The organism is Lederbergia sp. NSJ-179 (genome assembly GCF_022867885.1).
Taxonomy (GTDB): domain Bacteria; phylum Bacillota; class Bacilli; order Bacillales; family Bacillaceae_C; genus Lederbergia.
This window is the reverse complement of sequence record NZ_JALIFP010000008.1, coordinates 57,672-115,342: the sequence shown is the minus strand read 5'-3', so window position 1 is coordinate 115,342 and position 57,671 is coordinate 57,672. Positions and strand designations below refer to the sequence as shown.

The following is a 57,671-nucleotide window of genomic DNA, read 5'->3' as shown; positions in this document are numbered from 1 at the left end:
GTATGAGTACGTCTGTTAGGGCTTTATCTGATTTGAAAATGGTTGAGCGGGTTTGGAAAAAGGGTGTAAGAAAAGACTTATATCAGGTGGAGGAAGATTGGTATCAAAGCTTTATTGATCTATTTTCAACCAAGTGGAAAGGGGCCGTTTCTGTCCACAAAACGGCGATTAAAAAATCCCTAGCCGAATTAAAAAATTTGATTTCAGACGAACAGACAAGTACAGATGTGATAGAATTAGCAAGGGAAGATATAAAAAAATTAGAATATATCTATACTTATTATGAATGGTTAGAGAGAGTTGTAGAATCATTCGAAAATCATGAAATTTTTGATTTAGTACCGAAAAGAATAGAATAATGGGCTTGAGGTGGACAAATATGTTTGGCAAGGCATTGGTGGATGATATTAGTAGTCAGGCAATGTATATCGATTATTCAGGAGTCATTCCTGATACATTGCTTCAATGGTTATATGAGCAAAAATTATTTAAATTATTCGTTCCTGAGGCATTAGGAGGGAAAATGCTAGAATTACCCGATGCGTTGCGAGTATTTCAAAAAGTATCGGAAATAGAAGGAAATGCTGGATGGTTGACAGCCATTGGGTCAGGTGGTGGCATGTTTGTTCCGAATATACAAAAGCCACTGGTTGAGCATTTATTCAAGGATGAGAAAGCGGTCATTGCGGGCAGTGGTTATCCTAATGGCGAGGTTAGAAAGATTGATGGCGGTTATATTGTCAGCGGAGAGTGGAAATATTGTAGTGGCTCTTCATTTGCTTCCTTTTATACGGCGAATAGTACGACGGAAAATGGAGAGATCATCAGCTTTATTTTTATGCCAAATCAAGTAGAAATCATAGAAGATTGGAACGCCTTAGGATTAAGGGGGACAGGTAGTCATACGATCAGGGTGAGAAATGCTCTTGTTTCGGAAGAGTACACCTTCCAATTGGCTGTTCAACAAAATGAATATGCTGGTCCTGTTCATCGTTTTCCATTTATTCCTTTTTCTCAAGCTTCCTTTACGTCTGTTTGTCTAGGAATAGCCATGCATTTTTATAAAGAGGCAAGGAGAATCGTTAAAAAACGAGCAAAGAATGAACCAAAACGATGGGAAGCAGTTACCTTGTTATTAGATGAACAGGAAACTAATTTCCAAGAGAAATTAGAAATATTTTATACGGAGATTGAAGCCTTATGGAAGCTTCATGTGAATGAAGAAACAATATCTGAACAAAATATTGACCAGTTTAGCAAAACTTGTAAAGAAACCGTTCAAATTGTCATCCAAGATGTGGACTGCCTTATTCGTTATTTGGGAATGGATGCCATTATGGAAACCGCTACAGTCAATAAAATTTGGCGAGATTTGCATACGGCTGGTCAACATGCTTTTATTACACCAAGATAAATGTTTTTTACTATCAATTTGCAACGTAGTTTTATAGAATAGAGAGGAAAGGATTCATACATTATAGGGAAAAGGGAGTGTCTGATTTGATAAAAGTAGCTTTACTTAGTAGATGGCATGTGCATGCGGATGATTATGCAAGGAGTGCTCAGAAGAATCCAGATCTTTCCATTGAGCTTATTTGGGATGAAGAGGCAGAGCGTGGGGAAAATTGGGCGAAGGAGCTAAATGTTCCCTTTGAAGCCGATATTGATAAGGTCTTATCCAGTCCAGATATCGATGCTGTGATTGTCAGTACGCCTACTAATCTACATAAAGAGATTATTATCGCGGCCGCAAACAATAAAAAGCATATTTTTACCGAAAAGGTTCTCGCTTTTACTGTGGAGGATTGTGAAGAAATCTATCAAGCAGTGGAAGAAAATAATGTGAAACTAATGTTATCGCTTCCGCGTTTAACGGAAAACTATTATCTGTACGCACAGGAAGCCTTAGATTCTGGTAAACTTGGAAAATTAACGGCTATTCGTTGCCGTCTCGCCCATAATGGCGGTGTGGGACAAAATGGGGCGAAAACAGGCTGGCTTCCTGAACGATTTTTTAATAAAGAGCAAGCCGGCGGCGGTGCCTTAATGGACCTTGGGGCCCATCCTATTTATTTAACCAATCGTTTGGCGGGTCCAGCGAAAGCGGTTCAAGCACAATTGCAACAATCAAGTGAGTTTGAAGTAGACGATAATTCGGCTGTTTTGGTTCAATATGAATCAGGGGCGATCGGCATCATTGAATCAGGCTTCATTTCCTACGGAAGTCCATTCCAATTGGAATTGTATGGAACGGAAGGCGTATTATTGATCGAGGAGGGAAACGTCCGCATTCAAAGCAGCCAGTTTGCCGAACGAGGTTGGCAGACACCCGAATTGCCAGATGCCTTACCAATGCCAATGCAACAGTGGACATCCGCTATTCTACATGGCACCACACCATCAATTACGAAAGAAGATGTACTCGGATTAACCGCTATCAATGAAAAAGCGGCTTTATCTCAAGAAGAGGGTAAAAGGATCGAGCTGTAACAAATTTACATGCCCGTATGATGGATCATCACCTATTTAAAGGGTGGTGATCTTTTTTTTCTAAAAAAAGTAAACGCGAAAAACTTGGTTGGATTCATACTGACTTCCCTAAGCTACATATACATAAGAAGAGAGAAAAAAACGAATGAGGCAGATGCTCATTCGTTTTTTCCGGATGAAGGAATGGAAAAAATAAGAGTGAGGGGCTGGGGGACGAATGGCCATTCTTGTCACAGGCGGGGCCGGTTATATCGGCTGTCATACATGTCTTGAATTATTAGATGCAGGTTATGACGTGATTGTCATTGATAACTTTAGTAACAGCCATCCAGAATCATTAAGACGAGTGATGGAGATAACGGGGAAAAAACTGACGGTCTATTCGCTTGATTTATTGGATAAGAAAAGCTTGGAAACCGTGTTTCAGCAAAATCAGATTGAGGCGGTCATTCATTTTGCTGGTTTAAAGGCAGTAGGGGAGTCGGTCCTGTTTCCTCTATCCTATTACCAAACCAATATTTTGAGCACTGTTAACTTGTGTGAAATGATGAAGAGATATGATGTGAAACATTTCGTCTTTAGTTCTTCTGCAACCGTATACGGAATTCCGGAGCAAGTACCAATTTGTGAGAAAGCAAGTCTGCGGGCAAACAACCCATATGGTCGCACAAAACGAATGATTGAAGAAATATTAAGAGACCTTTTTCAATCTGATCCAAACTGGAGCATCGCGCTTTTACGATATTTCAATCCAATTGGGGCTCATGAAAGTGGCAAGATTGGCGAAAATCCAAAAGAGATTCCGAATAATCTTATGCCCTATATCACCCAAGTGGCAATAGGGAAATTGCAGGTCTTATCCATTTATGGAAATGATTATCCAACCCGTGATGGGACGGGAATACGGGATTATATTCATGTCGTCGATCTTGCCAAAGGCCATGTCAAAGCACTTGAAAAAATGATGACTACAACCGGAGTAGAGACCTATAATCTCGGTACCGGAAAAGGATATAGTGTATTAGAATTAGTTGCAGCCTTTGAAAAAGTATCGGGCTTAAAAATCCCATATAAAATAGTTGAACGCCGCCCAGGTGATATCGCAGCAAGCTTCGCAGATGTTTCCAAAGCCAAACGAGAACTTGGATGGGTAGCAAGTAAAGGAATAGAGGAAATGTGTAGAGATGCTTGGAAATGGCAAACCCAAAATCCTTATGGTTATGAGAGTAGAAAGGAACAATAGATACGGATTAGCGCCTTATTCTTTTCACTCGACAGCAAAAGAGAAAATCATTGCAGTAAATCGCTGTGAATGGAATAATCAAAGATAATGCGATAAGCTTTTTATTTATAATGAGTAAGGAGATGTTCTGAATGAAAATTGCCTTTATTTCAGATATTCATGGGAATGCAACCGCTTTAGAAGCGGTGATAAAGGATATGAAGGAAAAGGCGGTAGACCAAGTTTTTGTCTTAGGGGATCTTTGCTATCGGGGTCCAGAGCCAAAGCGGTCGCTTGAGTTAGTCCGATCTTTAGATTGTCCCGTCATTAAAGGAAATGCAGATGAATGGGTTGTCAGAGGCATCGAGGTAGGGGAGGTACCGGGACAAGCTTTGGATATCATGAGAAAAGAGCGGGAATGGACCTATTCGCAATTGGATGAGGCGGATAGGGACTATTTAAAAAATCTGCCAACCGAAGTGAATACTGATGTGAACGGTGTTCAAATTTATGCTTTTCACGCCACGCCGGATAGTTTATTTGATGTTGTCCAACCATATGCAAGTGATGATCATTTACAAGAAAAACTAATGACCACTGAAGCAGACATTTACCTTTACGGTCATATTCATACACCTTATATTCGCTTTTTAAATGGGAAAGCGGTGATTAATCTCGGGAGCGTTGGTTTACCTTTTGATGGGGTAAGCAAAGCATCCTACTGTCTAATTGATATTCAAGATGGCCATTTTCAAACTTCGCTTGTGCGCGTTGATTATGATATCCAGCAAGTGATTGATCAGCTAAAAAGATCTGATTATCCCAATATTGATTTCCTTGTGAATGTTTGGCAAAGTGGAAAGCCATGATATGACATAGGGAAATCCTCTCATAAGTTGCGATGGCAGGAAGGAAGGTTCAAGCATTTGAAACGGAAAAGAAAATTAAGCAAAACGTATCTCATCCTCTTTATTGCTTTCTGTGCGGTGCTTTTTTTTGCTATGAAAAATCAACCGTGGTTTCGTTTAGATGCTGCTCAGGTAACGATCGCTTCGACAGCAACTGGGGAAAGGGAATTTTCAAGCCTTCGCCCCATTATATTGAAAAAGGAGAAGATATACCCGGCATTCAGCGAGCATCCTGTCCCTCTTCATCCATCCGGCTCATTAACAGAGGAAACCGACGAGAGAAATCCCAATGGGGAAGCCAAAAACAAGAGCGGGGATAGCGGTTTGGGAACCAACTGGCTATGTTTTAGATGAATAATTACATTAAAGGATCGATGACGAGCATTCAAGATGAAATTTGCCAGGTATTAATAGAATCCACTATATAATCATAGAGTCAGTTCTTTCAAAAATAATGCGGGAACTGGCTTCTTTTTAATGTGGTTCGTTTCCTCTTTATTATAGGAGATTTCTCCGTCTTCACTTTTTCCCCCCTCTTAATTGACAAAAATTGCTTCTTTCTTTTTTATTGAAAACTTCGTATGAATAATATAAACTATATTATATATTAAACATATATATTATGGTCTATAATTGATGGAGGGTCTTTATGGATGCCGATGAGTTTAAGACATTTCTTTTGTGTTATACGAGAGAAATAAACGAAAATACCAATATTGCCTTTAATCCGATTATTGAACGATTTGGTTTGACGATGCTACAAGTAAGAATACTTTTAGAAATCCACCAGAATGGTTCTCATACAATTGGAAGTCTCGCAAATCGGATAAAAATGGCAGGTACAAATATATCGACCATGTGTAAAAAGTTAGAGAAAAGGGAATTTTTAGAACGGGTAAGGAATCCAGAGGATGAAAGAGTTGTGTTGGTTATCCTTACTGAAAAGGGAAGCGAAATCGTATCCTATATCGATCAAGTCATCATTGAAAAACTCTCAGAAGAATCAGCACAGACCTTGAATGATATTATGATTGGGTTACAAAAATTAAACAAACTACTACAAAAGTTTGGAGAAAATGAGAAGTCGTCATTCGAATAAAGGAGAAAACATACATGAACATACAAAAGAATCCGAAGAAGCCACTCATCTATTATGCTTTAATCGCCATGATGGTTGTCATGATCCTAAACGCTTTTGTCTTTCCCTTTATCATAAAGGAAAAAGTCACACAGGTTGATTATGGCACCTTTCTAACACAAATTGAACAAGGAAATATAAGTTCCGTTGAAATACAAGATAATCAAATCGGTTATACCGTTGTCGATGGCAGTGGAAGAGAAGATGTATTTGTCACAGGACGAATGGATGATCCAGACCTTGTCAATCGACTTTATGATGCTAAGGTAAAATTTACAAGGGTGATTCCAAAAGAAACCTCACCACTTTTTAAGTTTCTATTAGCTTGGATCCTGCCTTTAGTGATTTTTATTGCGCTCGGCCAATTTTTCGCACGGAAATTACAGGGCAAGCTTGGTGGTGGCGCAAATGCAATGACTTTTGGAAAAAGTAATGCGAAAGTGTATGTAGAAGCGCAAACAGGTAAAACCTTTGCCGATGTGGCGGGGCAGGAAGAAGCGAAGGAAGCTTTACAAGAAATTGTTGATTTTCTTCACAATCCAAAAAAATATCAAGAAATTGGCGCTAATATTCCGAAAGGTGCTCTGTTAGTTGGCCCACCAGGGACAGGGAAGACATTGCTCGCAAAAGCGGTTGCAGGTGAATCAAAGGTTCCCTTCTTTTCCATATCAGGTTCTGAATTCGTGGAAATGTTTGTCGGAATGGGGGCTGCGAGAGTCAGAGATCTATTTAAACAAGCCCAAGCAAAAGCTCCATGTATTGTTTTTATAGATGAGATCGATACAATCGGGAAAAACCGAAATTCAGGCGGTCCTAGTGGCAATGATGAAAGAGAACAAACCCTTAATCAGCTTTTAACGGAAATGGATGGATTTGATGCAGATAAAGGGGTTGTCATTTTAGCCGCAACCAACAGGCCTGATACCCTTGATAAAGCTCTCCTTAGACCAGGAAGATTTGATAGACGTGTACCGGTAGAACTGCCGGATCTTTTAGGTCGGGAAGAAATATTAAAGGTTCATGCAAAAAAGGTAAAATTTGCGGATGATATTGACTTTAATGCGATCGCTAGAGCAACATCAGGAGCCTCCGGAGCCGATTTGGCCAATATGATCAATGAAGGAGCACTTCGCGCGGTAAAAATGGGTCGAAATGAAGTAAACCAAGCTGATTTGGAAGAGTCGGTAGAGGTTGTACTAGCTGGCTATCAGCGCAAAAATTCTTTAATTACAATGAAGGACAAACTAACGATCTCCTATCACGAAATTGGACATGCTTTAGTTGCGGCAAAACAAAGCCATTCCGCACCTGTGCATAAAATCACCATCATCCCGAGAACATCAGGTGCATTAGGCTATACGATGCAAATAGAAGAAGGCGAAAAAGTGCTCATGAGTAAAGAAGAAGCCTTGGATAAAATCACGACCTTTATGGGGGGACGTGCGGCTGAGGAGATTATCTTTAACCGGGTCACTTCAGGGGCATCCAATGATATTGAACAAGCAACGAAAATTGCAAGATCCATGGTCACGAGATTTGGAATGAGTGAAGAATTTGACATGATGGCACTCGAAACCGTGAATAATCCGTATTTAGGCGGAGACACCTCGCTCTTGGTATCGGCAGAAACAGCCGCAAAAATTGATGATGAAGTCTTAAAAATCATTAAATCCTGCCACAAGAAGGCTATTCAAATCTTAGAGGATAATAAACAGAAATTGCACGAACTAACGAAATACCTTTTAGAAAAAGAAACGATCTCCGGCGAAGAATTCATGACCATCCTAACAGCAAAAGAATCGAATCTATAATAGTAAAAGAGCGGCCCCCACTGATTCATTGCGGTGGAGGGCCGTTTTTTTTTTTTTTTTTGATGGAAATAATATAGAGTAAGGCCAATTTTTAAAGTGGGAAAAGGTCCTGCCAGTGCGATTGGCGAGAATATAAGAATTTTCTCTCCGCAGTTGTTATGGATGTAAAGGAATTTATGATAAGATGAGTATAAAAACATTATGCACATACGTTTTGTAGGAAAGGAGAATGGAAGTGGCAGATATTCAATTTGAAATCACAAAACAAATTGCTGTCCTCTCAGAATCACCCAAAGGATGGACAAAAGAACTGAATCTAATTAGCTGGAATGGTCGTGAGCCGAAATATGATATACGTGATTGGGCACCCAACCATGAGAAAATGGGGAAAGGTGTTACATTAAGTGAGGCGGAACTTGAAAAGCTGAAGGATGCATTAAAGTAGGGAGTAAAGTGGAAGTTAAAGTGAATCTCCAAGAATATTATCTACCATAATATGGTGAGAGTAGGGAAGAATATATGGAACCACTGAAAGATATTCGTTGGCGGCAAAGATTTGAAAACTTTGAACCGAATGTATGAAAAACTGTCGAAGGAAGTAGATTGATGTTTGGCTTAATAGATCAAGACTTTTATTATATAACAAAAGCATTGAACACCTTTGAGGAAATTGAAAAAGCCATTGTGTTTGGGAGTAGGGCCTTGGGCAATTATAAAAAGGGTTCAGATGTCGATCTTGCGATATATGGACAGAAGGTAACAAATAAAACAGTCTTTCAATTAAATGAATTATTAAACGAAGAATACCCACTTCCTTATTTTTTTGATATTGTAAATTACTCCGAAATAAACAACCCAAAACTGAAAGAGCATATTGATAAGGAAGGAAAAATGTTTCCATTTTAAGTGAAAAGGACGACAACAATGGGGAAAGCACAACGACCAGTTCAAAAAAATCAAATCATCGATGTCACTTTTGAGGATTTAACGCATGATGGAAATGGTGTAGCCAAAGTGGAAGGTTATCCGCTTTTTATTGCCAATGGACTACCAGGTGAAAAAGCGAGAGTGAAGGTAACCAAACTAAATAAAGGCTATGGGTTTGGGAAAATCATGGAAATCTATGAAAAAAGTCGATATCGGGTCATTCCTGAATGCCCGATTTATGAGGAATGTGGAGGCTGTCAACTCCAGCATTTAAGCTATGAAGGACAATTAATGGCCAAGGAAAAACAAGTTCGTGATTGTGTACAACGGATTGGAAAAATAGAAGATGTCACCATACATCCTGTTTTGGGAATGGCCCAACCATGGCGATATCGAAATAAATCGCAAGTTCCTATAGGGGAAAGGGAAGGCGGATTAATCGGTGGTTTTTACCGACAACGAACGCATGACATTATCGATATGAAAGAATGTCTGATTCAGGTGGAGGAAAATGACCATGTATTAAAAAAGGTGAAAGAGATTTGTGGAAAATACGGGATCAAACCGTATGATGAAAAAACGCATAAAGGGTTGCTGCGACATGTGATGGCACGCTACGGAAAAGTAACCGGTGAAACGATGATCGTGTTCATTACAAGGACATCGGAACTGCCAAATAGGAAAAAGATTGTCGCAGAATTGGTAGAGGTCATACCTAATCTCAAATCGATTGTACAGAACGTCAATTCTAAACGGACGAACGTGATTTTTGGAAACGAGACAAAGGTGCTTTGGGGTAGTGAAACGATTACTGATTATATTGGCGACATTCAATTCGCGATTTCTGCGCGCTCGTTCTATCAAGTCAATCCAGAGCAAACAAAGGTTTTATATGAGAAGGCACTGGAATACGCAGATCTGAACGGTGCGGAAACCGTGATTGACGCATACTGTGGAATTGGCACAATCTCGCTCTTTCTCGCGCAAAAGGCGAAAAAAGTATACGGAGTCGAAATTGTTCCCGAAGCGATTGATGATGCTGAGAGAAATGCTGAACTAAATGGATTGGAAAACGTGGAATTTGCAGTGGGGGAAGCAGAAGTGATTATCCCAAACTGGTACAAGCAAGGGATCGAAGCGGATGTACTTGTCGTAGACCCACCCCGGAAAGGCTGTGACCAAGCTCTTTTGGACACAATCATACAAATGAAACCGAAAAAAGTGGTGTACGTTTCCTGCAACCCAGCCACCCTTGCCCGTGATTTACGCCTACTAGAGGATGGAGGCTATAAGACTTTAGAAGTCCAGCCTGTCGATATGTTTCCGATGACGGCGCATGTCGAGTGTGTAGCATTGATGTCACGAGTGGATAATTAGGAGGGCGAGAAAGCTCATAAATAAAGGGTTTCCCGACATTGAGGTTTTCTCACGGCTAATGTGCCGGAGGTGCCAATGTTGGGAAACCCTTATTTTTTTATTGTTCAAGGTAACATATCAACTACCCTGAAAGTGATAGGGTTGAGTTGACAGGTTAGATTTTTGCCTGGGGTTGAGGAGACAGGATAGATATAGAATTTAGTCTTCTCGCACAGCATCTCTATCGAATATTTTATCAAGTCCCTCGTCCGATGTAATACCGCGAGCCTCATTCTAACCGTTGTTTTTTCCATGGCCAGCCGATAGAAATGTTCACGATCGTCTACACCTTTTTTTTTAGTCGGATAGGCTGAATCCTGCCAAATTTATCCCAATGTTTCTCTGCAAATAAGCCTATTGCCTTGAGGTAATTGTCCTTGCGGCTGGGGTCATGGAGCTCTAGGATATTAAAAACGCAACCTTGTGAATCAGCTCTAACCAACCATTGTTGCAAGCATCAATGCAATTGATGTATTAAAGGAAAGTTACCCGAAAGGAACGAATATTTTAAAACTAACAATCTATTTATTGAAAATAAGCCTTTTCGATATTCAGGTCTTCTTGTACCTAAATTCAAGTTGTTAAAAAGGCAGTGTATATTTTGTGCATAAAATTTCATTTTTTGTAGATCCTACAAGATGTAAATACCCTGTTTTTTGACATCTTCATGATTATTCTATATTGGCTTCATTTGATATTCTAAAAATCGGTTCAATGCCGATTTTTTTAATGCTACTGCTATTCGGAAATATAAATGCATGTGAAATCGATTGCGAAGCTGAAGTTGGGTTTATCTAACAAAAATAATTATTTCTGATTCAGACCTCGATTCAAAAATAATACTTTTCCGATTCCAGCGATTTTAATGCTTAGTCCAACAAAACACACCAAAACAATGGACAATAACCAAATGAAGAGATGTCAGGAGAAGAGATCTCTGTTAAAATAACAGAATACAGATCTTTTTAGAGACACGAAATATTATGGTGTAACTCTTGGATTATTTTTAAAGAAAGAGGGAAAATTATGACAACTGGTCAAACTTCCTACCAATCGCCGACACAGGTGAAAAAAGCACCCATTATGATTGTACTCATTTCCGGTGCATTCGTTGCCATCCTAAATCAGACATTACTCGCGACAGCTCTGCCGCATATTATGAAGGATTTGCAGATTGAGTATAGTACGGTTCAATGGCTGCAGTCTGCGTTCATGTTGGTGAACGGCATCATGATTCCGATCACAGCTTTTTTAATTGGACGATTTACGACACGAAAACTGTTTCTTACTGCCATGGGTTTATTTGCATTAGGGACAGCCTTGTGTGCGCTGGCAACCAATTTCCCCATTTTGTTAACAGGTAGAATCTTACAAGCATCAGGTGCGGGAATCATTATGCCTTTAATGCAAACGATCCTGTTTATGATTTTTCCTGTAGAAAAGCGCGGTACCGCTATGGGAATGTTTGGCATGGTGATCGCCTTTGCCCCAGCTATTGGTCCAACATTATCAGGGTGGTTAGTAGAACAATACCCATGGGAGAGCTTATTCTATGTTGTTCTTCCGATTGCTTTAGTGGATATTCTGATTGCCTTTATGGTACTAAAAAATGTGACCAAACAAACTTTTCCTAAGGTTGATCTAAGTTCCATTGTATTATCCACTCTTGGTTTCGGTGGTTTATTATACGGATTTAGCTCTGCGGGCAGTGAAGGATGGGCAAGTATGCATGTTATTATTTCTATGATTATTGGAGCCATTGCCTTAGTATGGTTTATCCTTAGACAATTAAAGCTAGAGCAGCCAATGTTGGAATTCCGAGTTTTTAAAAATAAAACGTTTGCGCTCACCACCGTACTTGGGATGGTGACATTTCTTTCCATGATCGGCGCAGCTGTTGTTCTTCCACTTTTCATGCAGGATATGCTTGGTTTTAATGCACTTCATTCCGGTTTAATGCTTCTCCCTGGGGCAATCATTATGGGAATCGCCAATCCGATAACGGGAAGATTGTTTGATAAATTCGGAGCAAGATATCTAGCCATTACGGGACTAGCGATCCTAATCATTACCACTTTTATGTTTACGATGTTTAATGACCAGACTTCGTTCGCTTATCTGGCCATTATCAATGCGTGTCGAATGGCGGGAATTGCGATGGTCATGATGCCTGTTACAACAGCAGGATTGAATCAGCTTCCACCGCGATTAATTCCGCATGGTACTGCGATGAACAATACGATGCGCCAGATTGCAGGTGCAGTTGGAACGGCGTTACTTGTTACCGTCATGACTACGGCTGCCCGTCCTGATGAAGGGCTTAATGGCGCGATTCACGGTGTGAATATGTCATTTGTTGTTGCAGAAGTATTTGCCATTGTTGGCTTCGTGTTCGCATTCTTTATTAAAAAACCACAGCCAGATCCTGAACGAATAACCAATGACGAGAAAAACTAGGAGAACATAAAAACAGTTTGAAAAAAAGGTTAGGCGGATCGCAGTCAAAAAATATAAGCTAGTTCAAATGACCCGTATAGTTCAGCATGGAAGGCAGTTGGCTCCCAATTTATCTTTTGGATGTGTTCTGTACTACTCGTATGGCGATTGGAAGCAAGTGAACTATTTTAATTCTTCATAATCTGCTTTCCAGTGTTGGGCAAATCGTGATGTAATTGTATAAATAAACGTATATACTACTTATGCTACCTTGATTAATGGTGGATATATATAGGGAGCGCTTGGTCCTTCCAATATTGTCCACTTTTCTACCTTTATCACGGGCATTTCAAATCCATTATATGTCGTGACATTTAGAGTACCTTCTATTTCAAGCCAAGTGTCCTCCTGAAACGTGCTTGCTTCGTCAAATTCACTTAAAAAACCTACTATACTTGCATCCGCGACACAGTGAACCATATAAAATCTTGAAAGAACCAACTGGTTTGATTCTAAACCATCTTCTTTATATACAAATCCTTTTGCTATAATTTTCTTTCCTATGAATCCTTTTGGATTTGCGGTAATTTCGTCATAGTAGGCTGCATATATAGTCTCTTTCATATGGATAACTTCTGATTTATACAGGCCTTCCATAGCCTGATCATACTCCTTTTCGGAAAAATAATTATTATTCGTTACAGGTGTCTTGTGCTCCAACTGCGGGTTATCTATATTAGAAGAAGGCTTCTTCCCTACTATTGAATCAATTTTATTGGATGCGCCCACATTAGTATTTTCACTTTGACTAGCTCGTGGCAGTATGGTACCTTTTTTTGCGGCTATAGAGGAGTCTAACGTTGTTGGTGACAACATAAATCCGGTAAGTAAGGGTGTGATGATAATGGCGTATCCGATAAACCTTTTCATAAGAGAACTGGATTCATGATGGTGATGACCACAATCCGAACAAGAAGTATGATTCTTATAAGTAACTTCCCACACCCTAAACAGCTGGATGACGGATAAAAAGGCAAATATTCCTAAAGCGATTTGGCTTATAATGTCATACTTTGGATTAACATAATTGGCTATTTCACCTGTATAATGCAATTTAATAAAAAATGCTGTAAATCCCGCTAAAATGATTGACCGTAAAAGCTGTCTGATATTAATGCGCATCCTTTCTCACCACCCTAATAAACTGATTATACGAATACATAAAAATACTACTAAGGTTATGATTACTGATAGAACAAGCACAAACCTCGCTCTAAATGCTCCCCACAACATAATCGCATTTTTTAAATCCAACATTGGCCCATATACTAGAAAGGCTAATACGGAAGCTGAGGGAAAAAAGTGACTAAACGAAGCACCAATAAAAGCGTCTGCTTCCGAACATAGGGATAAGAGGAAAGCTAAGATCATCATCATAATAGTAGATCCAATCACACCATCACCAAACACGAATAAAGATGATGTTGCCACATTTGTCTGAACAAAAGCTGCGATAAAGGCTCCAATAAATAGGTATTTTCCCATATCGAAAAACTCATCAATCGAATGATTCATCATTTCTCCAAGTTTTTGATAAAAAGACTTTTTACGGGCCGCCTTACTTATTGGAGGTGTGTGATTCAATGCTGTATCTTTTAATTGGTTGGATTTATAAAGATAGCTAATAGCGAGTGAGATAAATAGTGCTGCAATAAAACCCACTCCCATTCGTAATATTGCCATCCTTAAATCATTTCCAAATGCCATATACGTTGAAAAAATAACAATAGGATTAATTAATGGCCCTGTCAAAAGGAATCCCACTGCCGCATGAATTGGCACCCCCTTTGAAGCTAAACGGCGTACGATTGGCACAATACCGCACTCACAAGCAGGAAATAAACCACCAATAACACAACTCATTAACACCGCCATATATCTGTTCTTTGGAATCCATTTCCTAATAAATTCTTCCGTAACAAAAATTTGAACAAAACCCGCAATTAGAACGCCAATCAACACAAAGGGAATCGCTTCTATTAAAATACTGAGAAAAATGGTATTCAATTGTTGCAAGGAATTGGGTATATGCATTGAAAATGTTTTTCCAATTAATTGACTAGTTGAAATGAAGAAAAATACAATCATGATGACAAACATTCCTGTAACATCAAGTGAATATGAGTAAAGTCTGTTCATTCTAAAATACCTCCCCTTTATTTTGAATCGTAATCTATATTAATGCCCTTGATGAAGGATAAGTAATGTTGCCCTTCTCTAGGCTTGCTGATCTTGTCTCGGAACATTTGCTTGTCGTCGATAGGCGGCCTTGCGCTACTCTTGTTAGAAACGACAATAAGATATCTATACACTATTTGTTAAGCAAGGAAATACAAGATGGAAAATCCAATCGGAATCATTACTATAGTTATTCTATTAATTAAAATCTTGATTATACTAATTTATGATAAAAAATTTAGAATTGCATTTGCGTTAAGGTTAATGTTTTTAGTGAGGGGAATCTGACTAGTAGTTTCATGTTTGTCACGCCCAACTCTCTTATTTTATAGAAAAAGTTAAGGTGAAAAATTGGTGCCACGCAAAAATCATAATCTTTCCTATTTACATTCTAAATAAAATGATGTATTATAATGCTACATAAATCGTAATGATTACGATTTATAATCATCTATTGATATAGAAGATGTTATTATTCTCAAAAGGAGTAGATCAAATGGCTAAAAAGTCTAAAATTGCAAAAGAGAAAAAACGCCAGCAAATTGTTGAACAATATGCTGCTTTAAGAAAAGAGCTTAAGGCCAAAGGAGATTATGAAGCACTTCGTAAATTGCCACGAGACTCTTCGCCAACTCGCTTGAAAAATCGCTGCGAGATTACAGGCAGACCACGTGGCTACATGCGAAAATTCAACATGTCACGGATTGCCTTTAGAGAATATGCTCATAAGGGACAAATACCAGGCGTGAAAAAAGCCAGCTGGTAATGGCTGATTAAACGATTATCGTTTAGAAGAACTAAAATATGTAGGAGGGGCATCTTAACGTGTTGTCCCTGTTTGTGTGCTAAGGAAGTATAAAACTTTTAGCGTTTTCTGATGATCAAAAAGATTTCATGTGAATGAACACAAGAGGAGGGAAGCACAATGTCAACAGAAAAAACAATTCCGGTAACGATTTTAACTGGGTTTTTAGGTGCAGGTAAAACAACATTACTGAATAACTTATTAAAGGACATGCCTGAACAAAATGTTGCAGTGATCATTAATGAATTTGGTGATACAGCGATTGATAGTCACCTGGTGATATCAACGAGAGAAGAGATCATTGAAATTAATAGTGGTTGTATTTGCTGTAATGTACGAGGTGATTTAATCCATATATTAAGTAATTTGATCACAAAAGGAGAAAGAATCGACCGTATTGTGATTGAGACAACGGGCATGGCAAATCCAGCTCCGGTTATTCAAACCTTTTTAATGGATGAAAAAATGGGGAAGGCATTTGAAATCGATTGCGTAATTGCGATGGTGGATGCCAGGCATATATGGCAGCACTTAAAGGAAGAGGAGCCCGGGCAACAAATTGCTTTTGCCGATGTTTTGGTATTAAATAAGATGGATTTAATTTCAATCGATGAGAAAAAGGCACTCGAACAACAGCTGATAAAAATGAATCCACATGCGAAGCGGCTTTACACTACTTATGCAAATGCAAATATCCTAGATTTGATAGGCAACAAATCCTTTGATGTAACGAACGTTTTAAAAGTAGACCCAAGTTTGTTAACTGACACACACCACCATCACCATAATGATCAAGTAACATCTTTTGTTTATAGAGAAGAGCATCCACTTGATTTGGAAAAAGTAAATAAATGGTTCGCTTATTTAGTCCACTTTAAAGGAGAAAATTTGTATCGTTATAAAGGTGTACTTCATATAAAGCAACTTGAGAAAAGGGTTGTTTTTCAAGGTGTACATATGTTGTTTGCAGGTACAGAGGGCGCTCGTTGGACCGACAATGAAAAACGTGAAAGTGAGATAGTATTTATAGGGAAGCATTTGGATTATCAGGAACTAGCAAACGGCTTTCAATATTGTCTTGCTTAATTTTTTTGTGATTCAAATCGTAATGATTTCGTTTTGAGAGATGACCATTGTGAATAAGATAGATGATGTCATGATTATAGGAGCTGGTTCATCTGGAATTGGTGTCGCAGCGTTATGACAACAAATGAATTGCACATCCTATTTTCATGCTGCTGGATCATATTTTTTATGATGAAAGAGGAGGAATAATAAATTGAAAAAGATCCCTGTTACTGTATTAAGCGGTTATTTAGGTGCTGGTAAAACAACGTTATTGAATCATGTCTTACATAATCGAGATGGATTGAAGGTAGCGGTCATTGTCAATGACATGAGTGAAGTCAATATTGATAGTGAGTTAGTTCAAACGCAAGGTGGTTTTTCTCGGACAGAAGAAAAATTAGTAGAAATGTCAAATGGCTGTATTTGCTGTACATTACGAGAGGATTTATTGGTAGAGATCGAGAGGCTCGTGAGAAAAGAGGATGTCGATTATATTCTGATTGAGTCATCAGGGATTAGCGAGCCTGTTCCAGTCGCACAAACTTTCTCTTATATAGATGAAACGATGGGAATTGATTTAACAAAATATTGTCGCTTGGATACGATGGTTACAGTGGTTGATGCGAATCGTTTCTGGCATGATTTTGGTTCAGGAGACAGTTTGCTGGAGAGACAACAAGCGGTTGGCGAGGAAGATACGCGCAATATTGCCGACTTATTAATAGATCAAATTGAATTCTGTAATGTACTTGTTTTAAATAAAACAGATTTAGTGAAAGAGGAAGATTTACAAAAGTTAGAGCAAGTCATTCGCAAACTACAGCCTGAAGCGAAAATCATCCGTACACAACATAGCAAGATAGAACCAAAAGAAATATTGAATACCCGTTTATTTGATTTTGAAAAAGCCAGTGAATCGGCAGGCTGGTTGAAGGAGCTCAATGCAGGGGTAGAAAATCACACGCCGGAAACAGAGGAATATGGCATAGGCTCGTTCGTCTATACATCAAGGCTGCCTTTTCACACGGAACGATTAGTGAGCTGGTATCGAGATTTACCGAAAGAGATTGTCAGGCTAAAAGGTGTGATGTGGTGTGCGACGCATAATGACATAGCATTATTACTATCACAAGCTGGTCCTTCGGTAGATGTGGAGCCATTAGCCTATTGGGTCGCTTCACTACCAACAGAACAGCGAAAGGAACTATTAAGAAATAATCCGGAAGTTAGAGATTTATGGGATCCTGAATTTGGCGATCGTCATACAAAGCTTGTTTTCATCGGGATGGACTTGGATATTGAGCAGATAACCAACGACTTGGATCGTTGTCTATTAAGTGAGTCAGAAATGGCTGAAGACTGGTCACAATTCAGAAACCCATTTAATTGGAGTATTTCGTAAAGGAGAGGAAAAAACTGAAGAGACTACTTATTGGTTTATCAAGTTTATTACTAATAAGTATCTACTTAACAGCATGTCAAGGAACAAAAGGTGAGCAAGTGGATGGAACAGGGAAAGGAGAATCAGAAGTACACACAGATAAGGAAGATGAAGGTGAAGAACATAATCATGATGATGGTGATGGTGATTCCAATGATCATAAGGTACCAGAAGATATAAAAATCGAAGGAGTCGCTGATCACTATCATACCGGAGATATGATCGATCTAACTGCAGTTTTGAATATGGTGGGGCCACATTAAGCATGAATCAATTTTTATTTGGTTCCATTGTCACCATTAACGATCAACAAGTATGGATGTTGTTGGGCTTAACGGCAATTATAGGCTTACTCTATTTAATTTTCCGAACACTATGTATATTCTTGCATTTGATGAGGAAGCAGCCTTTACCGCTGGCCTGCCTACCAAAACCATGTCGATTTTGTTTAATGTATTAACAGGAGTAACCATTGCAGTAATTATGCCTATAGTCGGCGCTTTACTTGTCTCTGCCATTATCGTTTTGCCTGCTGCTATCTCGATGCGATCAAGCAAAAGTTTCAATGGTGTCATTTTGATTGGAATTGTCATCGCATTCATTGGCATGTTGAGTGGCTTCGTCGTTCTTATAAATTAGGTTCGCCCCCAGGAGCCTCTATCACATTAATCTTAATTATGATATTTGCTGTCACTACACTCATTAGGAACATCTTGCGCCATCTACAATTAGAGAGACTATTTAATAGAAGTGATGTATCATGAGTCTAAGCTAAAATGAATGATACAGTAAAGAAAATATTAGAATGAGTCGCGACGTTTATAAAAATGTCGCGATTTTTTAACAGGATAGAAAAGTATAAATTTTGGCTAATGTTGGATCTAGCTCCAGCGCCCAGCGACTAGCAAACTTTCGGTGCCTTCCTACGATAAGTCAACATCGATTCACCCTTCGGGTTCATCGTGTTTCCTTTATCTCGTCAGGCCCCTAAAAAGTTTGTACGTCGCTAAACGGGCGCTTGCGCTTTTCTTAAGAAAGCATAGAGCGTCCGGAGCCTAAATTTATCCAAAGCAGATAGAAATCCCGTCGAACAAGAAAATAAAAACGCGTAGAGGTGAACTTTTGGATTTCAAAGATTGTCTAGCTAGCATTAACTAGATAAAGCCAATCATTCGGCACTAGGTGGAGAGGTTTAATAAAATAAGGTATATGATAAACTATTTATAAGCAGTGTCAGAAACTGCCTTACATCCTAGAGTTAAAGCGCGGTAAATAGAACATTCTGAAGCCTTTCAAGACTTAAATCGTAGTAACTTATAGTTAAGGAGGAATTACGTTGAAAAAATACTTATTGTTCGTGGGGAGTTTTAGTGTAGCTTTTATAGTACTGGAAATATTATCCGGTATGTTATTAACAATGTTTTACACACCTAGCATACCATGGGAAAAGGCTCCAACCCTACCGTCTCACGTTGAGTTTGGAAGTACAAGTTCTATTCCGCCCCTTGTAATATCATTAATAGCTTTGGGAATTGCTTTTGGTATTACGAAGCTATTCAACAAAAAGGCGGTATAATTAAGAAAGAGGCTGGTACTAAAGTGTTTCTATCAAAGTAAAATCCGAACTAACTAGAAACTATGGTTGATGCATATAATCCGCTCAGGAAATATACTTCGCTTTCCGTGGGCAGCTGGTGAGCCTCCTCAGTCCTACAGGATGTAGGTCACAAAGGCGTTTCGCCAGGACGGCGCGTACTTAGCCTTTGATCCTCATTCGCACTCCGGGGTCTCACCGATGCCTTTCATCCCACAGGAGTCTACGTATATTTGGTTTATAAAGTAATTGATAAAGAAACTGGGGAAGTTATTGGGCATCTCTCTTTGGGGAAATTTGATAGAAAAAACAAATCTGCAAGAGTTGGAAAAGTATTAGTCGGTAAAAAACGCAAGGGGTAAGGGAATAGGTCAGCAAATGATTAAGGAGGGGTCATTCACTGTTTCTGCAATCGTCTGTTACGAAAAAGCAGGGTTTATAAAAGAAGGTTTACATAGAGATTCAAAGAGAAATGGTAATGAATACTGGAGTTTATGGGAAATGAGTATTTTAGAAAATAAGTGGTTGAAAATCAAAAATGTTTAATTCTTCTTCAACTAAAGCGCTCATAATTTAAAATTTGTATTGTAGGAGGGCTTCAATTGTCAAATGGAGTTATCCATCACATTGAAATTAATGTCTCTAATTTAAAAAATACAGTAGATTTTTGGACTTGGTTTTTAGACGACTTAGGATATAAAGTTTATCAAGAGTGGGAGAAGGGACAGAGTTGGAAATTAGGTCAGACTTACATTGTTTTTGTACAAGCTGAAGAAAGGTTTCTTGATGTACCATATCACCGATGTAGAGTCGGTCTAAATCACCTAGCTTTTCACGCATCCTCTCGTGCTCAAGTGGATAAGGTTGTAAGTAAGTTAAAAGAAAAAGGCACGAATATTTTATATAGGGATAAGCATCCTTTTGCAGGAGGACCCGATCACTACGCTGTGTACTTTGAAGATCCCGACAGAATTAAAATAGAATTGGTGGCGCCTTAGCCCTAAATTCCACATCAACAATATCAGCCACTAATTGGAATGAACTCCTATCCTTTTTTGGTATAGATTTTGATGATGAGTTAAATTTGTAGAGGAAATGGTTCTACCTAATGAATTTAAGGATGTATATCCCAACTTGCAATTGTGACTCCTACAGCCTGTGATTAGGGCCATATTAACTATTAAAGGCATTGTGTTTTTAGGGTTCAGTGAATGAGATTATTTTGCTTATAAAATTTTTCCACTATGTAAACTAGACTTATACATAGCAATCAAATCATATGGAGGGAAGATCTGGATTGGGAACTCCTATCGATAACGTGAATTGGGAAGAAAAAAGTGAAGGTATGAATGCTTTATTAAATCAGAAGGACAGTTTCACCATGCATCCAATCGATCAGGGATTTGAAGCTGAGGTAATCAAAATCAATTCAGCTAACAAGAGCTATGTATTGAAAATTTGGAATAAGAATTCTAAACCCGATATTCGGATGCAATTTCGGTTGTTGAATTTTCTATTTGAGCAAGGATTATCAGTCTCTAAACCATTGGGGTGGGGAACAAATGCCGCTGGCGACAGGGTATTATTCACAACGTTTAATGGAAGGCCGGTTACGAAAGTGAGTGTAAAGAATATGAAGGATATGGCGAACATCTTTCATACCATTCACGTTCAAGATATTAAAGATATCCAGTTGCCTAAGTACGATTTTATCGAATATTTTTTTCCAGGAGTGATCGAACACTCTGACATCTATCATGCATTACTATCTCTTGTTCCAACAACTGAAATGAAACAAAAATGTATGATTCATGGTGATTTCCATTTAGAAAATATTTTGGAGCAAAACGGGCGATATACTGTGATTGATTGGACAAACGTACAATTAGGAGATCCAAGATACGATTTTGCCTGGTCATATATGCTCATTAAGATATATTTGTCCGATCGATATGCCAATATCTTTCGTTCAGCGTATCTACTTGAAAGCGATATTCAAGAGGAAGAGCTGGAAATATTCGAAGCTCTGGCTTGTCTCAGATGGATTTTATTGAATCGAAATGGTGGCACACCCAAAGGGCCAAACTCGACGAAAAGGGTAAAAAACGTAATCGACAACAATCAATTCCTAAAATCATTACCATTTAATGATTTTCAATAAAAAGACCTCTTATCGATCGTGAATAAGAATGAAAAGCAACTGGAGAATGGATACACCTAATATTTTGTGGAATTTGGTTTATCCTTCTCCAAATCACGAATACCTTTGGAAGGGTGTATATTCTGTTAACATGACTATCTATTCTTTTGGTCGGATGACTAAGTCATTAGAAAAGGAAAACTAAAATCCCTTTATTACTTTACTCCTTATCCAGCTGAGGACCTGCCCCTATACTTTGCCCGATGGCTGTAATAATGGCGCCGATTGCTTGTATCCAAGTGCCGATTTCATTTATTTTTTGTCCATTTAATCCACTTTGCTCTTTTATACCCGAAAAGGCCTGTAATGAGCTGCCAATTATCTGAAGAAAGTTTCCATAAATAGTATAAAGCTGTTCTGGAGAGGGTTCACTACTGAAACCATCAGCTAGTGATATTCCTCCACCAACTGCCTGTAGTAAATCTCCCTTGATATTTAATTTTCGTTTTGAGGCTTCATTGAAGTCAATTACTATCCCTACTATGGATGTTGAGTTTCCGATTGCTTGGACCTCATTTCCTAATTTATCCAACGTGAAAATTCGCGCGCTATCTGCTACAAGTGAATTTCCGGTTGCTTGCAGCACATTCCCGTATAAATCTAAATCGCGGCGGAATGAATTCTTAATCTTTAAAGAAGATGTGCTTCCGATTGCAGATAGTGTTGTACCTATAGCTTGTACCCAGGAACCAAATATTGCTAAAGATTCATTATTTATAACGACCACCTACCTTAGAGTTCCTATAATAGGATATTCCAAGTGAATGATTTGGTTATGGTGCTTTAACACAGGGGATAGTCTATTTTGCGTAAGGATTGAGGTCAATCCCACAGCCAAATTAATTTAGCTGGTGTTATGTTCAAGAGATCGCACAACTATTAGTGTAAAGATGTTTGTGTTTTTCTTATAGCCATTCCTTGTCCTCATTGGCTTATACCTGCTATGCATCTCTCTTTTAAAAGGCGTCTACCAAAATTTTATTTAGCCCAATGCCACATCAAGAACCATCATTAAGGCGAACCCCACCATTAAACTCATAGAGGCCAAATCTTTATTCCCTTTTTCTTGTGAACTTGGAATCACCTCTTCGGCTACCACAAAGATCATTGCCCCGGCCGCAAAACTTAAAGCATAAGGTAATATAGGTTCGATAAATGTGACAGCTAGCGCTCCGATCATCGCAGCGATCGGTTCAACCATGCCTGAGAATTGTCCATAGAAGAAGCTTTCCCTTCGAGACATTCCTTCCCCTCTCAAAGGCATGGAAACCGCAGCACCTTCTGGGAAGTTTTGAATACCAATCCCAAGTGCTAATGTCAAAGCACCTGCCAAGGATGCCTCCGTTCCTCCATTCGCCAGTGCACCAAAAGCAATCCCGACGGCTAACCCTTCGGGGATATTATGTAGTGTGATGGCGAGCACTAACAATGTACTTCTTTTTCTTTGATTTGGATAATATCCTTCCGCCTGGCCAATCGGGGTATTCGGATGAAGATGAGGTAAAATTTTATCAATCCCCCATAAAAAAATCCCACCTAATAAAAATCCAGATGCTGCTGGAAACCAGCTTCCTATAGCATGGTCATCTGCCATTTCGATGGATGGAGCTAGTAAAGACCAATAACTGGCTGCAATCATTACACCTCCAGCAAAACCTAACATACTATCCAATAGTCTTTGGTTTAAGGACTTTGTGGCAAAAACGATACTAGCTCCCAATGCGGTCATTCCCCATGTAAATAAAGTAGCAATTAAGGCCTGTGTCACAGGATCAAAATTCTGAAAAAACTCTATCATAATGGAAGAACTCCTCTTATAAAAATAATAGTAAAGATAGATTAAAGTTAAGTGAAGCTGTGTTTTATGAAGGATTATCTATTTTTAATTCCCTTCATTATAATCATTTATTTTTGTTAGGACAATAAGAAAATCATAAGTCTCTATTTTTTAACCACCTACCTTACATTCAGTACCTGTATCCTCCTTCAAATCGCCTGATCTGAATAATCCTAAACGTACATTCATATTATGGAAGAAAGGAGGGTTTAGAACATTGAGTGATGAACGTAAAATAAATGAAAACAGTAAAGATGAGCAATTGGAGCTATTTCGGGTTGTTGATAAAGGAAAAAAACTAACGACTAATCAAGGATTAAAGATGGCTGAAGATGAGTTTTCTTTAAAAGCTGGTGAGCGCGGACCAACTTTAATGGAAGATTTTCATTTCCGTGAAAAAATGACGCATTTTGATCATGAGCGAATTCCAGAACGGGTTGTTCATGCACGTGGGTTTGCTGCCCATGGTGAGTTCCAAGTATATGAAAGTATGAGAAAGTATACGAAGGCTAAATTTTTACAGAACCCAGCAGTAAAAACACCCGTTTTCGTTCGATTTTCAACAGTAGTAGGTTCTCGTGGATCTGCTGAGACGGTTCGGGATGTACGGGGTTTAGCGACGAAATTTTATACGGAAGAAGGTGTCTATGATCTAGTCGCGAATAATATACCTGTATTTTTTATACAAGATGGAATTAAATTTCCAGACATTGTACACGCCATTAAACCAGAGCCAGACAACGAAATTCCACAGGCCTCATCTGCTCATGACACATATTGGGACTTTGTGGTGAGCAATCAAGAATCGGTACATATGACCATGTGGTTAATGTCAGATCGAGCTATACCACGAAGCTTCCGCATGATGGAAGGATTTGGGGTGAACACCTTCCGTTTTGTAAATGAGAGAGGAACAGCCTATTTTGTTAAATTTCATTGGAAACCGAAGCTAGGGGTACATTCACTTGTTTGGGATGAGGCTCAAAAAATTTCAGGTGAAGATCCTGACTTTCATCGCCGAGATTTATGGGAGAATATAGAGAAAGGAAATTTTCCTGAGTTTGAATTAGGGGTTCAGATTCTTGACGAAGAGGATGAATTCAAATTTGATTTTGATATTTTAGATGCGACAAAGCTTTGGCCTGAGGAAGATATTCCAGTAAAAATCATTGGAAAAATGACGTTAAATCGAAATGTGGATAATGTATTCGCAGAAACAGAGCAAGTAGCTTTTCATCCAGGTCATGTTGTACCGGGAATTGATTTTACAAACGATCCATTATTACAAGGACGTTTATTTTCCTATACAGATACACAGCTAATTCGTCTTGGTGGTCCAAATTTTCATGAAATACCGATTAATCGTCCAGTGTGTCCTTTTCACAATAATCAGCGTGATGGCTATCACCGTCAAACGATCAATGTAGGGAAAGTAAGTTATCATAAAAATACATTGGCAGGAAATACACCCACGCCTGTAGGGGAAGAAGAAGGTGGATATGTTCATTATCAGGAAAAAGTGGAAGGGTGCAAAGTGCGCGCAAGAAGTGAAAGTTTCAAAGACCATTTTTCGCAAGCAACGCTTTTCTGGAATAGTATGAGCAAACCTGAAAAAGAACATATTATCGATGCTTTTCGGTTTGAATTAGGGAAGGTGAAGAGCAAATCGGTAAGGCAACAGGTAGTTGACATATTTGCTAACGTAAATTTAGATTTTGCTTTGGCCATTGCTGAATATATCGGAGCAATGCCACCTAAAGGTGGAGGATCCCCTATAACAAAATCCTCTCCTGCTCTTAGTCAGTTAAACACGAAATTTAGTGCAGATACACGAAAAGTTGCCGTCATTTTGACAGATGGCTTTAATGGCAGGGATATAGAGTTTGTATTGGAAGGACTAAAAGCAAACGGTGTGCAGCCTGAAATCATTAGTGAAACATTCGGAAAAGTGAGAGGATATGATGGAGTTATACTTAAGGTTGACCACACTTTCTTAACAGCTCACTCCGTTTTATTTGATGCTGTTTATATCGTAAGAGGAAGCAGTAAAAGTGTAAAATTTAATAAGGAAGCTGGTCAATTTGTTTATGAAGCATACTCACATTACAAACCGATCGGTGCCACGCATGATGGGAAAAAGTGGTTGGAAACAGATGAAATGGGCCAGAGTGTAGGGGTGGTCCTAGAAGATAATACGGAAAGATTTGTAAAGGCATTTGTGCAAGCGATCGCAACCCATCGGTATTGGAATCGTAAGATCGTTTAGAGCAGTTAGCTCAGAATTTTGAAGATCATGATTATAAACGAACATAATATGAACTATACGTATTACACGTCTATGAAAAGTAATGTAAGTTTAGCTGAGGGACATATTTTTTAAAAGTTGAAACAATCATCGCCTTTTTATTTATTGATAATGCTCCCTCTTTTCTATAGAAAAAAATTCCCTTTCCCATCTATTAGTATGAATTGGAAAGTTTATTCATCTGACCTGTTAATGTTCTCCCCTTTGAACAACACCGTTTTCCTTCTATAAACAACGGAAATCTATCAAATCTAACACTTCGGTCTTTGAAATTTTTCTTTTCGGGTTTATACTAGAATAATCAAACGAAGGAGTATTGTGCGCCTCAATCCTTTAGTACGATAATATGGTAGTGTGGTGAACCCCATTGGGGATTTCCGTAGTAATAGAGAGCTAATGTAAGGGGAGAGTACCTGTGAAAAATATAGCGATTTTAGGAAGTAGTGGGGGAAATTTATATAATTTAGGTGGGAAGGATCCAGAGAAGCTTCTAAAGGAAATATTTATTCAATGTGATTCTGCTGGAATCAATATAAAGGCCGTGCAATTTATTGGAGCGGAAGTTTCGATGGATATGGCGAAGGAACATTCGAAAGCAGGGCTATATATTTTAAAAGAAACAAAGCCAACTAGAATATTTGAAGGAACCTTAACAGAGGTAAATGATGAGGCGAATTCAATCGATTCCGAGATGGCCCAAAACATTCGGGATGGAAAAATTGATGGCTTGATCGCAATGAGTATTGATCCAGAAGGGACAAATAAGGAAGCCATTTTAGCGGCTGTCGAAAAAAGAATTCCGGTTGTGGGGACAGGAGGCACATCGATGGCCATCACGGCCTCTAAAGGGGCCAATGTGATTTCGACATCTGGTACAACAGGGACTTCGAATCGCACGAGAGCCGTATCCTTTACTTCTTCTTTGTGCAAATTTTGGGGCATCAAATACCAACCGGTGATCGGTGGACCATCAGAGACAAAAGCAGGAAACCCATTCAAAAGAATCAATATTAGAGGGATTATGATGGCTTCCTTGCCAGCCTTTATAGCGCTAGCTCTTATTCTCGCATTGAGTAAGATTCCTGGATTGTCGGGTCTGGGCGAAGTCTTTGATTTATTATTACAGGCCCTGCCTGTTGTGATTGCAGCTATTGCTGCCAAGCAAGTCTCCGATTTAGATGAAGTATCCATCGTAGCTGGTATCATTGCTGGGGTATTATCGATCGATGGAGGCATTATTGGCGGAATGATTGGTGGAATTGGGGCTGGATTACTCGTGCAATTTTTATTTCTTAAATGTGTCCAATGGCGCTTTCCGATGACGACTGTTAACATCGTTGCGGGCGGATTTTCAGGAGTTCTCGCCGGTTTACTCGTATTCTACTTAATAGGGCCGTTGGCCTTAATGCTTGGCGGTTATATCAAACTAATTATTGAACAGGTGATCACATTCAGTCCGATCCTTGCTGGTGCAGTAGCTGGTTTACTCATTTGGCCGGGGATTCTAGGTGGAATCTATCATGCAGCCATTCTTCCAATCGTATTACTTGAAATGGAAAAAAGCGGGAACAGTTTCTTAGGTGCTGTCGATATGGTTTCTTTAGTCATAGTCGCCGCAGGCATTAATTTCGCGAACATCATTGCGCCACGTGATAAAGGGAAAGCAGCCATTGCGGCTCCTGGCTTTATGATCAACCTAGGTTTCGGTACTTTCGTAGAATCCGCCTATCCCTTTATGTTTTCCAATAAACTCGTTTTTGGTGGAGCTCTTTTTTCTGCCGGAGTTGGTGGAGCATTAGTTGGCGTCTTTAACGTAAGAGGCACCGCCTATTTACCTTCTTTTGTCGCACCATTTGCATCGGATAATGTAGTAGGATTTATCATTTCCATGATCGGCGCTTTTGTTTGTTCTTTTGTGATTACGATAGTAGCGAATAAAATGATGAGAAAAAAGAGTGTTGCGGTTGTGGAGAAAGGTGGGACCATAGGGGTGGAGTAAAGAGCTTTGGGAGCAGATCAAAAATTCGAGGATTAGTGTCCCTGCCCCTCCTAGAACAAGGCTATGAGACGTGATGGACAGGCTTTTTTATTTTTTGGGGTTATAATATAATAAAAGGGATAAACGGATCGAGTCCTGAATCGAAGACTAGATAAGGATAGATTCAAGATGGCAGTGCCAACATGGGAGCATTTTTTTATCGTTTGTCTAATATATTAAATATCCGGAAGACATCCGTAAGGGCCCGCTTGACACGTCGCACCTTTTATAGCAGCGAATAATGTGATGAAAAAAGATAATAGTAAAATCGTCGGAACGGAACGACAGTATATTAGGAGGATGATTTGTAAATCTTGAGATGGTAGAATTAAATTCTAGTTCGCACTAGTAAAACCATAACAGTTGCTGTATTTAAACATATAAAGGTAATTATTATAAAGCCTTTTCTTTTTTGAACCGTAACATACGATGTAAAAAACTCATTCTTAATTAGAATGGGTTTTGAACTAATGAATCAATATAAAGGTAATTATTATAAATAATACTTGATTATGAGGATGGAGTCATTTATACTGTATGTGAGTTAGGAAAAATATACCAGTAAAGGAGGAAAAGGATGATTTACTTTGAATCTGTTGTCACGGTTTTATTAAAAGAAGATGTTGTGTCCGATAGAGTGCAGGAATTTATTGGGAAATTCCTAAATCAAACGATGCTTCTTGATAGTGAATTGAAATCCCTACATAAAAAGAATGGACTAAAAGGGTATGTGTATGATTCATTATCACCAATTGAATTCAAAACAAAAATCTATAAGACTGCCAATATTTATGTTTTTCGCATTAGAAGCCTCTCTAAGTCATTTTTGAAACAGCTAGAGCGGTGCATGAAAATGAACCATTCAAACCAGATGGATGTGATTGCGGTAGAACATAGAACGTACAAAGATAAACAAATTGATAGTCTATACACAGTCACTCCTGTGATTGTAACCGTAAACAATCAGCCGTGGATGCAAGAAGATGATGTAGATTTGTTTATTAGACGTTTGGAAGATAATGCAGAGAAGAAATTGAAAGCTTTACTAAATGAGGAAGTGGATCACTGTCGTTTTATAGAAGGTATTGAGTTTACAAACCGCAAGCCTGTACCCGTCGCCTACAAAGGGATTACCTTATTGGGACACAAAATAAGAGTTAAAATCAAGACAGATACCGATTCGCAAAAACTAGCTCATGTGGTTTTGGGGAGCGGAATTTCGGAAAAAAATGCTATAGGAAATGGATTCTGTCTAGCTCATTTTATTTAAAGGAGGTGACCATTGTGCTTAAAGATATCGTGCCGCAAATTTCAGAAACTGTACAGAAAAATCCAACTTTTTTATTTGATAACTATTCTTTAAAAGAAGGATTGTATATTAAACTTCCTTTTAGAAAAGATTTTTCTAAAGAAACGGTTGAAACAATGCTGATTGATAAGAAGACTGATGAAACAAAATTAGATGCTCAATTGCTTCATTTTTTCAAAGAACGGGACATACTAAGTTCTGTTCTTAATGATGATATGAACAAATCACTAGATATACCTAAAAAGTCTGTCCATAACGTTAATGTTTTTACATTATTTGCAAAAAAAGAATATTTATATGGAAAAGAAAACGATCAGGATTTAAGCGCTGTGCAGGAACATTATTTTAAATTTTTTAACGAAAAAATATTGCATGTAGATGAAAGGTTATTAGATCTCTACCCAATGCGTGCTCGCAAGAAAAAGGATAAATTATTGGAAGCAGAACGTAGAGAAGCTTTTTTCAAAGAGAGATTTAATGAATTGATTTCATATATTCAATCTGAAAAACGACAACAGAACTTAGAAATGATTCAACAGTTTTGGCGTACACAGTTTGAACAGGTGATGGAATATGTACGTTTATTGGTTCAAGAAAACAACGTGAAAAACTATGTGAAGCTTTATTTTGATGTCGATCTTTCCTTATACGAAAAGGAATATGATATCTATGTTTTACCACGGATATTCAATGTCAATACGTACAATGAATTGTTAGAAGACGAAATAGTTGGACTCCCGGCATATGATATTAGTATGAATTCGAAAAAGCCATTTTATGAAATGAAGACACGTAAAGATGTTGTTCCAACAAGGGTTTCTTTGGAAGAGGCATTGATGATGACTAATTTGCGTCAATGGTTATTAAAAAAAGGAAAATTCAAAGAAATTAAGCTGTCATTTGAGCAACCATTTGGTCCAGGAACAGAAAAAAAAGAAAAAAAGAAAAATATCGCAAACGGAGCCTATTATTTAGCCCTAGATAAAAATGGTAGTATCGATGATTATGACAATGTCCCATTTGATGCAAAAGAATCATGGGTTCTTCTAGTTGAAAACGTACTCGAAAGGCAAGAAAAAATGGGGGATCAATATTTTACCAAAGCTTATGAGCCGATAGAAAAGAAATCAGGATTAAGAGCGGTTATCAATCAACTCTTTTTTAATAACTATATGCCTAGGAACCTATTAGACCGTGAGGCACCGAAACCAAAAGAAAATGTTTTTACGAGTGAGATGGTTTCTATTTATATGATGACAAGGCAGGCTTTGTTTGATTATCTTGTCAAAGATACACCAAAAACAATCGAACCCTTTATTAAAAAGTATTCGTTAGATCTGATTGAAAATCAGTTGCTTCAAACAACAAAAGGCCATCGATTTCATAAGATCGCTGATGCTTATCAAGTTCGATTAGCTTTGTTAAAAGAAATAAACGAGGTGGAGGGAATAAAATTGGCAGACGAAATAAAGGATATTTACACGACTTTAAAAACAAAACTGAAAACGAAGAAGGATATGGTTGCTTGTGAAAGCGATACCGAATTTTTTTTCTTAGCAGGACAAATGGGGTCTTACCTATTATCACAATCGGTAGCCGATAAGGAAAATAAAAACTATGGACTCGCCGAACCGATTATCAAATCTCGCAATGCACATATCCTCAAAAATAAATTAACTGATTTATTTGATACGTATAAGCACGCGGTTTGGATGAACCATACTTCATTTAACAATGGAATGGCGATGTTACAAGGTTATCAGACAGATGCAAAAATTGCTGACCATAATCGTAGCATGTTGATTGCTGGATTATGTGCAAATAATCTATTTTATCAAAAGAATGACGAGGAGGAGAAATAAAATGGTCACAATGAAAAAACGTGTATATGGGGTTGTTGGAATTGCCTCGCATATGGCAAATTGGAATGCTGATTTTACCGGGCGTCCGAAGACAATTGGTGATGGAACGATTTTCGGAAGCGATAAAGCGCTAAAATATTCTGTGAAGAATTTTTGGGAAAAGCAAGGAGAAAAAGTGCTTTTTTATAAATCATATACAATTCCAGAAAAGTCAGGTGAGAAAATACAACCTAGGAATTTAACAGAACGCTATGATAATATATTTGGCGGAAAATTAGATGATAAAACTTCATCTAAAGACGTGTTAAATAACTTATTTTCGGCACTAGATGTGCTTAATTTTGGTGCGACATTTGCCGTAGAAAAACAAAATATCGCGTTAACTGGCGTTGTCCAAGTGGGACAAGGAATGAATAAATATGAAGATACAGATGTGCAAGTACAAGATATTTTATCGCCGTTTCGAAATTCAAAGAAGCAGGATGCCGATGCTTCTTCACTTGGTAAGAAAATTGTCAGTGATGAAGCACATTATGTTTATCCGTTTAGTGTTAATCCCAATCATTATGATGAATATATTGATTTATTGGATGGTTTCGAAGGATATACTGTTGAAGCATATGAAAAACTACGGGAAGGGCTGATGAAAGGAGCCACCGTATTAAATACGAATAGCAAATCAGGTGCAGAAAATGAACTCGCTTTATTTGTCACTTGCAAGGAAGGAACGGATTTATATTTGCCTCAATTAGATCAATATATCGGTGTTTATAAAGGTAGTGATGGAAAGATAGTCTATGATTTTGAAGCGCTATCCTCATTCTTGCAATCTGTTCAAGCTGATATTGAACAAATAGAGTTGTTTTATAATCCTTATAAAGTAGCGATCGAAAATAGTAGCGATGCGTTTATAAAAAAACATCTTTATACACGTGAAGAATTGAAGTAGGGATGTGAGGTAATGGAAGCTTTAGCATTTGAACTTAAGGGAAAGACTGCCTTTTTTAAAAAGCCAGATGTGAATGCAAATGTATATTTCACTTATAGCCAAATTCCTAAAATCGCTCTTTTGGGAATGCTTGGTGCAATAGCTGGCTATGGTGGCTATCATGAGCAAAAGCGCAGTATCCAAGAAGAAGGTCCAACAGAGGAAAATCAATATCCTGAATTTTACATGAAGCAACAGCATTTACAAATTGGGATTGTTCCAAAGGGCGATCGAAGCTATTTCTCAAGAAAAATTCAAACATTTAATAACAGTGTCGGGTATGCCAGTGGTGAAGCCGGTAATAATTTAGTGGTCAAAGAACAGTGGTTAGAACATCCGCATTGGACTATATATATTGCAGATGATGGCTCGGAAGCCTATCAAGTGTTGAAAGAACAAATGATGAATAGAAAAACAACTTTCGTGCCATATCTAGGAAAAAATGATCACCCTGCTGATATTCATGCTGTCCGAATTGTCCATTTGCAATCACCAAATGAAGTAGAACGAATCCATTCCCTTTTCCAAGCAACTGATGCAGAGCTAGGTGGATTTGCCAGAATTACCAAAAAAAATCAAGAAAAAGGTTACTTTTATCGAGAGAATTTGCCATACTCTTTGGATGAAAAACTTAATAGTTATGTTTTTAAGGAAATGATTTGTACCAACCGACGAGTGAAAACTATCAATCAAGATGTCATGCTTTCTGAAGTAGAGGATCGTATTGTTTCTTTTTACTAAACGAAAAGTGGGGTGAACTTGCCCCACTTTTATGATATGGAGGAAAGAGAATGGAAATAGAAAAACTATTACTTCATGCAGAAAAAATATTTGCTCATATTGGAGGAAAGCAAGATGAAACATTAGGCGAACATACGGAACTTGTGATGTCATTTGTAGAGCAATTACAGAGAGAAAATGGTTTAGCTAAAGTTGTCAAGAAAACGATTCAGGCTATCACTTTTGAAGGAAAATCACTTACAGCAGAAGAATGCGATAGGATTGAAAAATGGTTTTATGCAGCTATTACTTTACATGATTTAGGAAAGATTAATCCAGCCTTTCAAAAAGTGAAGATGAAACAATCAATTCATTTTGATGGTCCACTTATGACCAAACATTCATTATTATCAGCTTTACTTTATTTAAATGAGTTTGAAGAGGATATTGAAGAAATAGAGGATGAAGAGAAGCAAAGTTTTTTTACGTACGTTATACTGATTTTTTCCTATATGATTTCAAGACATCATACATACTTGAAAGACTTCAATTTAAAAGATTATGAGAGTGATTTAATGGTTCTTGCACATCAGTTGCAAGTTAACCCTCAGTTTCTAAAATTTTACCAAAATAAAGAAAAATATTATGCTGATTTTTATTTATCTGCCTTTGCAGCAGAAGAAAATATTGATGATGAAAGTCATAGTCATTACCCATTTTATATATTAAATCGACTATTGTATTCTACGCTTGTGGCTGCTGATTTTTATGCAACCTACACCTATGATAAGAATGGGGAGCGGCCTTCCTTTCGATATTTACAGAAAGAGGATATTGCGATTTTGCGTGAAACTTATAATAGCACGAAAGTCGTTCAGGGGATTGAGGCGTATAAACAGAATACCAATTATTTTAAAAGTACACCCATTAATCAGCTGCGTTCTGATATGTACATCGAGGCGGAGAAAGAAATCCTCCAATATCCAAATGAATCTTTATTTTATTTAGAGGCGCCAACTGGTGGGGGAAAAACTAATATCTCCATTAACTTGGCTTTACATTTGTTAGAGCAGCAATCCAATTTGAATAAAATTCTCTATATTTTTCCATTTAATACACTTGTTGAACAGACAAAGAAGACAATGGATCATATTTTTCCACAAAACTTACAAAGAACGTATCCGATCAGTGTGGTCAACTCGGTTACCCCCATTGTTCGTGCGGTGGAGGAAAAATCAGACAATGAGCATGTAGATGTTTCAGAGCAAACTGGGCAATCTTTTTTTGATTATAAAGAAGAAGTTTTATATCGCCAAATGCTACAGTATCCGATTACGTTAACTTCTCATGTAAACTTCTTTAACTATTTATTTGGTGTAGGGAGAGAATCCAATCTTGCTTTCACACATTTGTGCAATAGTGTCATTATTCTGGACGAAATTCAAAGTTATCGAAATGATCTTTGGATGGAAATTATTGAGTTTTTGAGGCAATTCGCCGATTTATTAAATTTGAAAATTATTATTATGTCAGCCACTTTACCGAAGCTAGATCGTTTACTACCAAAAAAGCAACAAATCGTTGAATTATTACCAAATGCGAAACAGTATTTTTCTAATCCTCTATTTAAGAATAGAGTGAAATTTCGTTATGATTTACTAACGAAAAGTGGCATAACAGAAGATGAGCTTAGTAAGGAGATTGTCAAAATAAGAAAGAAACAAGGTCCTAAACGGATTTTAGTTGAATGTATTAGCTTAGAATCATCTGAAAAGATGTATCAACTTTTACATGAGGAATTTGAAGGGGAAGGAATTCCAGTTATACGGCTGAACGGCAGTCATCATGCTCATTATCGTAAAAAAATTGTTGATGCATTAGGAAAAAATGAAGATGGGACGTTTAAGTTGACTGATGTCATTGTTGTCACAACTCAAGTAATTGAAGCAGGTGTAGACATTGATATGGATATTGGATTTAAAGATTATGCTTTATTAGATGGCGAAGAACAATTTGCCGGTCGTATTAATCGTTCATGTTTGCGAACGGATTGCTACGTGTATTTCTTTAATTTAATTGATGCCCAAAACATTTACCATGGTGATTTTCGTTTACCTTACAATGTGTTAGACGAAAAGTATCGATCTATGTTAGAAGTAAAAGACTTTAGCCCTTTTTATGAAACTGTGTTTATGGATGTGGAGAGATATAAAAAACAACATAATGAACATCATATTGATGCATTTCATCAACTTGTTCAAAAAATACAATATGAAGCAGTAGCAAACCATATGGAATTGATTAATGATTCTAAGTATGATGTGTTTGTAGCCTATGAAACGACACGAGTAGATGGCACTTTTATAAGTGGTAAGGAAGTTTGGCGACAATTTGTTGAGTTAACACTTGATAAAAAGATGGACTTTGCAGAACGGCGAGTGAAACTCTCCTTGTTAGCAGAAGACATGAGTTATTTTCTCTTTTCGACATATATCAAACCAGTTATTCAAGATCAAAATGAAGATCATAAAATCGGCGAAATATTTTATATTGAGCATGGGGAACATTTTGTAGAAAAGGATGAATACACAGGTATGATGGTGTTTAATGAAAAAAAGTTAAATAATTATGGAAAGGACTTGTTTTTATGAAAGTTACTGGAACGATAGTTAATTATTATTCCCATTGTAAACGACAATGTTGGCTATTCGCCAATAAAGTTAATTTAGAAGATAACAGCGAAAATGTCCGCATAGGGAAGGTTTTGCATGAATTAAAAGCTGAGAAAGCAAAGAAAAGTGAAGTAGCGATTGAGAATATTAGGATTGATAAAATTACCGATGATTATTTAGTAGAAGTAAAAAAGTCTGATGCAGATATCGAGGCGGTAAAATGGCAAACACTCTATTATTTAAAAATACTAAAAGATAAAGGAATTGAAAGAAAGGGAAAAATTGAATTTATTGAAAAAAATAAGCAAGAAAAAAAGACGATATATGTAGAATTAACGAAAGAAAAAGAAGCGGATCTCGAGAAGCGCCTAGAAGAGATTCAAATTTATATTGAAAGTGACCAAGTGGCTGGGGTATTGAACGAGCCAAAGTGTAAAAAATGTGCTTACTATGAATATTGCTATATTTGAGGTGAGAAATAATGAAAGCGGTCAAGTATTTAACGTCTATGGGGGAATTAAAACGGAAAGATCATTCATTGATTTTCCGAAATGAGCGTGGACATACCTATATACCGATTGAAGGGGTAAAGGAGATTTATTGCTTAAATGAGGTAAGTATCAACAGTAAATTATTTGAATTGCTCTCTAAAGCTGGAATAACGGTTCACTTTTTTAATTACTACCAACAATATACAGGAACGTTTTATCCAAAGGAAGGTTTGGTAAGTGGGCGATTGACAATAAAGCAGGCAGAAGCGTTTCATCAAGTTCGCATGCCGATAGCTAAAGCGATTGTTGGGGGAATAGCAAATAATATTTATTATGTTTTATATCACTATTATACGCATGGTTCAAAGGAATTAAAGCCATTTTTAAATTGGCTGCGCAAAGAAGTGCCATTATTACTAGAGAAAGATATTAATATTCCACAGATACTTTTTATTGAAGGAACAATTTGGAAAAGGTTTTATGATTCATTTCAATATTTTTTACCAGAAAGTTTTCTCTTTAACAAACGAGTAAGGCGACCACCAGATAATCCGATGAATGCACTGATTTCATTTGGTAATTCACTGTTATATGCGAAAACTATTTCTCAAATATATCGTACACATTTGAATCAATCGATTAGTTTTTTGCATGAGCCATCAGAAGGACGCTTTTCATTAAGTTTGGATTTATGTGAGGTGTTTAAACCAATAATTGTGTTTCGAACCATTTTTGAAAATATTAATAATCGTAAATTACAGGTAGGAAAGCACTTTGATAAAGAGTTGAACTATTGTTTGTTGAATGATTCAGGAAAGAAAATTTTTATCCAATCGTTTGAGGAAAGAATGTCTAAAGCGTTTATGCATACAAAACTAAAAAGAAAAGTGACATACCATACTGCGATTAAGTTAGATGCTTATAAATTAATCAAGTTTATTATGGAAGGTGAAGTGTTTAGACCATTTGACGATAAGGAGAAACAATAATGAAAAAATCGAAACAAATAAATGCAAACTATGCCTTTGTTTTATATGATGTCCACGAAAAAAGAGTCCATAAGGTTTTTAAAGTTTGTAAAAAATATTTGACCCATCATCAAAATTCAGTTTTTCGTGGAGCCATTACTCCTTCGAATATTATGAAGATGAGAAAGGAAATCGAAGCGATTATCGAAAAGGATTATGATTTTGTTTCTATTATTACAATGATGAATGAACATGCTTTTACTGAGATTACATTGGGTACGTCATTAAAAGCAGATGGAGAAGCACTATTTCTATAAAATTCTCCAACCTTGAAGTTTAAGATACATGCTGTATGTATTGGTGTAAATGGTTTCTCGGCTATTTATCTCTTATTTGCACAATACAAAAAGATACTTGGAGAAAAAACTCTATAAACATTGATATATAAGCAATTTTGCATTAAAATTAGGATATAAAAGCTAGTAATAAACGGCGCAGAACAGTAACATTGGATGTATTTAAATTCGTACCACCGCCAGAACTCGTCGACTTAACGACTGCAGAACAGTAACATTGGATGTATTTAAATCCTCACGACGCAAGGCTTCGCGGTAAGGTGTCCGGCAGAACAGTAACATTGGATGTATTTAAATATGCTCGCGGACAATTATCGGAAGCTGGCGAAAGGCAGAACAGTAACATTGGATGTATTTAAATTTAGAAGGCGAGATTGCGGAAGGCGACGTATTTATGCAGAACAGTAACATTGGATGTATTTAAATTCTATCCGCGCCTTTAGAGTCGCATGGTCATCGCCGCAGAACAGTAACATTGGATGTATTTAAATGTGGATTGCGGACGAAGCCGGTACTACCGCGGAAGCGCAGAACAGTAACATTGGATGTATTTAAATAAGAAAACCGCTAACGGATTTCCTATCGAAAATTTGGCAGAACAGTAACATTGGATGTATTTAAATTACCGACAGATTGTTCAATGGAATAAAGAGAAATACGCAGAACAGTAACATTGGATGTATTTAAATACTTCTACGACGGTCAGTTTGACGCCCGTACTCGGCAGAACAGTAACATTGGATGTATTTAAATCTTACTATTACTAGCACTCGCGGCCGTCCTCGTGCAGAACAGTAACATTGGATGTATTTAAATGCTATAGCCTTTTTAATGGCCTTTTCAGCTAGTCCGCAGAACAGTAACATTGGATGTATTTAAATATCTGACAAAGGTTTTGGAAGGTGGAGAAGAAGATGCAGAACAGTAACATTGGATGTATTTAAATAGCGGTTTGTAGTGTTGTATTCCGTCATATTCGATGCAGAACAGTAACATTGGATGTATTTAAATATCGTTGTTTTATCTGATTCTCCTTGTCGGTTTCGCAGAACAGTAACATTGGATGTATTTAAATTTTTGTGTGACCTTTTAGAGGCCCTCCACATCTTGCAGAACAGTAACATTGGATGTATTTAAATTTTTGTCCGCCCACATAATGATTCCTCCCTTATCGCGCAGAACAGTAACATTGGATGTATTTAAATATTAATATATTCATGAGAGCTTGTTTTTCATCATTTGCAGAACAGTAACATTGGATGTATTTAAATTGAATACGAGTTTTAGAGCTATAACAGACGATTTAAGCAGAACAGTAACATTGGATGTATTTAAATTCTTCTGGGCGAATCTTGCCCTCATGGAGTAAAAGCAGAACAGTAACATTGGATGTATTTAAATCTCGCTCCCGGAACCTGCGGCCACTCTTGGATGTGCAGAACAGTAACATTGGATGTATTTAAATAAATGCTCAAAAAGGCGTAGAGGTTCGTGGCGCTTTGCAGAACAGTAACATTGGATGTATTTAAATAAAAAGCCTTCTACCATTAACTCCAAATGGCTATGGCAGAACAGTAACATTGGATGTATTTAAATACTTAACAGAGAAGAATTAAAAGAAATACTTAGAGAGCAGAACAGTAACATTGGATGTATTTAAATACCTTAGGGGATGTTATAAGTTCTCTAGATGAAATGCAGAACAGTAACATTGGATGTATTTAAATAAAGGGTGTTGAAGTGCGCGGTGCTCTTGCTGCAGGGCAGAACAGTAACATTGGATGTATTTAAATTACTAACTCATGGGATTCGGACGACCGACCTGTCGCAGAACAGTAACATTGGATGTATTTAAATACTAAATTGGCGGCTAGGAATAAAAGTTAAAAGGCGCAGAACAGTAACATTGGATGTATTTAAATTTCGGTTAACTCCCGCTACCGATGCGGCGAGACGAGCAGAACAGTAACATTGGATGTATTTAAATTGGGCTAACTCTAAGAATTGTTTAACAAGGTTTCTGGCAGAACAGTAACATTGGATGTATTTAAATCCTCCAAAGATTTCTTTGCACTCTGTAACCAAACTGGCAGAACAGTAACATTGGATGTATTTAAATAAGTAGACGGAACTTACCTATTCGAATATAACTGTGCAGAACAGTAACATTGGATGTATTTAAATAGTAGTTTCCTTACGTTCATTCGGTCGCCTGCTTTGCAGAACAGTAACATTGGATGTATTTAAATTTATTCTTGCCCAGCAAAATGGTTTGGAGTTAGTTGCAGAACAGTAACATTGGATGTATTTAAATGTCGGCAAATCCGCTGACCTAGGTAACGTGTATTGCAGAACAGTAACATTGGATGTATTTAAATTATCTTAGCAGATGCAGAAGTGGTCAAGTCATCGGAAGCAGAACAGTAACATTGGATGTATTTAAATTGTTTCTTCGTTCAGAATGCTGATAGCAAAGCCTGCAGAACAGTAACATTGGATGTATTTAAATTACGAAAATGCGCGTTACACTAGCGGACGGAACGGCAGAACAGTAACATTGGATGTATTTAAATATGTGCACCATTGGTGTTGATCCATCCATATAAAAATGCAGAACAGTAACATTGGATGTATTTAAATGCCTCTAGTGCACGTAAGCTACGGTCTGTAAAATCCGCAGAACAGTAACATTGGATGTATTTAAATTCGCCAAGAATCCGTCAAAAAAGTCAGCAAAAGGATGCAGAACAGTAACATTGGATGTATTTAAATAGTGATGCCGCCATCGCTACAGTTGATAGCAATGGGCAGAACAGTAACATTGGATGTATTTAAATTTTATGAGTTACTATCTACAAATGGATTTAAAGGAGCAGAACAGTAACATTGGATGTATTTAAATGCTTGCTCTTGCGGTATTTGGGGTTGGTTGTTTTCGCAGAACAGTAACATTGGATGTATTTAAATATGCGGAAATCCTGATCACGTCCCACGTGGTTAGGGCAGAACAGTAACATTGGATGTATTTAAATACAAGAGTCCACATTTTTTCTAGTTTATCCAGAAAGCAGAACAGTAACATTGGATGTATTTAAATCACAGCACGCTAAGGAACTAAAAGCAAAGGCTGAACGCAGAACAGTAACATTGGATGTATTTAAATGTAAGTCCTTAAATTCGTCCGTATCGAGTATTAACGCAGAACAGTAACATTGGATGTATTTAAATATGTTACCGGAAAAGGTAAACTCCGCGGACAAACTGCAGAACAGTAACATTGGATGTATTTAAATTATGCGGCAAAAGACGGGGATGTCACGCTAAAACGCAGAACAGTAACATTGGATGTATTTAAATTCTTGTACGTGAATGGAGCGAAGCGCGCGTGGGATAGCAGAACAGTAACATTGGATGTATTTAAATTGTATAACGGTGACAATAGCGGGAGTATATACATCGCGCAGAACAGTAACATTGGATGTATTTAAATATGGGAGACCTTACCGGAGCATACGCCGGTCAATACGCAGAACAGTAACATTGGATGTATTTAAATAATGGATTCGCGCTAGTGAAGGTGTATCGACTATCGCAGAACAGTAACATTGGATGTATTTAAATTAAGCATGAACTTCTTCAAATATCACACACCCATCGCAGAACAGTAACATTGGATGTATTTAAATTTAACTGCAAAATGTACGGGAAGAAAGAGTGCGATTGCAGAACAGTAACATTGGATGTATTTAAATTCTACTAGTGCAAGCTTAGGATAATGTTCCAACTCAGCAGAACAGTAACATTGGATGTATTTAAATTCGTAATAGTATTCCATTTCACCAGGAATTGTAGCGCAGAACAGTAACATTGGATGTATTTAAATTAAGGGATAGTTGCTTCTCCCGATTCATTAACTATGCAGAACAGTAACATTGGATGTATTTAAATACAAAAAGGTGCAACGCTGGAAGCTATGAATTTACCGCAGAACAGTAACATTGGATGTATTTAAATATTGTTACTGTGCCAGCTTACAGTGAGACACAGGTGCAGAACAGTAACATTGGATGTATTTAAATATTCGACAAGGACAAAGAGGCAGTGCGCGCTTATTTGCAGAACAGTAACATTGGATGTATTTAAATTTATTTCCTTCGGTTGAGTTCGTTCATCAAGCGTCAGCAGAACAGTAACATTGGATGTATTTAAATGTCAGCTAAGTACGGACATTAACCTCCGGGTTAAAGCAGAACAGTAACATTGGATGTATTTAAATTTATTTCTTGGGCTTCTTTTAATTCCTCGGCTGCGCAGAACAGTAACATTGGATGTATTTAAATGCCGCCTAGAACAAACGGTTGACCGCATAAGTGCCCGCAGAACAGTAACATTGGATGTATTTAAATAATGCAATCTGTATTTAATGGTATGGATTTAGTTAGCAGAACAGTAACATTGGATGTATTTAAATAATGACAAAACCGAACGGAAAAGCAGGTGCCCCCGGCAGAACAGTAACATTGGATGTATTTAAATTCTGTCCATCCCTAAGAAGAATATTAACCTTGAATTGGGCAGAACAGTAACATTGGATGTATTTAAATTCAATAAACGCCTGTGCGCCCGCCCGCATGTCACCGCAGAACAGTAACATTGGATGTATTTAAATTTGAAAATTCGCCATGGCTCACTGTAAGATAATTCAGCAGAACAGTAACATTGGATGTATTTAAATTTCATTTTCGCCTGTATTTCGGATTGTTTAACATAGCAGAACAGTAACATTGGATGTATTTAAATTCTTCTGCGTTGATTCCATTTTGTTGGATGTCTTGCAGAACAGTAACATTGGATGTATTTAAATATGTTACCGGAAAAGGTAAACTCCGTGGACAAACTTGCAGAACAGTAACATTGGATGTATTTAAATTCATATCGTTCCAATCAAAGTTAATCCGAAGTTAAAGCAGAACAGTAACATTGGATGTATTTAAATAAAAGAAAATCACCAGAGCATATAGATGGATTTGTGCAGAACAGTAACATTGGATGTATTTAAATATGGAACGTTGGAAACTACTGTCACACGGCTGTCTGGCAGAACAGTAACATTGGATGTATTTAAATTTTCCTGAATCTGTCCGTATTTATCCTTTCCTAATTGCAGAACAGTAACATTGGATGTATTTAAATAGGGGTTGAGGTTATTAAAAGAAACCTGGAAGAAGGGCAGAACAGTAACATTGGATGTATTTAAATTCCAGTAGATTAATAACCGCCTTTGTCCCTTCGTCGCAGAACAGTAACATTGGATGTATTTAAATCTAATGACAGGATGATTCGGCGCCGGTGGGTTTAAGCAGAACAGTAACATTGGATGTATTTAAATAAGATCATCGCCGCTTGATTGTTACTTCGCTCCCCGCAGAACAGTAACATTGGATGTATTTAAATCTTGTCTTAGCTCCAATAGCCTGCCAACACCTAACTGCAGAACAGTAACATTGGATGTATTTAAATTCACGAGTGAGCCAGCCATCTCTTAGGGCACTGTGAGCAGAACAGTAACATTGGATGTATTTAAATCAGGTCGATTTTGACGCCCATGTTAAAGACGCTACGCAGAACAGTAACATTGGATGTATTTAAATCAAACGAAGATAGCACATACCGCGCTCAACACATTGCAGAACAGTAACATTGGATGTATTTAAATACAATGATTTCGTTTGTTCCGGTTAAATCTGCAAGCAGAACAGTAACATTGGATGTATTTAAATAAATCAAGCTCTGTTTGAGCACTTAATATAGCCTTGCAGAACAGTAACATTGGATGTATTTAAATTTTTCACCTACAAATATAGTAGTTGAAATAAATAAGCAGAACAGTAACATTGGAATATTTAAATTTTTCAAATTTGCTGATATCCGATTGACTGACAAAGCAGAACAGTAACATTGGATGTATTTAAATATGTTGACTTGCCCTGGGCATTATACCGCCAAAAACGTAGAACAGTAACATTGGATGTATTTAAATGGCTTTTGGACGTACGCTAAAGGCTATGCCGATTAGTAGAACAGTAACATTGGATGTATTTAAATCCCCACTTCACGCATTTTTCTAAATCTAGCTGCAGTAGAACAGTAACATTGGATGTATTTAAATGTGTGTCTGACATGGAAAAGGAAGCCACTGACTTTGTAGAACAGTAACATTGGATGTATTTAAATTAAAGTTACCCTAGTAACGGTAGGGGAGAAGGAAAAAGGAATGGTGCGAAAATCGGCTAGAGTAGGGCTATTTGTTTATAATGGCGCCGCTGCGGTACTTCGCGCCGTTGGTGACAGCCGGACGCCATTACATTTCTTAATTCTTTTTTCTGTTTTGAACGTTGTATTGGATTTATTATTCGTCATAGGATTTGGATTGGACGTAACAGGGGTTGCGATTGCGACGATAATGGCCCAAATTATTTCAGCTGTACTATGTATTATTTATATGTATAAAAAGTTTTATAATTTTCGGGTTTCCAAATCGGAATGGCACCGGCATTGGGGAAATATCGAGATGATTTCTAAAATTGGTCTACCAATGGGATTGCAAAGTCTATTAATCTCTGTTGGAGAAATGGTCGTAAGTGGTGTTGTCAATACCTTTGGCACAATGCTGTTGCGGCTTACTCAACAGGCCTCAGGGTCCAGCAATTTGCAACACTTGCTTATTTTAATATGGCGCAAGCCTTTGCAACCTTTGCCGCACAAAACTTAGGAGCAAAGAAAACGGATAGAATCGAAGACGCCTTTAAAAAGGTTGCCTTTATTTCGATTATACTAAGCGTCATCTCTTCTATCGTGATCTTTTTCTTTGGCGACTCCATTGTTAGCTGGTTTATAGCGGATGATGATGCCCATCGTGAAATTATTGTGGAAATGTCCAGGCAATTTTTGACCATTAGTGCTTATTTCTTCCCTTTCCTTGGATTGATTTGGCTTTATAACAATACATTACGCGGTATGGGGGAAGTGCCAGCTCCATTGATATCAGGTATTGTAGAGTTAATATCAAAAATAGGTCTTTCCTTGCTACTCGGAATGATGTTTGGCTATATCGGTGTTTGGTATGCAGGACCAATCGGGTGGGCACTTGGACTCGTCCCATCCTTTATTGAATACCATCGTAAAAGATGGCATCGGCTGGCAGATCGGATTGTTGGAAGTTGATTACGGAAAAATTGGAAATAGCCATACGGGCTGTGCCCTAAATGATTTTATCTATAAAATGGGAGAGCCTCCTTGATAAGTGCCAAGGAGGTTCTCTCGTACCAACTACGGAAATTCCTAACCTTCCAAGCTTTTAAAAGAGTTATTTCAAGATCACGCTGCCTAAGTCTCCGTATAAACTTATCCCGAATCGAGGTTGTCACAAACGTGGCCTCTTTAGCTGTGATCCTTATCAGGTTTAAATTCCCCGCTCTTCACAATAATCCTCCACTAGCTCTTCAATTTGATCAAGCTCAGGATATTTCCCGGAAAAGGAAAATGTGATTTCCTCCACAAACTCTCCATCCTTATAAACATGAATGGCCCCATTCTGGGCAATTATACTATGCTCCGGCTCAAAGAGGTAACTACCTCGTTCGATTGCACCCAATCAAAACACTCCTTAAAAAGCGATATATCGCTTATTATTCCCAATTTCGTTTTGTTAAAACGAGGAGTTGGATTTGTATCTAAAAATTAATGTTGGACCGATCCTTTTCAAATGATACGTCTAAAACAACCTCATTTGTTCAGAAGCTGCCCCTTCTACGCTATCCCTTCTGGAACCTTTTTTATGAAGTTTCTGACCTATATAAGAGAAAAAGTAAAACAAACATCGTGATATCCAAACGCGCTTCGAAGGCGAATTTCAAGACATCCGTAGTGAGAATCGGGACTTTTGTGATAATGAGCGCGGCGATCATGATCGCCATTAGTGGAATCGTTGCGAGTTTTGTTGCGATATTGCATAGAAGAAAACCACCTGCAATGACCTCAATGAAGGCTACGGCATAAAGCATCATTTGTGGGTAGGGCAAGCCCAAACTAATAAAATAATGACCAAGCTCGGGGCTGAAAACTTTCATCAAACCGGAAATGATAAAAACATACGCAACTACATATCGAAGTATTTTAAATGGTAACATTGCGATTTTTTACCCCCTTTTCACGTATTTATCCCATATATATGCTGTCATTTGGACAAACAATACTAGAAGGCAAATGGAAGCAGCTTTTTAAAAATCTTCCTCTTATATGCGTAAATTCCCTGTTATTGTAAATAATACCTTCTAATACATGATGAAAGGAGTACGGGAATGAGTGACCAACAAGATAAAAAGGGTATGACACGGAGAGAGTTTATTCGAAAAGGTAGTTATGTTGCGGGTGGTGTTGTTGGTGGAGGAGTTCTAGGAGGCCTTATCACACAACAAACCCTTAAAACGAACAGAAAAAGTGAGACGTCTCCGGAAGAGGGAAGAGGGAAGGGTCCGGAAGTCAGTTATCAACGTGCCATGATGTACTTTTCAAATCCGGAGGAGTTCACGGTTCTGTCTCAGGCATCTGAGCGGATTTTTCCAACTGATGATCTTGGCCCGGGAGCGATTGATCTGGATGTTCCCTATTACATCGATCATCAGTTGGCTGGTGCATGGGGAAATAATGCGCGAGATTATATGATGGGACCTTTTTATCCGGGGATCGAAACACAAGGTTTTCAATCTCACCTGCGGAGAAATGAAATTTTTAGTCAAGGGATTTCAAGAATTCAGTCCTATAGTCAAGAAAAATATAAGAAGGAATTTACCGATTTAACGGATAAAGAACAGGATGAGATTTTAACTGATTTTGAAAAAGGCAATGTGAAAATGGCTGGGGTCACGTCCAGTGATTTTTTCACATTACTACGGATGGTTGTGTTGGAAGGTGTTTATGCTGATCCCCTTTATGGTGGGAACCGTGACATGGGAGGTTGGAAAATGAAGGGCTTTCCCGGTAACCAAATGAGCTATATTGATAAAATCGAAGCGACTGAATTTTTGGAAATAGAGCCAGTTAGTTTAACGTCACATATGCCAACACAGAAAAAGTCTAATGGTTAAGAAAGGATAATGGATATGGCGAAAACCTTACCGAAAACAGATGTCGTTACCGTTGGAGTAGGTTGGGCAGGAGGAATTATTGCTGCGGAATGTGCAAAAGCCGGATTAAAGGTAGTGGGACTAGAAAGAGGAGGGGATAAGCGGAATCCAGAAGACTTTTCAATGGTCCACGATGAATTACGATATGCGATCCGCTATGATTTAATGCAGGATGTGTCAAAGGAAACGATTACCTTTCGGAATAAACGGGATCAAAGAGCATTACCAATGCGCCAATTAGGGTCATTTTTGCTTGGTGAAGGAGTGGGTGGAGCAGGTGTCCATTGGAATGGGCATACGTTTCGCTTTCTTCCCTATGATTTTGAATTGAAAACAAAAACGATTGAAAAATACGGTAAAAATAAAATCAAAAAGGATTACCTTATTCAAGACTGGGGGATCACCTATGATGAATTAGAACCCTATTATGATAAATTTGAGAAAACATGTGGAATCTCAGGTGAACCGAATCCATTAGGCGGAAAGAGAAGTGATGATTATCCAACTCCCCCAATGAAATCTACGGTCATGACGAATAAATTTAAAAAAGCGGCCGAAAAGATGAACCTGCACCCATATGTAATGCCATCTGGAAATCTATCTGAGAGCTATACAAATCCGGATGGCGAAAAACTAAACGCTTGTCTATACTGTGCCTTTTGTGAACGGTTTGGTTGTGAATACGGAGCTAAGGCCGCACCGAATGTAACGGTTATTCCGACAGCAGAAAAAACGGGCAATTATGAACTAAGAACCCATGCTAACGTGATTGAGATCATCCATAAAAACGGGAAGGCCACAGGGGTAAAATATATTGATACAATCAAAGGGGAAGAAGTGATTCAACCGGCTGATGTCGTTGTTTTAACAAGCTATGTGATGAATAACTCCAAGCTTTTGCTTGTGTCCAAACTGGGGACTCCTTATAATCCTGAAACAGGAACCGGTGTTATTGGCAAAAACTATTGTTATCAGTTGAATCCAGGGACAACGGGATTTTTTGAAAAAGAAAGGTTTAATTCCTATATGGGTGCGGGAGCACTTGGAACAACAGTGGATGATTTTAATGGGGATAATTACGATCATGGGGATCTTGATTTTATTCATGGTGGGTCTTTGGTTGTAAGCCAATCAGGTTTCAGGCCTATCGGAAGCAATGCCGTCCCATCAGGAACTCCATTATGGGGGAAGGAATTTAAACAAAAGTCAATCAAGTATTATACAAGAACGATTGATGCATGGTTTCAAGCCGCCTCCATGCCTTATAGGTATAATTATTTAGATCTTGATCCGAATTTTAAAGATGCATATGGTGTGCCGTTACTTAGAATGACGTATAATTTCACTGATCAAGATCGTAACTTAAATGATTATTTAAATAAACAAAGCGATAAAGTGATGAAAGAAATGGGAGCCGATATCATCGAAAACTATGGAAAGCTTGAGGATTATAATATCGTCCCTTATCAAACCACACATAACGTCGGTGGCGTCCCAATGGGGAATGACCCATCGATTTCCGCGGTGAATAATTATTCGCAAATGTGGGACGCTGATAATGTATTTGTTGTGGGGGCATCTTCTTTTCCACATAACAGCGGGTATAATCCTACAGGAACTCTTGGAGCCTTGGCTTATCGGGCTTCAGAAGGAATCATTCAATATAGTAAAAAAGGCGGACAACTAGCCTAGAAAGGAGTCAGATATGTTTTTTCAACAGATTGGTGTTCCGGGATTAATCATTATCCTCATCATCACTTTGATTGTTTTTGGACCTAAGAAATTACCGGAAATTGGCGCTGCCTTTGGAAAAACCTTGTCAGAGTTTAAAAAATCCGCCAATGAAATAATGGGCGCGGATGAAGCAGAAAAGCAGACGAAAAATAATTCTGTTGAAGTCATTCAGCCGGCATCAGAGTCTACGAAAGAGTAGGTTTTTCTAATATGGATGAAGAAAGAACTTTAACTGAACACTTAAGTGAATTACGAAAAATGCTCATTTATTCAAGTATATTTATTGGCGTTAGTTTTATGGTGATTTTAATCTTTACACAGAAAATGATTCCCATCATTACTAAAGGGCAAAAATTGACAATGTTAGGACCCTTGGATGTGATTCGTTTTTATACAGGAATAGCAGGCAGCTTAAGTTTAGGGGTGTCTGCTCCCTTTATTGGTTTGATGGTCTGGAAATTTATTCGCCCGGCTTTGACCGATTTAGAGAGTAAAAAGGCATTAAGATATATTCCTGCCATGCTTTTCAGTTTTATGAGTGGACTTCTTTTCGGTTTTTATATTGTGTTTCCTTTTTCCTACCAATTTTTATTAAAGCTTGGGACAACTAATTTTGAGATGATGATTACGACTCAAAGCTATTTTTCCTTTTTGCTGATGACGACCATCCCTATGGGCTTTTTGTTTGAAGTGCCCTTTATCTTAATGTTTTTAACGGCGATCGAAATCCTTACCCCTGAACTATTAGCGAAATCGCGGAAATATGCCTATATTGTGCTAGCGATCGTATCTGCGATTATTACACCACCTGATTTTGTTTCCCAACTGATTGTGTTAATTCCATTGTTTATCCTGTATGAACTGGGAATTGGCTTATCGAAAATGGTTTTTCAAAAACAACAAAAAGAAGCAATACAGACGGAGCGATTGCCACAAACATAAAAGGTTTAAAGCACAGAAAAAGGAGTCCCTCGTGAAGGTGCGTGAGGGGGAGGGGCTCTATCTATTTGCACGAAAAGTCTCAAGTCACGACAAAATTCATTGATTAAAAGAAGATACATTGTTTACGAAGTCGTCATAGTGTACGGATGGAGAAAAAAAGCAAATAAGTTGATTATGGAATCTTCAAATTGCATGAACAACGGGGAAAAAAGAGAATACGTTGAACATGAAGTGGTTTTAGTCATACCAAATTTGATATAAAGAAATCACACCCACATCATATTTTTTCCGATCAGATGAACTTGCGCTGGTCCAATTTTAATAAGTAGGTACTTGTCCATTGTTCCATCTTGACCAAACAAAAAATAGTATAGTATGATAATCTTTGTTTCACTTTATTCAAACATAGAAAGGAGCATAGAGGTTAATTATTTTAAGCGCCAGAACTAATCATCGAACGAGAAAATAAGATTAGTTGACGAGGTGGAGGTTATCGAGGATTCGGCGGGTACCTCCCGGCTGGGACACACAGTCGAATTTTCTTTCTTAAAACATCGAGGCGACTCGGTGGACAAAGGAAAGAGGATGTGCACATACAGATAAACATCAGAGAGAAGGGGGTAAGTATGCCCCCGTGCTGCTTGCCTCCTTTCCAAAGGAGGAACTGGAAATGTGCGGAATTACAGGTTATGTAGGATACGAAGAGGCGAAAGAAATTTTATTAAAAGGGTTGGAAAAGCTTGAATATCGTGGCTATGATTCAGCAGGAATCGCTATGATGGATGAGACCGAAGTTCAAGTTTTTAAAGAAAAAGGACGAATTGCTCGGTTACGTGAAGTGGTGGATGAACATGTCAAAGCCCATGTGGGAATCGGACATACACGTTGGGCGACGCATGGAGTGCCAAGTCGTTCCAATGCACATCCGCATCAAAGTGCTTCAGGTCGTTTTACTCTAGTCCATAATGGAGTCATTGAAAACTATACATTGTTGCAGCAGAAATATTTACAGGATGTTTTATTTCAAAGTGACACCGATTCTGAAGTGGTTGTCCAATTGATTGAAAAGTTTGCGGACGAAGGAATGGATGCAGAAGAAGCAATCCGCAAAACCTTGCCGTTACTGGAAGGATCCTATGCGATTGCGATTATAGATATGGAAAACGCAGGCACGATCTTCGTTGCTAAAAACAAGAGCCCATTACTTGTTGGGGTTGGAGACGGATTTAATGTCGTGGCGAGTGACGCGATGGCGATGATTCAAGTAACGGATATGTATATCGAATTGATGGATCAAGAAATGGTGATCTTGAAAAAGGATGAAGTGACGATCAAAAATCTTGCTGGTGAAATTGTCAACCGTGAACCATATAAAGCAGAAATTGATGCGAGCGATATTGAAAAAGGGACATATCCGCACTATATGTTAAAGGAAATTGATGAACAGCCTCTAGTCATGAGAAAAATCATCCAAGCATACCAGAATGAAGAAGGGGAACTGGAAATCGCAGAAGACATTATAGAAGCTGTGAAGGAAAGTGACCGCATCTATATTGTTGCATGCGGAACAAGCTACCATGCAGGGCTTGTCGGAAAACAATTTATTGAGAAGTTGGCGGGAATTCCCGTTGAAGTCCATGTTGCCAGTGAATTTAGCTACAATATGCCGCTTTTATCTGAAAAACCATTCTTTATCTTTATTTCTCAAAGCGGTGAAACGGCAGACAGTCGAGGAGTTTTAGTCCAAGTAAAAGAACTGGACCATAAAGCCCTAACCATCACCAATGTTCCAGGTTCAACATTATCACGTGAAGCAGACTTCACGATGCTTCTCCATGCTGGACCCGAAATTGCTGTTGCTTCAACAAAAGCCTATACTGCACAAATCGCTGTACTAGCCATTCTAGCGAATGTAGTGGCACAATCTCGCGGATGGAATCCCGGATTTGACCTTATACACGAACTCGGAATCATTGCAAATGCCATGGAAACCCTCTGCGATTCAAAAGAAGAATTTGAAAAAATCGCAAGCGAATTCCTGCCATTTACACGGAATTGCTTCTTTATCGGGCGTTCTCTTGACTACTTCGTCTGCTTAGAAGGAGCCTTAAAGCTAAAGGAAATTTCCTATATCCAAGCAGAAGGCTTCGCTGGTGGAGAACTCAAACATGGAACTATTGCCTTAATTGAAGACGGAACACCTGTCATCGCCTTGGCAACCCAAGAAAACGTCAACTGGAGCATCCGCGGCAACGTCAAAGAGGTCGGCGCCCGCGGCGCCAACCCATGCATCATCTCAATGGCAGGTCTTGAAACAGATGAAGATCGTTTCGTATTGCCTGCTGTACATGAATTACTAACACCTCTTATCTCTGTTGTTCCATTACAACTCATTGCCTATTACGCTTCTTTACATCGTGGCTGTGATGTCGATAAACCTAGAAATCTAGCGAAAAGTGTGACGGTGGAGTAGGGTGGATATATATTGTGAGAGTTTTTATGGATTTGAAATAAAGTCGCGACGTTTGTAAAAAAGATGCGATGTTTAAAACAAAGTCGCGATGTTTATAAAAAAGTTGCGAAGCTTTACCCCTTTGGATATGATTCTCTAAAGGGGTGTTTTTGTGGCGAAAAGAAAAAGAACTTCTAAAGTCGATAAGTGGATTAAAGAAGGTAGAGGAACTGGGAGTGGGGCAAATTATCAGCCATGGCTAAAAATTCAAGATGTTTCCTTAGGTATTCGTGAACAATTTCCTTTATTACCACAAGAAGAGACGATTGTTATTGCGGAAGAGCTTGGAATTAAACATCCGGCTGATCCAAGAACAGGTAATCCTATTGTCATGACAACGGACTTTTTATTAACAGTTGATAAAGGACAAGGCGTATATGAAGTCGCTCATACTATCAAAATGAAAGAAAAGCTGTTAGAAGAACGTGTGTTAGAGAAGTTCGAAATTGACCGGGAATATTGGAAGCGTAAAGGCATTGGTTGGGGCATTGTTACAGAGGAAGAGATTGATAAGACCATGGCTAGAAATATTAGTTATATCCATGAATATTTTGATATTCGAAACGATGATGTATATCGAGAAATGGCTAACCAGCATATTGAAGATTTATCAATGTCTCTTATGAATCGCCTATTGAGTAATTCGCGAAGTATCCGAGAGATTGCTAGTGAGTTTGATGCAGATACACACTTGCCTTTTTGAAGTGGTGTGACGCTGTTTTATCATTTGCTTGCTAAAAAAATCATGGTTACAGATATGCACAAGCCTATCGATTTAAAGCAGCCAATTGATGTTAAGTATAATGATGAAAGTAAACTGGGGAAGGTGAAATACGGATGATTTATATTAATCAGGTATTTCAATATGTAACAGATTCAAAGAGAATTCGGATAATAGATATTGAAGAGACACATGTTTATATTGTTAATATTGATACGAGTAGCGCTATGCCCAGAAAGGAATTATATTCCAGCCTAATTATAGATATCCAGCAGGGTGAACTGCTTGCGATTAGCGACCCTTACGCAAAAGTGATTTCTGAAAGCGACTTAACATGAGCCATACCCTGAAGAATTAATTATTCAGCGATAGCACGTTATCACTTTTACAGTGGAAATATTGATTACAAAGATACATTGGAAGAAGTGTTTCAAAGACGTTCTGTAGTGCCAAGTATAGAGATTGGTAGTCATTTCAATGCGTTGTCTCAACAAATAGGAAATCATTTCTCAGTAGAAAAATTGTTAGGAAAGCATACAATTTATCCTTTCTATGCTCCATTTCTTTCTAGAAAAAGGCAAAAGGAAATAATGCAGGATGTCCAAGACGATGGCAAGGGTCTTTATACAAGATTAGGGATGGTTGCCGGAAGTATTTGTAAAAAAGACGGATTTTATTATTGTCCATTATGCGCAGAAGAAGATATTAAGAAATACGGATATTCATCGTGAACATCAACTTCAGGGGATTGAATTATGCGCTCTCATTATTTACGGTTGAGGAAATATCCAATTGATTTAACTACACAAAGTAGAATTGAGTTTATTCGGTTTGATGAAAAACGAATGGGTTATTCAACTTTACAAAAAGTAGAGTCTCCTTATTATTTTGATATTCAAGTTGCACTCGCGAGGATGGCATATCAGCTTTTTAATGTCGATATGGTAGCGCTTTCACATGAGGGTGTTTTTAAAAGATATCGTTTGCTCCTTAGGGCAAAGAATTTAATTACTACATCAAATCGAGTTAGGCAAATGGAATTATTTGAAGCCTTTCAAGCAAAGTTCCCTAAAGGGTTTTTGGAAACGTACAAGTCAGGACTAAATGCAGAAAATGAATACAATTGGTTAAAGGTATTAACACGTAATATAAAGCGCCATGTACATCCATTCCGACATTTACTGTTTCTATATTTTTTGGATCAAGATATTGAGCTTTTTTTGCAAGTAGAAGAAGATGCGGGTCCTTTCGGTAAAGGTCCATGGCCATGCTTAAATAAGGCTGCTGCTCATTATAAGCAACTGGTAATCCATCATGTAAATATTACAAGAGATTATTTAACATTGGAAAAAGTTTTTGCTCACATTCTTGATAAAGATAAAGGCTTGATAGCTGAAAACTAAACTAACTGGAAAATGCCGCAAAGGGAGCTTTCTCGGAATAACGGTATTCATTTCTAGGGCCGTTTTATTGAAGGAATAACTTAGCTGAGCCAAGGAAGGATTTGAGGGAAAGGGTCCGAGATTGTATCGGGCTCTTGTCTTTTAGTGTTGCCCAAATACGCGGTTAGGTTGGAGGAGTTTACAAGCCCCGGAAGACCTGGCTTTTGTCCTTCTCGACAATTCAGTAATCGATTCAATGTCTTAATCGGTTAATAGGTCCAGGAAATGTTTGCGTATGGCCATTGAAACGATGGGACGTGCATCATCCAATGCTGATTTTCCAGTGGCAGTGATAATGACTTGAACACCACGATCAGTCTCTAATGGTCTCCTCAGAACGAGATCACGTCGTTCCATCCGCGTCAGATGGTGGGACAATCGACTCTTCGTCCAATCCATCGAGTCAGCTAATTCCTGTTGGCGAAGCTTACCGTTGCCGTAAAGATCTAACCGGTCTAATATTCCAAAATCACCATCTGATAGCCCGGTATGCTCGGACATATCTTTGACTACACGACCGAAGATGTCCTGAAAGGTACCCTTCCACATATGCCATATTCGCATTTCTTCTTCATTAATCTCATTGTTATTCATAAAAACCTGAATTATTCATAGCTTAAAGATATAATCACAGCCAAACCTGCTACATCAGTTATTTTTACGGGAAAGGACTTTCACCTAAAAAGTGAAAGTGAAAAACAGGAAAAGGAGCCCAACTTTTGGTAATCTAATAGGTGTCTAAACCAATACCAAGGGGGCTCCTATAATGAAAAGTGTAAACGAACAAAGCATGAATTTCAAGAAAGATGTGAAAGTAAATTTTGATGGCGGCGAATGAACAGTTGATGCCGGTATTCTGCTATACAAAGAATTCGACAATGTGATTGGCATGAGCACTGCCATTAAAAAGATGGTGCAAATTAAGGATGATGTTACTCACCGGGATCATCAAAATTGCGATGTGATTATGCAAAAAATTTTTCAAAATACGGCTGGTTATCACGCCGATGATCATGCGGATTTTTTAAAACACGATCCGGCTCTAACTACTGTTTTGGATAAAGAAGAACTTGCCTCTCAACCTACGATGTCCAGATTAAATCAGAAATTGGATAAAGACACGATGAAACAATTTCAAGAAGTGAATCGGACAATCATCGACCGTTTTCACGAGCTGGATGTACCTGAGATTTTAGTGTTGGATATTGATTCAACCAATTTTCCGACCTACGGGGATCAGTATGGCAGTTCCTTCAATTTCCATTACGGTGAAAACGGCTACCATCCCATTCTTATGTTCGAAGGCGAAACAGGAGACTGCCTTAAAGCAGCGTTGCGCCGTGGCAGTGTTTACACATCGAGACAAATCCATGTGTTCTACGGGGAATTTACATACAAGGCGGGCAGTTGGAACAAAAGTCGAAAAGTAATGTTGAAGTTGGAAAAACCGGCTGACGAACTGTTTTTCATTCCAACCTTCGTCGTGACAACGCTGGCAGACTCTCCAAAGAAAACGATACAATTTTACGCTGCACGTGGCACAATGGAAAATTTCATCAAAGAAGGGAAATTAGGCTTTGCTTTTGGCAAAATGAGCAGCACGGAATTTGAAATCAACGCAAATAAACTGCAAATCGCAGTACTGGCCTACAATTTGAATAATGGTCTGCGTCGTTTTGGCATGCCGAAAGAAATGAAAAAGCATCGAATCCAAACCATCCGCATGCGTCTGATAAAGATAGCGGGAAGAATCATCCATTCCGGCAGATACATAACATTCAAGCTATCCAGCAGTTCGTTATATAAGGGCGCCTTTTTCAGTACGCTAAATCGAATACAACAGCTACCGGTCATTGTCTAGCAATCGGTGGTGATTGAAACCAGTTATATATAAAGAACATTTTGGACTCAACGGGATACGTCTGACCTTTTTTAGGGTGAAAAATGAAATGAGTGTGCTTTTTAACGAAAAGGACACTTTGTATACCCCAATTCCAATATATGAACTGAAAAGTCATCCCGAAATTTGGTATTTTCCACAATACAGCAGTTAAATTTATTTCTATGAATAATTCAGGATAACTTCTCTCTATTTACATTATGTGTAATCAACATCAAGATTCCTTTCAAGCAATGATCCCAAACGTTGTGCCATGAAGGAAGGAGGGTAGGGCTTTCCATTCCTGAACCACCATTCCATTACCCCTACGATAGCACCTCCTAAAAATTGAATATCAACATCCTCACCGTCAGTTAATCCTCGACTGCTATCTTCCGGGATTTCGTTCTCATTTTTCTTTAACTCTTGGAGAAAAAACTCTAGGAATCGATTGTGGAAAAAATGCCCCCCCTTGCTCTCAAGTATTGCGGAGAAAAATAAATAATGACTTTCAAAATAATCAAACCATAACAATACCGCATCCATATAATGGGAGTCATTGCCTGCCAAATCACAGAGTTCCCTCAGCTCTTCAATATGTTCTTCGATTAGCTTATCCAGGAGATCAAATTTATCCATGTAATGAAGATAAATGGTTCTTCGGCTAACATCTGCCTTATCGGAAATATCCTGTATCGTAATCTGATCAAATTTCTTTTCAATCATCAGATCAATAACAGCCATTTTTATTGCATTGCGGGATTTACGTATCCTTCGATCAGGCTTTAACACTTGATAATCACCAGCTTTCCTGAAATTAAATACACAATTATAAAGGATTAGTGTACTAATGCACGGACCCTGCCTTTTTAACAATTGTAGAATTTCTATTTTCGTTTACCATTATACATAGTTGATTATTAATATACAAATGTGCATTTTATGTGCGCATTAGCGGATAGAGTTAAACATGATCAACAATCGAAGGAGGAATATCTCAATGAAAATAACGGTTATTGGAGCAACAGGGGGAACTGGAAGGAAAGTGATGGAGCGGGCACTTAAGTTGGGCCATGAGGTTGTAGCCGTGGCTCGACGGCCGGAAGTTATTTCCCCCACAAAACGGCTCATTATCCGGCAAGGGGATGTAATGGACAAGGCAAGTATGGTCCAATCCATTGCCGGTTCAGATGCAGTAATCAGCTGCATTGGTCCGTCTAGCAACTTCCGGCCGGGTGACGAAAAGAAGAAATTCCAGAATATTACCGCGGCCCAAAAAACCATGGCGGCAAACTTCTCGCCGGGGACCGTCATGTCGGAGGGAATCTCGAATATTGTTGTGGCCTGTCAGCGTACGGGAGTTAAGCGCCTGGTTATGCAGAGTGGCATTAATTTGAGCGATGGAAGAGAACTTTCCGCCGTCAATCGATGGGCAGTAGTCATGATGCGCCGCATCTTCAGAAGAGCGATTGAGGATAAGGCGATTGCCGAGCAGGAGGTAATGCGGAGTGGACTGGAATGGGTCATTGTACGAGCGTCCGTGCTTAAATACGCGGATGGCACTTTAAAATATACAGCAGGTCCAGCAGCTCGCATCGCGCCATTCCAGCCGCTACCCTTTGGAGATTGTGCCGACGTCCTTGTGCGGGCGGCGACGATCGAGCCTGCATGGATCAGGAAGATCGTTAATGTTGGTCAATGACATGTTGATTCGATTATTCCAACGGCGCTTTAAAGATGACAAGCTAATAACAACCCTGTATATTTTATCGGAAATCCTATAGTTAATGCCAAAATGCCAGATTTCCATAATAAATGAAATATGAATGTAAATCCAACACGAATAAGGAGGAACGATTATGGCAGAAAGAAAATGGACATATGATCATATTCCCAGTCAGAGCGGGCGGGTTATCCTCATTACGGGAGGAAACTCAGGACTGGGGTATCAGGAAGCGCTTATGATGGCAAAAAAAGGAGCAGAGGTTATCGTAGCAGGCCGTGACAGAAATAAAG

General features: G+C 38.2%; 49 protein-coding genes, 3 pseudogenes and 1 CRISPR repeat array (2 of these 53 cut by a window edge). Of the genes and pseudogenes, 44 read left to right on the top strand and 8 right to left on the bottom strand.

The genetic code is table 11. The annotated features are described in order from the left end of the window. The 12 genes from MUB24_RS08645 to MUB24_RS08590 form a co-directional block, all read left to right on the top strand. Nucleotides 1–359: the 3' portion of a GbsR/MarR family transcriptional regulator gene (locus MUB24_RS08645; protein WP_244703143.1), read on the top strand. The gene continues 178 nt to the left of window position 1, outside the view; the window shows 359 of its 537 coding nt (coding positions 179–537); its start codon lies off the left edge, out of view; it ends in the stop codon at nt 357–359. 20 nt (nt 360–379) lie between these two features. After that, nucleotides 380–1,414, top strand: a complete 1,035-nt coding sequence (locus MUB24_RS08640) for an acyl-CoA dehydrogenase family protein (RefSeq protein ID WP_244703142.1) — start codon at nt 380–382, stop codon at nt 1,412–1,414. A 77-nt stretch (nt 1,415–1,491) separates the two neighbouring features. Then, nucleotides 1,492–2,490: a Gfo/Idh/MocA family protein gene (locus MUB24_RS08635; RefSeq protein ID WP_313898432.1), complete on the top strand. Its 999-nt coding sequence runs from the start codon at nt 1,492–1,494 to the stop codon at nt 2,488–2,490. A gap of 217 nt (nt 2,491–2,707) precedes the next feature. Continuing rightward, complete coding sequence (gene galE, locus MUB24_RS08630; RefSeq protein ID WP_244703140.1) at nt 2,708–3,733, top strand: UDP-glucose 4-epimerase GalE; 1,026 nt, start codon at nt 2,708–2,710, stop codon at nt 3,731–3,733. Between the two features lie 131 nt (nt 3,734–3,864). Continuing rightward, on the top strand, nt 3,865–4,581 hold the full coding sequence (locus tag MUB24_RS08625) for a metallophosphoesterase family protein (RefSeq protein ID WP_244703139.1): 717 nt from the start codon (nt 3,865–3,867) through the stop codon (nt 4,579–4,581). Between the two features lie 57 nt (nt 4,582–4,638). Beyond that, nucleotides 4,639–4,974, top strand: a complete 336-nt coding sequence (locus tag MUB24_RS08620; protein WP_244703138.1) for a hypothetical protein — start codon at nt 4,639–4,641, stop codon at nt 4,972–4,974. 295 nt (nt 4,975–5,269) lie between these two features. Beyond that, nucleotides 5,270–5,719 carry a MarR family winged helix-turn-helix transcriptional regulator gene (locus tag MUB24_RS08615; RefSeq protein WP_244703137.1) on the top strand — a complete coding sequence of 150 codons (450 nt, stop codon included), beginning with the start codon at nt 5,270–5,272 and terminating at the stop codon, nt 5,717–5,719. Nucleotides 5,720–5,733: 14 nt separating this feature from the next. Next, nucleotides 5,734–7,569: an ATP-dependent zinc metalloprotease FtsH gene (gene ftsH / locus MUB24_RS08610; RefSeq protein ID WP_244703136.1), complete on the top strand. Its 1,836-nt coding sequence runs from the start codon at nt 5,734–5,736 to the stop codon at nt 7,567–7,569. Nucleotides 7,570–7,804: 235 nt separating this feature from the next. Next, nucleotides 7,805–8,014, top strand: coding sequence for a YdbC family protein (locus MUB24_RS08605; protein WP_244703135.1), 210 nt, complete (start codon nt 7,805–7,807; stop codon nt 8,012–8,014). 161 nt (nt 8,015–8,175) lie between these two features. After that, nucleotides 8,176–8,475: a nucleotidyltransferase family protein gene (locus MUB24_RS08600; protein WP_244703133.1), complete on the top strand. Its 300-nt coding sequence runs from the start codon at nt 8,176–8,178 to the stop codon at nt 8,473–8,475. 18 nt (nt 8,476–8,493) lie between these two features. Beyond that, on the top strand, nt 8,494–9,873 hold the full coding sequence (gene rlmD, locus MUB24_RS08595; RefSeq protein ID WP_244703131.1) for a 23S rRNA (uracil(1939)-C(5))-methyltransferase RlmD: 1,380 nt from the start codon (nt 8,494–8,496) through the stop codon (nt 9,871–9,873). A 1,065-nt stretch (nt 9,874–10,938) separates the two neighbouring features. Continuing rightward, complete coding sequence (locus tag MUB24_RS08590; RefSeq protein WP_244703129.1) at nt 10,939–12,369, top strand: DHA2 family efflux MFS transporter permease subunit; 1,431 nt, start codon at nt 10,939–10,941, stop codon at nt 12,367–12,369. Between the two features lie 240 nt (nt 12,370–12,609). Here MUB24_RS08590 and MUB24_RS08585 read toward each other — a convergent pair whose 3' ends face one another. Continuing rightward, nucleotides 12,610–13,530, bottom strand: a complete 921-nt coding sequence (locus MUB24_RS08585) for a TIGR03943 family putative permease subunit (protein WP_244703127.1) — start codon at nt 13,528–13,530, stop codon at nt 12,610–12,612. Between the two features lie 6 nt (nt 13,531–13,536). After that, a complete protein-coding gene (locus MUB24_RS08580) occupies nt 13,537–14,547 on the bottom strand; it encodes a permease (RefSeq protein WP_244703125.1) in 1,011 nt (336 codons plus the stop codon). A gap of 535 nt (nt 14,548–15,082) precedes the next feature. Between MUB24_RS08580 and rpsN the strand changes: the two genes are divergently transcribed. From rpsN to MUB24_RS08530, 9 genes and pseudogenes are all read left to right on the top strand, one after another. Beyond that, entirely contained in the window at nt 15,083–15,352 is a 270-nt protein-coding gene (rpsN, locus tag MUB24_RS08575) for a 30S ribosomal protein S14 (protein ID WP_244703123.1), read from the top strand. Between the two features lie 159 nt (nt 15,353–15,511). Further along, nucleotides 15,512–16,477 carry a CobW family GTP-binding protein gene (locus tag MUB24_RS08570; protein WP_244703121.1) on the top strand — a complete coding sequence of 322 codons (966 nt, stop codon included), beginning with the start codon at nt 15,512–15,514 and terminating at the stop codon, nt 16,475–16,477. Nucleotides 16,478–16,670: 193 nt separating this feature from the next. Beyond that, nucleotides 16,671–17,861, top strand: a complete 1,191-nt coding sequence (locus MUB24_RS08565) for a GTP-binding protein (RefSeq protein WP_244703119.1) — start codon at nt 16,671–16,673, stop codon at nt 17,859–17,861. Beyond that, nucleotides 17,846–18,163 carry a hypothetical protein gene (locus tag MUB24_RS08560; protein ID WP_244703117.1) on the top strand — a complete coding sequence of 106 codons (318 nt, stop codon included), beginning with the start codon at nt 17,846–17,848 and terminating at the stop codon, nt 18,161–18,163. The genes MUB24_RS08565 and MUB24_RS08560 overlap by 16 nt, the downstream gene beginning before the upstream one ends. 2 nt (nt 18,164–18,165) lie before the next feature. Beyond that, a pseudogene (locus MUB24_RS08550) lies at nt 18,166–18,539 on the top strand (metal ABC transporter permease). Between the two features lie 697 nt (nt 18,540–19,236). After that, on the top strand, nt 19,237–19,476 hold the full coding sequence (locus MUB24_RS08545) for a hypothetical protein (RefSeq protein WP_244703115.1): 240 nt from the start codon (nt 19,237–19,239) through the stop codon (nt 19,474–19,476). Between the two features lie 251 nt (nt 19,477–19,727). Continuing rightward, a pseudogene (locus tag MUB24_RS08540) lies at nt 19,728–20,040 on the top strand (GNAT family N-acetyltransferase); the annotation flags it as partial. 56 nt (nt 20,041–20,096) lie between these two features. After that, on the top strand, nt 20,097–20,492 hold the full coding sequence (locus tag MUB24_RS08535) for a VOC family protein (RefSeq protein WP_244703113.1): 396 nt from the start codon (nt 20,097–20,099) through the stop codon (nt 20,490–20,492). A gap of 299 nt (nt 20,493–20,791) precedes the next feature. Continuing rightward, on the top strand, nt 20,792–21,655 hold the full coding sequence (locus MUB24_RS08530; RefSeq protein ID WP_244703111.1) for an aminoglycoside phosphotransferase family protein: 864 nt from the start codon (nt 20,792–20,794) through the stop codon (nt 21,653–21,655). A gap of 199 nt (nt 21,656–21,854) precedes the next feature. On the opposite strand, the gene MUB24_RS08525 is transcribed toward MUB24_RS08530, so the two are convergent. Then, the gene (locus MUB24_RS08525; RefSeq protein WP_244703109.1) at nt 21,855–22,421 is read right to left on the bottom strand and encodes a DUF6944 family repetitive protein; all 567 of its coding nucleotides are present in this window, start codon (nt 22,419–22,421) and stop codon (nt 21,855–21,857) included. 255 nt (nt 22,422–22,676) lie between these two features. Further along, a complete protein-coding gene (locus MUB24_RS08520; RefSeq protein ID WP_244703107.1) occupies nt 22,677–23,492 on the bottom strand; it encodes a ZIP family metal transporter in 816 nt (271 codons plus the stop codon). A gap of 256 nt (nt 23,493–23,748) precedes the next feature. Between MUB24_RS08520 and MUB24_RS08515 the strand changes: the two genes are divergently transcribed. The 11 genes from MUB24_RS08515 to MUB24_RS08460 all read left to right on the top strand — a co-directional run bounded on the left by MUB24_RS08515 (nt 23,749) and on the right by MUB24_RS08460 (nt 44,464). Then, nucleotides 23,749–25,797, top strand: coding sequence for a catalase (locus MUB24_RS08515; RefSeq protein WP_244703105.1), 2,049 nt, complete (start codon nt 23,749–23,751; stop codon nt 25,795–25,797). 454 nt (nt 25,798–26,251) lie between these two features. Then, on the top strand, nt 26,252–27,835 hold the full coding sequence (locus MUB24_RS08510; protein WP_244703104.1) for a PTS sugar transporter subunit IIABC family protein: 1,584 nt from the start codon (nt 26,252–26,254) through the stop codon (nt 27,833–27,835). A 616-nt stretch (nt 27,836–28,451) separates the two neighbouring features. Next, nucleotides 28,452–29,144: a CRISPR-associated endoribonuclease Cas6 gene (gene cas6 / locus MUB24_RS08505; protein ID WP_244703102.1), complete on the top strand. Its 693-nt coding sequence runs from the start codon at nt 28,452–28,454 to the stop codon at nt 29,142–29,144. A gap of 14 nt (nt 29,145–29,158) precedes the next feature. After that, nucleotides 29,159–31,045, top strand: a complete 1,887-nt coding sequence (locus tag MUB24_RS08500; RefSeq protein ID WP_244703100.1) for a hypothetical protein — start codon at nt 29,159–29,161, stop codon at nt 31,043–31,045. Nucleotide 31,046: 1 nt separating this feature from the next. Then, complete coding sequence (locus MUB24_RS08495) at nt 31,047–31,994, top strand: type I CRISPR-associated protein Cas7 (protein ID WP_244703098.1); 948 nt, start codon at nt 31,047–31,049, stop codon at nt 31,992–31,994. A 12-nt stretch (nt 31,995–32,006) separates the two neighbouring features. Next, on the top strand, nt 32,007–32,774 hold the full coding sequence (gene cas5b, locus MUB24_RS08490) for a type I-B CRISPR-associated protein Cas5b (protein ID WP_244703097.1): 768 nt from the start codon (nt 32,007–32,009) through the stop codon (nt 32,772–32,774). 50 nt (nt 32,775–32,824) lie between these two features. After that, nucleotides 32,825–35,404 (top strand): CRISPR-associated helicase Cas3', encoded by a 2,580-nt coding sequence (gene cas3 / locus MUB24_RS08485; RefSeq protein WP_244703096.1) that lies wholly within the window; start codon nt 32,825–32,827, stop codon nt 35,402–35,404. Then, the gene (locus tag MUB24_RS08480) at nt 35,401–35,895 is read left to right on the top strand and encodes a CRISPR-associated protein Cas4 (RefSeq protein WP_244703095.1); all 495 of its coding nucleotides are present in this window, start codon (nt 35,401–35,403) and stop codon (nt 35,893–35,895) included. Before cas3 ends, MUB24_RS08480 begins: the two co-directional genes overlap by 4 nt. 11 nt (nt 35,896–35,906) lie before the next feature. After that, nucleotides 35,907–36,905, top strand: a complete 999-nt coding sequence (gene cas1b / locus MUB24_RS08475; protein WP_244703094.1) for a type I-B CRISPR-associated endonuclease Cas1b — start codon at nt 35,907–35,909, stop codon at nt 36,903–36,905. Further along, entirely contained in the window at nt 36,905–37,201 is a 297-nt protein-coding gene (gene cas2, locus MUB24_RS08470; protein WP_244703093.1) for a CRISPR-associated endonuclease Cas2, read from the top strand. Before cas1b ends, cas2 begins: the two co-directional genes overlap by 1 nt. Before the next feature lie 177 nt (nt 37,202–37,378). Continuing rightward, nucleotides 37,379–43,474: direct repeats of the CRISPR family, unit length 30 nt; unit sequence GCAGAACAGTAACATTGGATGTATTTAAAT. Nucleotides 43,475–43,840: 366 nt separating this feature from the next. Then, nucleotides 43,841–44,464, top strand: coding sequence for an MATE family efflux transporter (locus tag MUB24_RS08460; RefSeq protein WP_313898435.1), 624 nt, complete (start codon nt 43,841–43,843; stop codon nt 44,462–44,464). A gap of 238 nt (nt 44,465–44,702) precedes the next feature. Here the strand turns inward: MUB24_RS08460 and MUB24_RS08455 are convergent, their stop codons facing one another. Further along, nucleotides 44,703–44,894 carry a YbxH family protein gene (locus MUB24_RS08455; protein WP_244703092.1) on the bottom strand — a complete coding sequence of 64 codons (192 nt, stop codon included), beginning with the start codon at nt 44,892–44,894 and terminating at the stop codon, nt 44,703–44,705. Between the two features lie 181 nt (nt 44,895–45,075). Further along, the gene (locus MUB24_RS08450) at nt 45,076–45,429 is read right to left on the bottom strand and encodes a DoxX family protein (protein ID WP_244703091.1); all 354 of its coding nucleotides are present in this window, start codon (nt 45,427–45,429) and stop codon (nt 45,076–45,078) included. A 171-nt stretch (nt 45,430–45,600) separates the two neighbouring features. Here MUB24_RS08450 and MUB24_RS08445 point away from each other — a divergent pair, with 171 nt between their 5' ends. From MUB24_RS08445 to MUB24_RS08405, 9 genes and pseudogenes are all read left to right on the top strand, one after another. After that, complete coding sequence (locus tag MUB24_RS08445; protein ID WP_244703090.1) at nt 45,601–46,386, top strand: gluconate 2-dehydrogenase subunit 3 family protein; 786 nt, start codon at nt 45,601–45,603, stop codon at nt 46,384–46,386. A gap of 15 nt (nt 46,387–46,401) precedes the next feature. Then, nucleotides 46,402–48,117 (top strand): GMC family oxidoreductase, encoded by a 1,716-nt coding sequence (locus MUB24_RS08440; RefSeq protein ID WP_244703088.1) that lies wholly within the window; start codon nt 46,402–46,404, stop codon nt 48,115–48,117. Nucleotides 48,118–48,130: 13 nt separating this feature from the next. Further along, entirely contained in the window at nt 48,131–48,358 is a 228-nt protein-coding gene (gene tatA, locus MUB24_RS08435) for a twin-arginine translocase TatA/TatE family subunit (protein ID WP_244703086.1), read from the top strand. Nucleotides 48,359–48,369: 11 nt separating this feature from the next. Further along, complete coding sequence (gene tatC / locus MUB24_RS08430) at nt 48,370–49,101, top strand: twin-arginine translocase subunit TatC (RefSeq protein WP_244703084.1); 732 nt, start codon at nt 48,370–48,372, stop codon at nt 49,099–49,101. 670 nt (nt 49,102–49,771) lie between these two features. Further along, complete coding sequence (gene glmS / locus MUB24_RS08425; protein WP_244703082.1) at nt 49,772–51,574, top strand: glutamine--fructose-6-phosphate transaminase (isomerizing); 1,803 nt, start codon at nt 49,772–49,774, stop codon at nt 51,572–51,574. 151 nt (nt 51,575–51,725) lie between these two features. Then, nucleotides 51,726–52,454: pseudogene (locus tag MUB24_RS23455) on the top strand (TnsA endonuclease N-terminal domain-containing protein). Beyond that, on the top strand, nt 52,451–52,672 hold the full coding sequence (locus MUB24_RS08415) for a hypothetical protein (protein WP_244703078.1): 222 nt from the start codon (nt 52,451–52,453) through the stop codon (nt 52,670–52,672). The pseudogene MUB24_RS23455 and the gene MUB24_RS08415 overlap by 4 nt, the downstream one beginning before the upstream one ends. Before the next feature lie 78 nt (nt 52,673–52,750). Then, nucleotides 52,751–53,065 carry a TniQ family protein gene (locus MUB24_RS08410; protein WP_396426717.1) on the top strand — a complete coding sequence of 105 codons (315 nt, stop codon included), beginning with the start codon at nt 52,751–52,753 and terminating at the stop codon, nt 53,063–53,065. Nucleotides 53,066–53,089: 24 nt separating this feature from the next. Next, nucleotides 53,090–53,737, top strand: coding sequence for a TnsD family Tn7-like transposition protein (locus MUB24_RS08405; protein WP_244703075.1), 648 nt, complete (start codon nt 53,090–53,092; stop codon nt 53,735–53,737). A 240-nt stretch (nt 53,738–53,977) separates the two neighbouring features. Here the strand turns inward: MUB24_RS08405 and MUB24_RS08400 are convergent, their stop codons facing one another. Continuing rightward, complete coding sequence (locus MUB24_RS08400; protein WP_244703074.1) at nt 53,978–54,340, bottom strand: MarR family winged helix-turn-helix transcriptional regulator; 363 nt, start codon at nt 54,338–54,340, stop codon at nt 53,978–53,980. A 289-nt stretch (nt 54,341–54,629) separates the two neighbouring features. Here MUB24_RS08400 and MUB24_RS08395 point away from each other — a divergent pair, with 289 nt between their 5' ends. Continuing rightward, nucleotides 54,630–55,637: a transposase gene (locus MUB24_RS08395; RefSeq protein ID WP_313898434.1), complete on the top strand. Its 1,008-nt coding sequence runs from the start codon at nt 54,630–54,632 to the stop codon at nt 55,635–55,637. Nucleotides 55,638–55,874: 237 nt separating this feature from the next. Here MUB24_RS08395 and MUB24_RS08390 read toward each other — a convergent pair whose 3' ends face one another. Further along, nucleotides 55,875–56,447, bottom strand: coding sequence for a TetR/AcrR family transcriptional regulator (locus MUB24_RS08390; RefSeq protein WP_244703072.1), 573 nt, complete (start codon nt 56,445–56,447; stop codon nt 55,875–55,877). 208 nt (nt 56,448–56,655) lie between these two features. Here MUB24_RS08390 and MUB24_RS08385 point away from each other — a divergent pair, with 208 nt between their 5' ends. Together MUB24_RS08385 and MUB24_RS08380 are read left to right on the top strand one after the other, a co-directional pair. After that, a complete protein-coding gene (locus MUB24_RS08385) occupies nt 56,656–57,357 on the top strand; it encodes an NAD(P)-dependent oxidoreductase (RefSeq protein WP_244703071.1) in 702 nt (233 codons plus the stop codon). A 157-nt stretch (nt 57,358–57,514) separates the two neighbouring features. Beyond that, a protein-coding gene (locus tag MUB24_RS08380) for an oxidoreductase (protein ID WP_244703070.1) crosses the window boundary here: on the top strand, nt 57,515–57,671 show its 5' end (the start). Its footprint extends 773 nt past the window's final position; the window shows 157 of its 930 coding nt (coding positions 1–157); its start codon is at nt 57,515–57,517; its stop codon lies beyond the right edge, outside the window.

Bases quoted from the DNA above. Each gene is read 5' to 3' on its own strand.
- MUB24_RS08640 (WP_244703142.1), top strand. From the start codon at position 380: ATGTTTGGCAAGGCATTGGTGGATGATATTAGTAGTCAGGCAATGTAT.
- galE (WP_244703140.1), top strand. From the start codon at position 2,708: ATGGCCATTCTTGTCACAGGCGGGGCCGGTTATATCGGCTGTCATACA.
- MUB24_RS08625 (WP_244703139.1), top strand. From the start codon at position 3,865: ATGAAAATTGCCTTTATTTCAGATATTCATGGGAATGCAACCGCTTTA.
- MUB24_RS08615 (WP_244703137.1), top strand. From the start codon at position 5,270: ATGGATGCCGATGAGTTTAAGACATTTCTTTTGTGTTATACGAGAGAA.
- ftsH (WP_244703136.1), top strand. From the start codon at position 5,734: ATGAACATACAAAAGAATCCGAAGAAGCCACTCATCTATTATGCTTTA.
- MUB24_RS08600 (WP_244703133.1), top strand. From the start codon at position 8,176: ATGTTTGGCTTAATAGATCAAGACTTTTATTATATAACAAAAGCATTG.
- rlmD (WP_244703131.1), top strand. From the start codon at position 8,494: ATGGGGAAAGCACAACGACCAGTTCAAAAAAATCAAATCATCGATGTC.
- MUB24_RS08590 (WP_244703129.1), top strand. From the start codon at position 10,939: ATGACAACTGGTCAAACTTCCTACCAATCGCCGACACAGGTGAAAAAA.
- MUB24_RS08585 (WP_244703127.1), bottom strand. From the start codon at position 13,530: ATGCGCATTAATATCAGACAGCTTTTACGGTCAATCATTTTAGCGGGA.
- MUB24_RS08580 (WP_244703125.1), bottom strand. From the start codon at position 14,547: ATGAACAGACTTTACTCATATTCACTTGATGTTACAGGAATGTTTGTC.
- rpsN (WP_244703123.1), top strand. From the start codon at position 15,083: ATGGCTAAAAAGTCTAAAATTGCAAAAGAGAAAAAACGCCAGCAAATT.
- MUB24_RS08570 (WP_244703121.1), top strand. From the start codon at position 15,512: ATGTCAACAGAAAAAACAATTCCGGTAACGATTTTAACTGGGTTTTTA.
- MUB24_RS08520 (WP_244703107.1), bottom strand. From the start codon at position 23,492: ATGATAGAGTTTTTTCAGAATTTTGATCCTGTGACACAGGCCTTAATT.
- cas6 (WP_244703102.1), top strand. From the start codon at position 28,452: ATGATTTACTTTGAATCTGTTGTCACGGTTTTATTAAAAGAAGATGTT.
- MUB24_RS08495 (WP_244703098.1), top strand. From the start codon at position 31,047: ATGGTCACAATGAAAAAACGTGTATATGGGGTTGTTGGAATTGCCTCG.
- cas5b (WP_244703097.1), top strand. From the start codon at position 32,007: ATGGAAGCTTTAGCATTTGAACTTAAGGGAAAGACTGCCTTTTTTAAA.
- cas3 (WP_244703096.1), top strand. From the start codon at position 32,825: ATGGAAATAGAAAAACTATTACTTCATGCAGAAAAAATATTTGCTCAT.
- MUB24_RS08480 (WP_244703095.1), top strand. From the start codon at position 35,401: ATGAAAGTTACTGGAACGATAGTTAATTATTATTCCCATTGTAAACGA.
- cas1b (WP_244703094.1), top strand. From the start codon at position 35,907: ATGAAAGCGGTCAAGTATTTAACGTCTATGGGGGAATTAAAACGGAAA.
- cas2 (WP_244703093.1), top strand. From the start codon at position 36,905: ATGAAAAAATCGAAACAAATAAATGCAAACTATGCCTTTGTTTTATAT.
- MUB24_RS08450 (WP_244703091.1), bottom strand. From the start codon at position 45,429: ATGTTACCATTTAAAATACTTCGATATGTAGTTGCGTATGTTTTTATC.
- MUB24_RS08445 (WP_244703090.1), top strand. From the start codon at position 45,601: ATGAGTGACCAACAAGATAAAAAGGGTATGACACGGAGAGAGTTTATT.
- MUB24_RS08440 (WP_244703088.1), top strand. From the start codon at position 46,402: ATGGCGAAAACCTTACCGAAAACAGATGTCGTTACCGTTGGAGTAGGT.
- tatA (WP_244703086.1), top strand. From the start codon at position 48,131: ATGTTTTTTCAACAGATTGGTGTTCCGGGATTAATCATTATCCTCATC.
- tatC (WP_244703084.1), top strand. From the start codon at position 48,370: ATGGATGAAGAAAGAACTTTAACTGAACACTTAAGTGAATTACGAAAA.
- glmS (WP_244703082.1), top strand. From the start codon at position 49,772: ATGTGCGGAATTACAGGTTATGTAGGATACGAAGAGGCGAAAGAAATT.
- MUB24_RS08415 (WP_244703078.1), top strand. From the start codon at position 52,451: ATGATTTATATTAATCAGGTATTTCAATATGTAACAGATTCAAAGAGA.
- MUB24_RS08405 (WP_244703075.1), top strand. From the start codon at position 53,090: ATGCGCTCTCATTATTTACGGTTGAGGAAATATCCAATTGATTTAACT.
- MUB24_RS08400 (WP_244703074.1), bottom strand. From the start codon at position 54,340: ATGCGAATATGGCATATGTGGAAGGGTACCTTTCAGGACATCTTCGGT.
- MUB24_RS08385 (WP_244703071.1), top strand. From the start codon at position 56,656: ATGAAAATAACGGTTATTGGAGCAACAGGGGGAACTGGAAGGAAAGTG.